Annotated in this window: 50 protein-coding genes and 3 pseudogenes (1 of these 53 only partly in view); 21 read left to right on the forward strand and 32 right to left on the reverse strand. The window is 56.7% G+C overall.

Annotation, left to right across the window (positions count from 1 at the left end; genetic code table 11):
• Positions 1 to 42: 42 nt before the first annotated feature.
• A pseudogene (locus tag HXW87_RS22875) lies at positions 43 to 183 on the reverse strand (arylesterase); the annotation flags it as partial.
• 156 nt (positions 184 to 339) lie between these two features.
• Between HXW87_RS22875 and hxsA2 the strand changes: the two are divergent.
• Genes hxsA2 through hxsC form a run of 4 tightly spaced genes read left to right on the forward strand, consistent with a single transcriptional unit; the run spans position 340 to position 3,571 of the window.
• Positions 340 to 624 (forward strand): His-Xaa-Ser repeat protein HxsA2, encoded by a 285-nt coding sequence (gene hxsA2 / locus HXW87_RS22880; protein WP_239777822.1) that lies wholly within the window; start codon positions 340 to 342, stop codon positions 622 to 624.
• A gap of 1 nt (position 625) precedes the next feature.
• A complete protein-coding gene (locus tag HXW87_RS22885; RefSeq protein ID WP_239777823.1) occupies positions 626 to 928 on the forward strand; it encodes a His-Xaa-Ser system protein HsxD in 303 nt (100 codons plus the stop codon).
• Positions 921 to 2,378, forward strand: coding sequence for a His-Xaa-Ser system radical SAM maturase HxsB (gene hxsB / locus HXW87_RS22890; RefSeq protein WP_239777824.1), 1,458 nt, complete (start codon positions 921 to 923; stop codon positions 2,376 to 2,378). The genes HXW87_RS22885 and hxsB overlap by 8 nt, the downstream gene beginning before the upstream one ends.
• Entirely contained in the window at positions 2,372 to 3,571 is a 1,200-nt protein-coding gene (hxsC, locus tag HXW87_RS22895; protein ID WP_239777825.1) for a His-Xaa-Ser system radical SAM maturase HxsC, read from the forward strand. The genes hxsB and hxsC overlap by 7 nt, the downstream gene beginning before the upstream one ends.
• A 120-nt stretch (positions 3,572 to 3,691) precedes the next feature.
• On the opposite strand, the gene HXW87_RS22900 is transcribed toward hxsC, so the two are convergent.
• Positions 3,692 to 4,297 carry an arylesterase gene (locus HXW87_RS22900; RefSeq protein WP_239777826.1) on the reverse strand — a complete coding sequence of 202 codons (606 nt, stop codon included), beginning with the start codon at positions 4,295 to 4,297 and terminating at the stop codon, positions 3,692 to 3,694.
• A gap of 10 nt (positions 4,298 to 4,307) precedes the next feature.
• On the opposite strand from HXW87_RS22900, the gene HXW87_RS22905 reads away from it, so the two are divergent.
• The 3 genes from HXW87_RS22905 to greB are packed head-to-tail and all read left to right on the forward strand — an operon-like array spanning position 4,308 to position 8,027.
• Positions 4,308 to 4,991: an ABC transporter ATP-binding protein gene (locus HXW87_RS22905; RefSeq protein WP_041069503.1), complete on the forward strand. Its 684-nt coding sequence runs from the start codon at positions 4,308 to 4,310 to the stop codon at positions 4,989 to 4,991.
• Positions 4,991 to 7,495 (forward strand): ABC transporter permease, encoded by a 2,505-nt coding sequence (locus tag HXW87_RS22910; RefSeq protein ID WP_239777827.1) that lies wholly within the window; start codon positions 4,991 to 4,993, stop codon positions 7,493 to 7,495. Before HXW87_RS22905 ends, HXW87_RS22910 begins: the two co-directional genes overlap by 1 nt.
• Before the next feature lie 34 nt (positions 7,496 to 7,529).
• Positions 7,530 to 8,027, forward strand: coding sequence for a transcription elongation factor GreB (gene greB / locus HXW87_RS22915; protein ID WP_016770885.1), 498 nt, complete (start codon positions 7,530 to 7,532; stop codon positions 8,025 to 8,027).
• 3 nt (positions 8,028 to 8,030) lie between these two features.
• Here the strand turns inward: greB and HXW87_RS22920 are convergent, their stop codons facing one another.
• The 3 genes from HXW87_RS22920 to HXW87_RS22930 form a co-directional block, all read right to left on the reverse strand.
• Entirely contained in the window at positions 8,031 to 8,339 is a 309-nt protein-coding gene (locus HXW87_RS22920; RefSeq protein WP_003226820.1) for a hypothetical protein, read from the reverse strand.
• A 249-nt stretch (positions 8,340 to 8,588) separates the two neighbouring features.
• Complete coding sequence (locus HXW87_RS22925; protein WP_007964771.1) at positions 8,589 to 9,023, reverse strand: DoxX family protein; 435 nt, start codon at positions 9,021 to 9,023, stop codon at positions 8,589 to 8,591.
• A gap of 108 nt (positions 9,024 to 9,131) precedes the next feature.
• Positions 9,132 to 10,553, reverse strand: coding sequence for a transglycosylase SLT domain-containing protein (locus tag HXW87_RS22930; RefSeq protein WP_239777828.1), 1,422 nt, complete (start codon positions 10,551 to 10,553; stop codon positions 9,132 to 9,134).
• A gap of 237 nt (positions 10,554 to 10,790) precedes the next feature.
• Between HXW87_RS22930 and HXW87_RS22935 the strand changes: the two genes are divergently transcribed.
• From HXW87_RS22935 to HXW87_RS22945, 3 genes are all read left to right on the forward strand, one after another.
• Positions 10,791 to 11,597, forward strand: coding sequence for a TatD family hydrolase (locus tag HXW87_RS22935; protein ID WP_047295491.1), 807 nt, complete (start codon positions 10,791 to 10,793; stop codon positions 11,595 to 11,597).
• Positions 11,598 to 11,806: 209 nt separating this feature from the next.
• The gene (locus tag HXW87_RS22940) at positions 11,807 to 13,288 is read left to right on the forward strand and encodes a methyl-accepting chemotaxis protein (RefSeq protein WP_239777829.1); all 1,482 of its coding nucleotides are present in this window, start codon (positions 11,807 to 11,809) and stop codon (positions 13,286 to 13,288) included.
• 188 nt (positions 13,289 to 13,476) lie between these two features.
• Complete coding sequence (locus HXW87_RS22945; protein WP_047295495.1) at positions 13,477 to 13,842, forward strand: Mpo1-like protein; 366 nt, start codon at positions 13,477 to 13,479, stop codon at positions 13,840 to 13,842.
• 5 nt (positions 13,843 to 13,847) lie between these two features.
• On the opposite strand, the gene HXW87_RS22950 is transcribed toward HXW87_RS22945, so the two are convergent.
• From HXW87_RS22950 to HXW87_RS22965, 4 genes and pseudogenes are all read right to left on the reverse strand, one after another.
• Positions 13,848 to 14,642: an acyl-CoA thioesterase domain-containing protein gene (locus tag HXW87_RS22950; protein ID WP_041069476.1), complete on the reverse strand. Its 795-nt coding sequence runs from the start codon at positions 14,640 to 14,642 to the stop codon at positions 13,848 to 13,850.
• A gap of 222 nt (positions 14,643 to 14,864) precedes the next feature.
• Positions 14,865 to 14,957: pseudogene (locus tag HXW87_RS22955) on the reverse strand (metal-chelation protein CHAD); the annotation flags it as partial.
• Between the two features lie 18 nt (positions 14,958 to 14,975).
• Entirely contained in the window at positions 14,976 to 15,740 is a 765-nt protein-coding gene (locus tag HXW87_RS22960) for a CHAD domain-containing protein (RefSeq protein ID WP_095668647.1), read from the reverse strand.
• A gap of 79 nt (positions 15,741 to 15,819) precedes the next feature.
• The gene (locus HXW87_RS22965) at positions 15,820 to 16,098 is read right to left on the reverse strand and encodes a hypothetical protein (RefSeq protein WP_041069470.1); all 279 of its coding nucleotides are present in this window, start codon (positions 16,096 to 16,098) and stop codon (positions 15,820 to 15,822) included.
• 216 nt (positions 16,099 to 16,314) lie between these two features.
• On the opposite strand from HXW87_RS22965, the gene HXW87_RS22970 reads away from it, so the two are divergent.
• Entirely contained in the window at positions 16,315 to 17,352 is a 1,038-nt protein-coding gene (locus HXW87_RS22970; protein ID WP_047295500.1) for a patatin-like phospholipase family protein, read from the forward strand.
• A gap of 141 nt (positions 17,353 to 17,493) precedes the next feature.
• Here the strand turns inward: HXW87_RS22970 and HXW87_RS22975 are convergent, their stop codons facing one another.
• From HXW87_RS22975 to kdpF, 6 genes are all read right to left on the reverse strand, one after another.
• A complete protein-coding gene (locus HXW87_RS22975) occupies positions 17,494 to 18,192 on the reverse strand; it encodes a response regulator (protein ID WP_121186527.1) in 699 nt (232 codons plus the stop codon).
• A gap of 48 nt (positions 18,193 to 18,240) precedes the next feature.
• Positions 18,241 to 20,892 (reverse strand): sensor histidine kinase KdpD, encoded by a 2,652-nt coding sequence (locus HXW87_RS22980; RefSeq protein ID WP_239777830.1) that lies wholly within the window; start codon positions 20,890 to 20,892, stop codon positions 18,241 to 18,243.
• A 127-nt stretch (positions 20,893 to 21,019) separates the two neighbouring features.
• Complete coding sequence (kdpC, locus tag HXW87_RS22985) at positions 21,020 to 21,565, reverse strand: potassium-transporting ATPase subunit KdpC (RefSeq protein WP_239777831.1); 546 nt, start codon at positions 21,563 to 21,565, stop codon at positions 21,020 to 21,022.
• Between the two features lie 131 nt (positions 21,566 to 21,696).
• On the reverse strand, positions 21,697 to 23,754 hold the full coding sequence (kdpB, locus tag HXW87_RS22990; protein ID WP_239777832.1) for a potassium-transporting ATPase subunit KdpB: 2,058 nt from the start codon (positions 23,752 to 23,754) through the stop codon (positions 21,697 to 21,699).
• Positions 23,755 to 23,764: 10 nt separating this feature from the next.
• Positions 23,765 to 25,459, reverse strand: a complete 1,695-nt coding sequence (kdpA, locus tag HXW87_RS22995; RefSeq protein ID WP_047295509.1) for a potassium-transporting ATPase subunit KdpA — start codon at positions 25,457 to 25,459, stop codon at positions 23,765 to 23,767.
• An 8-nt stretch (positions 25,460 to 25,467) separates the two neighbouring features.
• Positions 25,468 to 25,557 carry a K(+)-transporting ATPase subunit F gene (gene kdpF / locus HXW87_RS23000; protein WP_007963673.1) on the reverse strand — a complete coding sequence of 30 codons (90 nt, stop codon included), beginning with the start codon at positions 25,555 to 25,557 and terminating at the stop codon, positions 25,468 to 25,470.
• A 439-nt stretch (positions 25,558 to 25,996) separates the two neighbouring features.
• Here kdpF and eat point away from each other — a divergent pair, with 439 nt between their 5' ends.
• The 3 genes from eat to HXW87_RS23015 all read left to right on the forward strand — a co-directional run bounded on the left by eat (position 25,997) and on the right by HXW87_RS23015 (position 28,465).
• On the forward strand, positions 25,997 to 27,361 hold the full coding sequence (gene eat, locus HXW87_RS23005; protein WP_095668643.1) for an ethanolamine permease: 1,365 nt from the start codon (positions 25,997 to 25,999) through the stop codon (positions 27,359 to 27,361).
• 220 nt (positions 27,362 to 27,581) lie between these two features.
• Positions 27,582 to 27,749, forward strand: coding sequence for a DUF2897 family protein (locus HXW87_RS23010; protein WP_003226857.1), 168 nt, complete (start codon positions 27,582 to 27,584; stop codon positions 27,747 to 27,749).
• Between the two features lie 158 nt (positions 27,750 to 27,907).
• Positions 27,908 to 28,465, forward strand: a complete 558-nt coding sequence (locus HXW87_RS23015) for a TetR/AcrR family transcriptional regulator (RefSeq protein WP_239777833.1) — start codon at positions 27,908 to 27,910, stop codon at positions 28,463 to 28,465.
• Here HXW87_RS23015 and fabF read toward each other — a convergent pair.
• From fabF to HXW87_RS23040, 5 genes and pseudogenes are all read right to left on the reverse strand, one after another.
• Positions 28,462 to 29,736: pseudogene (fabF, locus tag HXW87_RS23020) on the reverse strand (beta-ketoacyl-ACP synthase II). The gene HXW87_RS23015 and the pseudogene fabF overlap by 4 nt on opposite strands.
• A 17-nt stretch (positions 29,737 to 29,753) precedes the next feature.
• On the reverse strand, positions 29,754 to 30,551 hold the full coding sequence (locus tag HXW87_RS23025) for an SDR family oxidoreductase (protein ID WP_182402170.1): 798 nt from the start codon (positions 30,549 to 30,551) through the stop codon (positions 29,754 to 29,756).
• Between the two features lie 212 nt (positions 30,552 to 30,763).
• The gene (locus tag HXW87_RS23030) at positions 30,764 to 31,099 is read right to left on the reverse strand and encodes a helix-hairpin-helix domain-containing protein (RefSeq protein WP_121186541.1); all 336 of its coding nucleotides are present in this window, start codon (positions 31,097 to 31,099) and stop codon (positions 30,764 to 30,766) included.
• 110 nt (positions 31,100 to 31,209) lie between these two features.
• Complete coding sequence (locus HXW87_RS23035) at positions 31,210 to 33,204, reverse strand: nucleoside-diphosphate sugar epimerase/dehydratase (protein WP_182402172.1); 1,995 nt, start codon at positions 33,202 to 33,204, stop codon at positions 31,210 to 31,212.
• 85 nt (positions 33,205 to 33,289) lie between these two features.
• Complete coding sequence (locus HXW87_RS23040; protein WP_239777834.1) at positions 33,290 to 34,318, reverse strand: glycosyltransferase family 4 protein; 1,029 nt, start codon at positions 34,316 to 34,318, stop codon at positions 33,290 to 33,292.
• A gap of 343 nt (positions 34,319 to 34,661) precedes the next feature.
• Here HXW87_RS23040 and HXW87_RS23045 point away from each other — a divergent pair, with 343 nt between their 5' ends.
• The 7 genes from HXW87_RS23045 to HXW87_RS23075 are packed head-to-tail and all read left to right on the forward strand — an operon-like array spanning position 34,662 to position 40,667.
• Positions 34,662 to 35,681: a glycosyltransferase gene (locus tag HXW87_RS23045; protein WP_239777835.1), complete on the forward strand. Its 1,020-nt coding sequence runs from the start codon at positions 34,662 to 34,664 to the stop codon at positions 35,679 to 35,681.
• A complete protein-coding gene (locus HXW87_RS23050; RefSeq protein WP_182401917.1) occupies positions 35,681 to 36,838 on the forward strand; it encodes an FAD-dependent oxidoreductase in 1,158 nt (385 codons plus the stop codon). Before HXW87_RS23045 ends, HXW87_RS23050 begins: the two co-directional genes overlap by 1 nt.
• The gene (locus tag HXW87_RS23055) at positions 36,835 to 37,572 is read left to right on the forward strand and encodes a glycosyltransferase (protein ID WP_182401919.1); all 738 of its coding nucleotides are present in this window, start codon (positions 36,835 to 36,837) and stop codon (positions 37,570 to 37,572) included. Before HXW87_RS23050 ends, HXW87_RS23055 begins: the two co-directional genes overlap by 4 nt.
• A 2-nt stretch (positions 37,573 to 37,574) precedes the next feature.
• The gene (locus HXW87_RS23060; RefSeq protein WP_202368669.1) at positions 37,575 to 38,516 is read left to right on the forward strand and encodes an aldo/keto reductase; all 942 of its coding nucleotides are present in this window, start codon (positions 37,575 to 37,577) and stop codon (positions 38,514 to 38,516) included.
• 15 nt (positions 38,517 to 38,531) lie between these two features.
• Positions 38,532 to 38,897 carry a GtrA family protein gene (locus HXW87_RS23065; RefSeq protein WP_182401920.1) on the forward strand — a complete coding sequence of 122 codons (366 nt, stop codon included), beginning with the start codon at positions 38,532 to 38,534 and terminating at the stop codon, positions 38,895 to 38,897.
• 29 nt (positions 38,898 to 38,926) lie between these two features.
• The gene (locus HXW87_RS23070; protein WP_239777836.1) at positions 38,927 to 39,421 is read left to right on the forward strand and encodes a hypothetical protein; all 495 of its coding nucleotides are present in this window, start codon (positions 38,927 to 38,929) and stop codon (positions 39,419 to 39,421) included.
• On the forward strand, positions 39,402 to 40,667 hold the full coding sequence (locus tag HXW87_RS23075) for a hypothetical protein (RefSeq protein ID WP_239777837.1): 1,266 nt from the start codon (positions 39,402 to 39,404) through the stop codon (positions 40,665 to 40,667). The genes HXW87_RS23070 and HXW87_RS23075 overlap by 20 nt, the downstream gene beginning before the upstream one ends.
• 55 nt (positions 40,668 to 40,722) lie before the next feature.
• Here HXW87_RS23075 and HXW87_RS23080 read toward each other — a convergent pair whose 3' ends face one another.
• From HXW87_RS23080 to rfbB, 12 genes are all read right to left on the reverse strand, one after another.
• Positions 40,723 to 42,657 carry a hypothetical protein gene (locus HXW87_RS23080; RefSeq protein WP_239777838.1) on the reverse strand — a complete coding sequence of 645 codons (1,935 nt, stop codon included), beginning with the start codon at positions 42,655 to 42,657 and terminating at the stop codon, positions 40,723 to 40,725.
• Between the two features lie 126 nt (positions 42,658 to 42,783).
• Positions 42,784 to 44,163 (reverse strand): FAD/NAD(P)-binding protein, encoded by a 1,380-nt coding sequence (locus HXW87_RS23085; protein WP_239777839.1) that lies wholly within the window; start codon positions 44,161 to 44,163, stop codon positions 42,784 to 42,786.
• A complete protein-coding gene (gene cysC / locus HXW87_RS23090) occupies positions 44,160 to 44,753 on the reverse strand; it encodes an adenylyl-sulfate kinase (protein WP_182401927.1) in 594 nt (197 codons plus the stop codon). Before cysC ends, HXW87_RS23085 begins: the two co-directional genes overlap by 4 nt.
• A 64-nt stretch (positions 44,754 to 44,817) precedes the next feature.
• Positions 44,818 to 49,707, reverse strand: a complete 4,890-nt coding sequence (locus tag HXW87_RS23095; protein WP_182401929.1) for a glycoside hydrolase family 99-like domain-containing protein — start codon at positions 49,705 to 49,707, stop codon at positions 44,818 to 44,820.
• Between the two features lie 4 nt (positions 49,708 to 49,711).
• A complete protein-coding gene (locus tag HXW87_RS23100; RefSeq protein ID WP_182401931.1) occupies positions 49,712 to 51,079 on the reverse strand; it encodes an ABC transporter ATP-binding protein in 1,368 nt (455 codons plus the stop codon).
• Complete coding sequence (locus tag HXW87_RS23105; protein ID WP_239777840.1) at positions 51,069 to 51,887, reverse strand: ABC transporter permease; 819 nt, start codon at positions 51,885 to 51,887, stop codon at positions 51,069 to 51,071. Before HXW87_RS23105 ends, HXW87_RS23100 begins: the two co-directional genes overlap by 11 nt.
• Positions 51,888 to 52,004: 117 nt before the next feature.
• Positions 52,005 to 53,012 carry a glycosyltransferase family 2 protein gene (locus tag HXW87_RS23110; RefSeq protein WP_239777841.1) on the reverse strand — a complete coding sequence of 336 codons (1,008 nt, stop codon included), beginning with the start codon at positions 53,010 to 53,012 and terminating at the stop codon, positions 52,005 to 52,007.
• A gap of 364 nt (positions 53,013 to 53,376) precedes the next feature.
• On the reverse strand, positions 53,377 to 54,339 hold the full coding sequence (locus tag HXW87_RS23115; protein ID WP_182401937.1) for an SDR family oxidoreductase: 963 nt from the start codon (positions 54,337 to 54,339) through the stop codon (positions 53,377 to 53,379).
• Positions 54,336 to 55,259 carry a glycosyltransferase gene (locus HXW87_RS23120; protein ID WP_121186571.1) on the reverse strand — a complete coding sequence of 308 codons (924 nt, stop codon included), beginning with the start codon at positions 55,257 to 55,259 and terminating at the stop codon, positions 54,336 to 54,338. The genes HXW87_RS23115 and HXW87_RS23120 overlap by 4 nt, the downstream gene beginning before the upstream one ends.
• A 53-nt stretch (positions 55,260 to 55,312) precedes the next feature.
• Complete coding sequence (gene rfbA / locus HXW87_RS23125) at positions 55,313 to 56,203, reverse strand: glucose-1-phosphate thymidylyltransferase RfbA (protein ID WP_239777842.1); 891 nt, start codon at positions 56,201 to 56,203, stop codon at positions 55,313 to 55,315.
• Positions 56,200 to 57,093 (reverse strand): dTDP-4-dehydrorhamnose reductase, encoded by an 894-nt coding sequence (gene rfbD, locus HXW87_RS23130; RefSeq protein WP_239777843.1) that lies wholly within the window; start codon positions 57,091 to 57,093, stop codon positions 56,200 to 56,202. Before rfbD ends, rfbA begins: the two co-directional genes overlap by 4 nt.
• Positions 57,090 to 57,421: the 3' portion of a dTDP-glucose 4,6-dehydratase gene (rfbB, locus tag HXW87_RS23135; protein ID WP_239777844.1), read on the reverse strand. 745 nt of this gene lie beyond the right edge of the window; the window shows 332 of its 1,077 coding nt (coding positions 746-1,077); the start codon falls outside the window, past its right edge; its stop codon occupies positions 57,090 to 57,092. The genes rfbD and rfbB overlap by 4 nt, the downstream gene beginning before the upstream one ends.

A 57,421-nucleotide genomic window follows, 5' to 3' on the forward strand; every position in this document is an offset into this window, starting at 1 on the left:
AGGGGGCGCCACATTAGCCGAAAGCCTGCCACTAGAAAAGCCTCATAACAGCGGTTTTAGCGTCGGCCAGACATTTTCCAGCAACTTGCCCTGAGCCCCGACTGCCGGGTGCAGACCATCGGCCTGCATCAGCTCGGGATGCCCACCCACGCCTTCGAGGAAAAATGGCACCTGCGGGAGACTATTCATAGATGTATTAGCCTGAAAACCTACATTCCTTGTTACGTCTGTCGGATTTTTACTGCGGAACGCTCAGCCAAGTTAATTCCACATTGACATCACGCTCATCGGACGGAGAGACTCAGCGAGTAACCCCACCCCTGATAAGGAAATCCAATAATGAAAAATCGCTCCTTTCTGGTACCTATGGCGACTCTGGCAGCAGCAATTTCTACAGAGCATGCCTCAGCATCAGCACCTCACCAGATCACCGTCCCCGCCATTGAACAAACAATCGCAACCCAGTCGCCTTCTCAGAGCGAAAACCTTTCGGTACGCGGCGGCAACGATCTGTTCACATTTGTGCTGAAACGCGGAGACCAAGGTCAATTCATGGCCTACCACAGCTCTCACAGCTCCCACTCGTCGCACAGTTCACATAGCTCCCATCATTCTGGCTCCTGACATGAAGCAGGAAACGACGCTCGTATTTGACCAGCAGCTTTACGAAGCGCAAGTTCTGCAAAACGCTGCTTATCGGGCGATGAGCTCGCTGACGGTTGATATCGCGTGCGCTGATGGAAAATTTAGCTGCGTTTTGTCCTCGAATATCGGCGTCGAAGAGCCTTCATTTCTACTCGCTGTCCAAGAATTCAAGAAAGACGTGATCGACTACCAACTGCGCTACCAGTTGAATATTGAAACGTTGCCCATCAAAAACCTGATTCTTGGGCTGGCTTTCTCGAAAACCGGACTGATCAGTGAGTAAATTTCAGAAGCTGGATTTCTATGCTCAGCAACGCCCTTACGAGCTGCTGCCATTCAAATTCGACCGTTTAAATGACTGCGAATACGTCATTACCAATATGGCGGGCGAGTACCACATCCTGCCAATGCCTGTACTCGAACCGCTGATCAGCAGAACGCTGCCACTTACTTCAGAGCTGATCCCAACGCTCCGTTCGAAGCAGTTCATTCGCTTTCCAGAAGAGGAGGCGCCTCTCCAGCTACTCGCTCTCAAGATACGCACCCGCTTGTCCAGGCTCGCTCAGTTCACCAATCTGCATATCTTTGTCGTAACCCTTCGATGTGACCATAGCTGCCCCTACTGCCAAGTCTCACGGCAATCGGAAAGCAGAGATGAATTCGACATGACCTCAGAGATGGCTGATCGGTCATTGGATTTCGTTTTCATGTCACCGAATCCGGCGATCAAAATTGAGTTTCAGGGCGGGGAACCCCTGCTGAATTTTGAAATGGTGAAATACATTGTCCTTGAGGCTGAAAAACGGAACCTCAAAGAGGGCCGTGACCTTCAGTTCGTGATTGCAACCACGCTTTCGCTGTTAACAGATGAAATGCTTGTTTTCTGCAAGCAGCACCACATTGTCCTTTCATCCTCCCTCGACGGACCGATGAATCTCCACAATGCCAATCGCCCGCGCCCTGGGCGGGACAGTCACCAGCGTTTCGAAGAAGGGTTAACAAAAGCACGCGCAGCACTTGGGTACGATCAAGTGTCTGCTCTGATGACGACCACCGACAAGAGCCTACCCCACGTCAGAGCCATCATTGATGAGTACCTGCGCCTCGGCTTTGATGGGATATTTCTCCGAACTCTCTCGCCGTATGGCTTCGCAATCAAGACCAAGAAATTCCTGTCGTATGATACTGAGCGCTGGCTAGACTTTTACAAAGAAGGTCTTGAATACATCATCAAGCTGAACAAGTCCGGCATACGATTTGTGGAGCAGTACTCATCGCTTGTGCTGGCAAAAATGCTCACATCTACAGACCCCGGATTCGTTGATCTGATGAACCCCGCAGGGGCTGGAATTGCTGCCATCGTCTTCAATTATGATGGCTCCGTTTATGCTTCAGATGAGAGTCGCATGCTCGCTGAAATGGGCGACCACACCTTCAGATTAGGTAATATTCTGGAACAATCCTATGAGGAGATCATCCTATCGGATCAACTCTTAGATGCCTTGGAAGATTCCTTCACACTGAGTTCGCCCATGTGCTCAGACTGCGCATTTGAACCCTTCTGCGGCTCAGAACCTGTTTACCATCACGCCATGCACAAGGATCCGGTAGGAAGAAAGCCAGAATCCTCCTTTTGTAAGCGAAACATGGCGATCTTTAAGCACCTCATTGAGTTGATGGAAAACGACGAAGGCACAAAACGGATTTTCATGGGGTGGGCCAATCGATGCTAAAGCTCAGTGGCAAAATAATCCGCATCCAAGCAGTTGATATTTCCAAGGACCTCACGCTAATCAAGGTTTCCACAAACAGGGACCTTCCCCAGATCCTGCGAAGAGAAATGGCTTACTTGGTTAGCGGACACCCTCTCCCCGTGGGATTTGCGCATTATCTTCTGACTGAGCAGCATCAGGATTTGGCTAAAGAACTCCCGCTGGATTCCGACTACTCGATTCTGCCGAATGACTACGATTACATTGATAACAATGACATTGTCCGGCTTTCTGCTGATCGTCAAAGCATACGGGTTCTGTTTCGGGCTTCGTCGCCGAACAACAGCATTCTGCTAACTGAGCAGTGCAACAACTATTGCCTCATGTGCTCACAGCCGCCCAAAGCAGTCGATGACTCATGGATACTCGATGAAATCGAAAGCTTGATCCCGTTGATCCCAAAAGAAACCCGCGAGCTAGGATTCACTGGTGGCGAGCCAACGACCAATAGGGAGCGTTTTCTCAAAATTGTCAGCCTGACGAAAAGCTACCTACCAAGAACCGCCATTCATATCCTTTCGAATGGAAGAAGCTTCAGAGACTCAAGGTTTGCTGAAAAATATGCGGAAATAGGGCTACCTGATGCAATGGTCGGGATTCCCGTCTATTCAGATGATCCAACCCTTCATGACTATATCGTGCAAGCTCAAGGTGCTTTCGACGAAACCATTCAGGGCATTCTGAACCTGAAACGCTTGGGGCAGAAGGTTGAGATTCGGGTCGTCTTGCACAAATTGTCGATCCAGCGGCTTCCTCAGCTATGTGAGTTCATTGCGCGCAATCTCTTGTTCGTCGATCAGGTTGCGTTGATGGGGCTTGAAATGATGGGGTTTACCCGCGCCAATCTTGATGAGCTTTGGATTGACCCCATTGAATACAAAGACATTCTCAGCAAATCGGTACAGATTCTTACCAAATATGGAATGAACGTTTCGGTCTACAACCATCAGTTGTGTCTGGTTAACCCAGACATTCTTCCGCATTACCGAAAATCAATCAGCGACTGGAAAAATGAGTTTGCGCCGGAATGCCTGACCTGCCGAAGGCAAAGCGAATGCGGAGGCTTTTTCGCGTCAGGGATCAAGTTTGGATACAGCAAACAGCTCACCCCCTTCGGAAGCCTCCGCACGGCCAATTCAAAGCAAGGGTTTTAGCGTCGGCCAGACATTTTCCAGCAACTTGCCCTGAGCCCCNGCGGAGGCTTTTTCGCGTCAGGGATCAAGTTTGGATACAGCAAACAGCTCACCCCCTTCGGAAGCCTCCGCACGGCCAATTCAAAGCAAGGGTTTTAGCGTCGGCCAGACATTTTCCAGCAACTTGCCCTGAGCCCCGACTGCCGGGTGCAGACCATCGGCCTGCATCAGCTCGGGGTGCCCGCCCACGCCTTCGAGGAAAAACGGTACCAGCGGGATGTTTTTCTCGTCCGCAAGTTTGCCATAGACCTGGGCAAAGGCATCGGTGTAACGCTTGCCGTAGTTGGGCGGCAATTGCATGCCGAGCAGGAGCACCTTGGCACCGGTCTGGCGCGAGCTGTCGATCATTGCCGCAAGGTTTTGTTGCAATTGCGTTGGCGGCATTCCGCGCAGGCCGTCATTGCCGCCCAGTTCGAGGATCACCAGTTCCGGCTTATGCTCTGCAAGCAGCGCCGGCAGGCGCGCCTGGCCTCCGGCACTGGTGTCACCGCTGGTAGAGGCGTTGACCACTTTGTCGTCAAAACCTTCAGCCTTGAGCCGTTGCTCGAGCAGCGATACCCACCCCAGGCGGGTATCCAGTCCGAAACCGGCGCTGATACTATCGCCAACGATCAGGACAGTACCCGCCGCTGCGTTCTGGGCCATGCACATCAAGGCCAGGCCAGCACTCAAAAACCACACACGCATCGGATTCTCCATGGGCGCAAGCATTCTCACCGCGAAGAACCTCAGCAAAGTGGTTCCCAGCGCGGAAGGTGAACTGACTATCCTGCACGAACTCAGCCTGGAACTGAACCAGGGCGACAGCCTGGCCATCGTCGGCGCGTCCGGTTCCGGCAAATCCACCCTGCTCGGCCTGCTCGCCGGTCTCGATTTGCCGAGCAGCGGCGAAGTCATTCTCGCCGGCCAGGGCCTGAGCAGTCTCGACGAGGACCAGCGCGCGCGCATCCGTGCCGAGCACGTAGGCTTCGTCTTTCAGTCGTTCCAGTTGCTCGACAGCCTCAACGCCCTGGAAAACGTCATGCTGCCGCTGGAACTCGATGGCCGCAAGGACGCCCGTGAGCGCGCCACTGAATTGTTGCAGCGCGTCGGCCTCGGCCAGCGCCTGACGCACTCGCCGCGCCAGCTCTCCGGCGGCGAACAGCAGCGCGTGGCTATTGCCCGCGCCTTCGCTGCCGAGCCCGACGTGCTGTTCGCCGACGAACCCACCGGCAACCTCGACAGCCACACCGGCGAGCGCATCAGCGACTTGCTGTTCGAACTGAACAAGGAACGCGGCACCACGCTGGTACTGGTGACCCACGACGAACGCCTGGCCCATCGCTGCCGGCGCCTGATTCGACTTGAAGCCGGGCTGCTGGTCGCCCCTCTGGAGCCTTGATGGCACGTCTGCCGCTCTTGCGTCTGTTCAGTCTCGCCCTTCGCCAATTGCTGCGCGATGCTCGCGCCGGCGAACTTCGCGTGTTGTTCTTCGCCCTGCTGGTGGCGGTGGCCGCGAGTACCGCCATCGGCTACTTCGGCGCCCGTCTCAACGGCGCGATGATGCTGCGCGCCACCGAGTTCCTTGGCGCCGACCTGGTCCTCGAAGGCAGTTCGCCGGCCCGCGACGAACAGATTCGCAGCGGCACCGAGCTGCGTTTGAATCATGCACGGGTCGTGGAGTTTTCCAGTGTCGTCGCCACCGACAACGGCATTCAGTTATCGAGCATCAAAGCCGTCGACCGCGCTTATCCACTGCGCGGCGAACTGAAAAGTGCCCCGGCGCCGTTTGCCGCCGAGACAACCGGCGGCGAACCGCAACCCGGTGAAGCGTGGGTCGAGGCACGTTTGCTGACCGCCCTGGATCTGAAAATCGGCGACAGCATCGACGTCGGCATGAAAACGCTGAAACTGACCCGCGTGCTGACCTACGAACCGGATCGCGCCGGCAATTTCTACAGCTTGACGCCTCGGGTGATGATCAACCTCGACGACCTTGCCGCCACCGGCGTGGTACAGCCCGGCAGCCGCGTCAGCTACCGCGAGCTGTGGCGCGGCGAACCGCAGGCGCTGGAAACCTATCGGCAATTGCTCAAACCGGGCCTGGCCGCCAATCAGCGCATTCAGGATGCGCGCGACGGCAACCGGCAGATTGGCGGCGCACTGGGCAAGGCCGAGCGCTACCTGAACATGGCGAGTCTGGTCGCGGTATTGCTGGCCGGCGTGGCCGTGGCGCTGTCTGCAAACCGCTTTGCCAGTCGTCGCTTCGACGCCAGTGCCTTGCTGCGCTGCCTCGGTTTGTCGCGTCGAGAAACCATGCTGTTGTTCAGTATTCAACTGAGCGTACTGGGTTTGTTCGCCGCCCTCAGTGGCGCGGTGCTTGGCTGGCTGGCACAACTGGGGCTGTTTGCCCTGCTGCATGATCTGCTGCCGGCAGATGTCCCGCCGGGCGGCCTGTTTCCGGCAATGGCCGGCATCGGTACGGGACTGGTCGCACTGGCCGGTTTCGCCCTGCCACCGCTTGCCGCGCTGGGTCGGGTGCCTCCACTGCGCGTGCTGCGCCGTGACATGCTGCCGATTCCGTCAAGTACCTGGATGGTCTACGGCGCGGCACTGGGCGCACTGGGTCTGATCATGTGGCGGCTGAGTCTGGATCTGTTGCTGACTTTCGCCCTGCTGGGCGGCGGTGTAATCGCGGCGCTGGTATTGGGTGGTTTGCTGTTGTTGCTGCTCAACAGCCTGCGACGGATGCTCGCCCGTGCGCCGCTGCCGTGGCGCCTCGGTCTGGGGCAGTTGTTGCGTCATCCGCTGGCGGCGGCCGGGCAAGCGCTGGCGTTCGGTCTGATCCTGTTGTCGATGGCATTGATCGCTCTGCTTCGCGGCGAGCTGCTCGACACCTGGCAAAACCAGTTGCCGAAGAACGCACCGAATTACTTTGCCCTGAACATCCTGCCCGCGGACAAACAAGCCTTCACCGACCACCTGATCAAAGTCTCGGCTCAAGCGGCACCGTTATACCCAGTGGTGCCAGGACGGCTGATCAGCATCAACGGCGAACCGGTGCAGCAGATCGTCAGCAAGGATTCCGCCGGCGACCGTGCAGTGCAACGCGACTTGAGCCTGACCTGGGCCGCCGATTTGCCGGCCGGCAACACGCTCACCGCCGGTGTGTGGTGGACCGGGCAACCCTCGGAAGACATACCGGGCGTGTCGGTGGAAGGCAAAGTCGCCGAAAGCCTCAAGCTCAAACTCGGCGATCGCATGGTGTTCAGCGTGGGCGGGGTCAATCGTGAAGCCAGGGTCACCAGTCTGCGCGAAATCAATTGGGACAATTTCCAGCCGAACTTCTTCATGATCTTCCAGCCCGGCACCCTGAGGGATCTGCCGGCGACTTACCTGACCAGTTTCTATCTGGCACCCGGTCACGATCAGCAGATTGTCGAACTGTCACGGGCATTCCCGGCGGTGACCATCCTTCAGGTCGAAGCCTTGCTCGAACAACTGCGCAGCATCCTCGCTCAGGTCACCCTGGCGGTGGAATACGTGTTGTTATTTGTGCTGGCGGCGGGGATGGCGGTGCTGTTCTCTGGCTTGCAGGCAACCCTGGATGAACGCATTCGCCAAGGCGCGCTGTTACGTGCGCTGGGGGCGCAGCGGCAATTGCTGGTCAAGGCCCGGCGGATCGAGTTCGGCTTGCTCGGTGCGGTCAGCGGTTTGCTGGCGGCCATCGGTTCGGAAGTGGTGAGCCTGGTGTTGTATCGCTTTGCCTTCGATCTGCCATGGCATCCGCATCCATGGCTGCTGGTGCTGCCATTGATTGGCGCCGCACTGATTGGCGGTGCCGGCGTGTTCGGCACGCGTCGAGCACTGAATGCGAGTCCGCTGACAGTCTTGCGCGAGGGTTGATAGACTCCTGCCTTCGTCACCAAAAGAAGTTGCCATGAGCCGTTATCGCCCTCCCCGCACCGCCGGCACCGCGCTGATCACCCCTGAAGGTGAAGCGCGGATGCGCGCCGAATTCCATGAACTGTGGCATGTGCGCCGCCCGCAAGTGACGCAGGCAGTCAGCGAGGCAGCGGCGCAGGGTGATCGTTCGGAAAACGCCGAGTACACCTACGGCAAGAAAATGCTGCGCGAGATCGACAGCCGCGTGCGTTTTCTCACCAAGCGACTCGAAGCACTGAAGGTCGTCAGCGAAAAACCCAGCGATCCGAACAAGGTGTACTTCGGTGCCTGGGTGACCATCGAGGACGAAGACGGCAAGCAGTCGCGCTACCGTATCGTCGGCCCGGATGAACTGGATCTGAAACTGGGTCTGATCAGCATTGACTCACCGCTGGCTCGTGCCTTGATCGGCAAGGCGCTGGACGCCGAGGTTCGGGTGCAGACGCCAACCGGTGAGCAGTTTGTCTATATCGTGGCGATCGAGTATCCGTAACGCTCAGCGGCGCGTGATCAGTCCCTGCCGCGCAACGCGGGTCAGTTGCTTGATCATTTCTGGCGCGTCTTCAGCGCTCGGCGCCTGAATCACGGCGAGGTCAAAACTGTCACTGGCAAAGCGCGCCAGCGACTCGCCGTCTTCAACGAACTGGATCAGGAACGCGGCAGGACCGCCGCTGCGACGTGGCCAGCCATCCAGATAACGCAACAGCGTCGGCTGGTGTTTGCCGCCAAGCAGGATTTTTGGATTGCGTTGGGTGATATGTGCCGTGATCGGCGCGGGACGTGCTGGAGGGCGTAGTGCATTCATCGTGTCGTGTCTCTGCCTCAAAAGTCTGCATGGCAGGTGAGAGGCAACACCGAACCAGCGCTTTAGCGGTATTTCGAAGCCCTGTTCCGGCTTCTGACGGCAACTGTCTGAGTCACCTGGCGCCCCGCAAGTAGCTGTTTAAATCGGCGCATGTGCAACATCCTAGAGAACGTGACCGATGAGTGTCAAGAATCAGCCACAACAAAAAAAGGCCCGCACAATGCGGGCCTTTTGCTTGATCCAGAGCGCTCAACCGGCGATGGCGCGATCCACCGACAGCTTGCCGGCGCCCTCGATCATCACCGCGAGGCTGCCACCGAGCAGCGCCAGGGCAAACTCGTAACCGTTGTTGGCCATGAACAGACCATTGCTGATGTGCACGGTGAAGATCGCCACCAGCGACAGGAAGGTCAGGCCCAGCGCCGCCGGGCGCACCAGCAGGCCGATGATCAACGCCAGACCGGCAAAAAACTCAGTACCGCCGGCCAATGTGGCCATCAGGTAACCCGGGTGCAGACCGATGCTGTCCATGTACTGCGCGGTGCCCGCCAGACCGTAACCGCCAAACAGACCAAAGAGTTTTTGCGAACCGTGGGCGGCGAAGATCACGCCGACCGCGATACGCAGAATGGTCAGGCCGTAACCGGCGCGGGTGAACAGAACCTTGTTGATCAGTGAGCTCATGGGGCATTCCTTGTTTTGCGAGAAGTGTGTTGGGATTGGCCGCTATATTAATCAGTTAAATTCATGTTAAAAGCGCAATTATTCCGCCATAACAATCAAATTATTTGATCATTTACGTGAGGCGACTTTCTGTTCCCGGGGCTCCAGTGACTCCCGCTCCCGGTCGAACGCCAGGTAGTACTTGTTCACGCTATTAACATAGCTGACGGGGCCCATGCCCACCTGCTCCATGGCGATGCGCTCGACCTGAAAAAACCACTGGTTGGGATTCAGCCCGCGCCGCCGAGCCTCGGCGCGCATGCCTTGCACCCGTTCCGGACCGATGTTGTAAGCGGCCAGGGTGAACGCCATGCGCTCGCGCTCATTGAGTTTCGGACTGTTGAAAAACTTGCGACGGATCATCGCCAGATACTTGGCCCCGGCCTGCACATTCGCATCGAGATTCTGGATGTTGTTCACACCGACCCGCTGTGCCGCGGACGGGGTGATCTGCATCAACCCGGTCGGGCCGCTGCCGCTGCGGGCGCCGGGTTGCAGGGCCGACTCCTTGAAGGCCAGCGCCGCCAGGTTCAGCCAGTCCATGTTCTGCGCATCGGCGTGTTTTTGCAGCGTCGGGCGCAGTTTTTCCAGACGCTGACGGTCAGCCTTGGCCAACGGATAGTGCACTTGGTAGAGGCGCCGATAGATCCGCAGAAATTCGGCATCCTCGTTCGCCGGTTTCTTGTAGCCGCCGAGGAAGCGATCAATGCTCGCCCGCAGCATCGAGGCATCACGACGCACGAACCAGTACTCCTCACCCGGTTCACTGATCATCAATTGCCGGTCGAAACGCAACTTGGGCAGGACCTTGCCCCAGCGCTCGGCGATCGGTTGCTCAACGATAGTCAGGTGGAAGATTCCGCCCTGCACCATCTCCAGCACGTCCTCGACCGCCAGCGTCGGATCGACCCATTCGATCTTGATCGGCGCCAGTTTGTGCAGCGCCAGTTTCTGATTGAGCTGGCTGACCGCGTCCCCCGCCGCACTGCCGGTGGGCAAGGCCAGGGTCTTGCCGGAAAGCTGCTCGACCTTGGTGTAACGGCGCTCGCCCTTGATCCCGACCAGCACCAGCGGCACGTTGCTGGCGATCGGCTCGCTGCTGGCCACCGCGTGGCCGGGTTGCAGATCAAGCAGCTCGCCGGGCGCCACCAGATCACCTTCGCCGCGTTGCAACGCGCCGAGCAGTTGATCCTTGGCTTTGGGAATGATCTTGAGAGTGACTTCCTGGCCGTCGCGGGCGTGGCCATTGAGGTATTGCTCGAAGGCGCGCAGGCGATGGTATTCGACACCGATGGCCTGGCCCTGGACTTCTCCGGAGCTGTTGCGACTCTGGTTGACCAGCACTCGCAATACGCGGCTGCTGCGTATCTCCGACAGGTCTCGGACCTTGGCGGCCGGCACGGCTTGCTGTGGCCCGGGCAAGCGCGCAACCGCCGTTATCGGCAATAGCAGCGACGCACACAACAGGAGCAAAACCGAGGCACGATGCATCCACTCTCCGGAAAGAATACGGGGCGTTTTTTAACCGCTGAACGGTCGAAATCGCCGACGAAAACAGAGCGCCTGGAGCGCTGGCAAAGTGCGAGAGACTGGCACAGTGATGGCTTATCCGCCAACCCGGGCTCTGTCACGGCATCAAAAGACAGCTATAACTCTTTGTAGTTCTTGGCTTTTCTTATAAATCTACAGCTCTGGTATGCTTTCCGGCCTTCGGCCCGAGGTAGAACCATGCAACTCATCGATATCGGCGTCAACCTGACCAATCCCGGTTTTGCTGAAAAACATCAGGCCGTGCTCGACCGCGCCTACGCCGCCGGGGTCTGCCAACTGGTACTGACCGGCACCAGCGTCGAAGGTAGCGAACAGGCGCTGGAGCTATGCCGGCAACTGGATGACGGTGGCCAACAGCTGTTCGCCACCGCCGGCATTCACCCGCATTCGGCCAGTGACTGGAATGCTGACAGCGCGCGCCGGTTGCGCAGTCTGCTGCACGAGCCAAACGTGGTCGCCGTGGGTGAATGCGGGCTGGATTTCAACCGTGATTTCTCGCCGCGCCCGCAACAGGAAAAAGTCCTCGAAGAACATCTGGCGCTGGCGGTAGAACTGCAATTGCCGGTGTTTCTCCACGAACGCGATGCCAGCCAGCGTCTGCTGGAAATCCTCCGGGACTTTCGTGATCAACTGCCCGCCGCTGTGGTGCACTGCTTTACCGGCGAGCAGAAAGCCTTGTTCAGTTACCTGGATCTGGATCTGCACATCGGCATCACCGGCTGGATCTGCGACGAGCGCCGCGGCACGCACCTGCACTCGCTGGTCAAGGAGATCAAACGCGGACGACTGATGCTCGAAAGCGACGCGCCGTACCTGCTGCCCCGCACCCTGCGGCCAAAGCCGAAGAACGGCCGCAATGAGCCGGCGTATCTGACCGAAGTATTGCGCGAAGTGGCGTTGCACCGAGGCGAAAGCGAGGAAGACCTGGCGGCGCACACCACCGCGTGTGCCCGTGCGTTCTTCAACCTTCCCGCCCTTCCCTGACACACCGAAATTCTCCTGTGGGAGCGAGCCTGCTCGCGAAAGCCGTGGTTCAGATGGCATGGGTGTTGGCTGACACGCCCTCTTCGCGAGCAGGCTCGCTCCCACAGAGGGAATGCGTTCTTTTGATGTGTATCAAGATCCGCAGATCTGCATAGCGGCACAATGCTGGCACCTTGCCAAAACTGTTTCCGCTATCAGAGAAGACCTCCATGGGTGCCTGGCTTAGCAATATCTCGCTGAAATACAAATTCTGGGCGGTCAACGCGGTCGCTTTCGTCACCACCCTGTTGCTGGTGCTGTACGCCGTGCAACTGGAACAGCAGGCGCGCAGCCACGCAGCGCAGGCATCCGCCCAGGCCCAGGCACAATTGCTCAAGGCCTGGCCGGCCGGGCAGGCATTGCCCAAGGCTGATCAGATTCTGACCTTCAAACGCGGGGAAGCGCCGCGCCTCAACGATCAGCCGGTGCTGGAGATCAGTGACAACAACGGCTGGAACGAAATCAATCACCTGCCATTGTTCGGCAATAACCCGTTAATGGGCGCCGAAGTGTTCAGCCGTGCCGACGTCCAGCAGGTGGCAGTCATTGCCTATGGTCCAAGCCTGGCGCAAGTGTTCAGCGAACGTTTTGCCAACTACGCGGTGGCAGTGTTCATCCTGATGCTCGCGATGCTCGGCGCTTCGCAATTGCTGATCCGCTTCCTGCTCAGCCAACTCAACACATTGAAAGACGTGATGCTGCACGTGGAGAAAAGCGGTGACCTCTCGGCCCGTGTGCCGCTGGCGTGCAAGGACGAAGTCGGGCAGATGGCCAACGCGTTCAACGCGATGCAGGCCGGTTACCAACGGGTGGTCACCACCGTCGCCAACACCGCGCGGCAACTCGACGTCGGTGCCGCGCGTCTGGCGGCGAGCATGAACGAAGTGCGCCACGGCATGCTCGGTCAGCAAAGTGAAACCGATCAGGCCGCCACCGCAATCAACGAAATGACCGCCACGGTTTATCACATCGCCCAGCACGCCGGCGCCACCCGCGATCTGTCGCAGACCGCCGATGGTCTGGCCGGCAGCGGTCAGCAAGTGGTCAGTCGTGTACAGCAATCGATTGCCGGACTCTCCAGCGGCGTGCAGCAGACCGCCGAAATGATCCAGCGCCTGGCCGAAGACAGCCAGAAGATCAACGGCGTGGTCAGCGTGATTCACAGCATCGCCGAGCAAACCAACCTGCTGGCGCTGAACGCCGCCATCGAAGCAGCCCGTGCCGGCGAGATGGGCCGCGGTTTTGCGGTAGTCGCCGATGAGGTGCGCAACCTGGCGAAACGCGTGCAGACCTCCACCGATGAAATCACCACCATGGTCTCGGCGCTGCAGGCCGGCACCCGCGATGCGGTGGACTTCATGCAGGAGAGTTCGTACAAGGCCGACGACTGCGTGCAGCAGGCACAGGAGGCAGGCGAGGCGCTGGCGGAAATCACTGGCGCCGTGGCGCAGATGCGCGAGAGCAACACGCAGATTGCGGTGGCGGCCGAGCAGCAGAGCCAAGTGGCGGAAGAGATGAATCGGGCAGTGGTGAGCATTCGTGATGTGACCGAAAACACCGTGCAGCAGACCGTGGATTCGGCGACCACCAGTAATGAGTTGGCGACGTTGGCCGGGGAGCTCAACAAGGCAATCGGGCAGTTGAAACTCTGAAGATCAAAAGATCGCAGCCTTCGGCAGCTCCTACAGGTATACGCATTTCAATGTGGGAGCTGCCGAAGGCTGCGATCTTTTTTTGTTCACCATTACTATGATGCCAATAGCCAACCTTGATTCGCCGCCCCACCCGCCCCGGCCTATTCTTCAAGCATGTGTTCAACATGGATCGAGGAGTAGTCAACATGGGCAAACGTCACCCCAACCTTCCCGCGTGGCAATGGCGCGCGTACCCGAACAATCACCAGCACCCGACCAATCTGGTGTTGCACCTGATCGCCGTGCCGTTGTTCATCGTCGCATTTCTGTTGATCGTGTCCGGAGTGTTCAGCCTGAGCCTGGCCAGTGTCGCCATCGGCGTAATCGGGATTGTCGCGGCGCTGGGTTTGCAGCGCCATGGCCACAGCCTGGAGGCGCAAGCCTCCGAGCCGTTCAGTGATCGCAAAGATGCCGTGTCGCGCTTGCTGGTCGAGCAGTTCCTGACCTTTCCACGGTTTTTCCTCAGTGGCGGCTGGTGGCGCGCCTGGCGGGAGCGCCATCGTCGGCACTGAGTGACTCAGGCAAAAATCGTCACGGTCTGGCGACTCATGGCAATCAACTCCCCCTCCGCGCTCCACAGCTTGGCGGCCACATGGCCGTAACCGTCGGCAGCGTACTCGATATCCGCCAGGTATTTGCACCAGTCCAGGGTGCTCAAGTCGCGTAACGGCTGCACGAATTCAATGGTCCAGGTCAACGTACTGCCCGGTGCCGGTTTCTTCAGATACGGCAACAGTGCCGGAGGCCAGGCATCCACCAGCGCCAGCAGATGCGCCTCATTGACCGGTTCTTCCTTGACGTCGCCACGCAAGCGCACCCAACCGCCCATCTGCCGCGATTTATTGCCAGTGAACGGCATGCCGCCGACACTCCAGCGCATCGCCAAGTGACGCATGAACTCCGGGGTCACACCTTTGATATAGGGCAACTCCTGGCATTCGTCCCAGTGTTTCATTTCCACCGCCGGGTAGGCCTCGACCGCGACTTCCGAAGGCCGCGAAGCACCGAAGCTGCCCTGCACGATCGTCACCACCTGACCGTTCTGCATCGCACGCCCCAGCACCTGACTGACCGCTTTGCCTTCACGCAGCACATCGACTTCGAAACGCACCGGGACGTCCGGCTCAACCGGGCCGACAAAGGTGATTGCCAATGAACGCACCGGGCGCTCGGCCGGCACTTTCGCGCGCATGGTTTCGTATTGCAGCGCCGCGACCAGGCCGCCAAAACTGGCCCGGCCCTGACCCCACTCGGCGGGAATGGTCACTTCTGGCTGGCGACGAACCGCCTCGAGCAGATCGGAAAAGCGCATGACAACCTCGGCAAGCGAAAAAGGAATGCAGCGATCTTAACCAGCATGGCAGAGCGTCGCAGCGTCTATTCCGGTCAAATGGACTGACAGAAAGGCCTTACCCCGATTTTCCCGTTCAAACAAAACCCCCTGTAGGAGCTGCCGAAGGCTGCGATCTTTGTTTTTTAAAATCAAAAGATCGCAGCCTTCGGCAGCTCCTACAGGGGCCGGGTAATATCGAGGTTATTTGAAGCAGGCTGAACTGAGTTTTTCCAGAACGCGATCGGCCTTGGCTTCAGCCTTGATCAGGCCCGCCTGCCAGGTCGCGACGCAGGGNGCCGGGTAATATCGAGGTTATTTGAAGCAGGCTGAACTGAGTTTTTCCAGAACGCGATCGGCCTTGGCTTCAGCCTTGATCAGGCCCGCCTGCCAGGTCGCGACGCAGGGTTGCAGATCGCTTTCCTGCTCGGCCCGCGCCAGCCACTGCCAGCAATCGTGCCAGTCGCCCAGCGCACCCTGCGCCGACTTCAGCCGCTCCAGCGCCGGCTCAGGCAGGCGATCCAGTTCCGGATAGGCTTCGATGCCATACCGCACGCGCTTGATCAGCAAGCGCAGACGATGCCGGTCATGGGCCGGATCGTGCAGGGCCTCGTCGAGTTTTTTCCATTGTTTGTGCAGGCGTTTTTCGATGCGTTTGCCCAGCCCCTTGAGCAGACCCTGACGCTCGGAGGCACGCAAAAATCGCGGGAAAGCGTCGAGGATGATCAGCAGCGAAGCCACTTCGGCGCTGGCTGCCAACGCTGGATAGGCTTCGTCCATTTGCGCCATGCGCCGCTGCGCCGCTTGCGGTTGATCATGCTTGAGCAGGTACGCCGCCAGCACCTCGCGGTCGCGCCACGGCGTGGTCAACTGCCCCACCGCGGATGCCGCACCTTCCAGTTGCTCGACCCCGGGCAAACCGCGCAAAGGCCGAAGCAGGCTGCGCAAGCGCCGTACCGTAGTGCGCAAGTCATGCAGCGCCTCGGGGTCGGTACGCGCAGTCAAGCGCGCCTGACAGGCCAGCAAACGCACTTCCAGACTCAGGACATGAGCCACCAACCGGTCAACCAACGCAGACATCACTTGCTCCTGATTCACATGGCTTGAAGGATAAGTCTGCCGTCAGAAGGCAGGCGCATCCTTGCGTCAAGTCAGCAGCTTAGCGTCCGGCGCGGGATTCGCGAATATAGAAACGGGCTTTCTCGGCCTTTTTGCTGCAGCCTTCGAAGCCTTCGAATTGCTGTTGAGTCTTGGCCGCCGTCAGCAACGACAGCGCCTTGGAGTAACTGACCGTGCCAGCAAAACCTTCGGCCTTGGCCAGATCCAGTTCATGCCACGCCGCATCGAGCTGACTGCCACAGCTGTCACGATAAGCAGTCTTGCCAGCGCAACCGGCCAATGCCAGCGCAATCAACGGCACACAGATCCAGGCTTTCATCACTCACACCTCAAAATAGGTCAACAGTCGTGCAGGTAAGACGTTACGGCGCGGGAAAAGTGCCTTGGCGCCCCATGAATCTGCGGTGACCAAAGCATAGCGCCGAGTGGTCACGCCGTAGCGAAAAACGACGCGCCTGCGGCCCCGAACGACCCTGACGATTGTCGCCCGCCCCCGGATGGGTGCATTGTGAAGCCTTGTCGGGGAGGAAGCTTGATGAAAAAGCGTGTCGCACTGGTGCTGGGCTCCGGTGGCGCCCGGGGTTATGCCCATATCGGAGTCATCGAAGAGATCGAAAGACGCGGTTACGACATTGCCTGCATTGCCGGTTGTTCGATGGGGGCGGTGGTCGGAGGAATCTATGCGGCAGGCAAGCTCGATCAGTACCGCAACTGGATCGAAACCCTCGACTATCTGGACGTGCTGCGGCTGGTGGACGTGAGTTTTCGTCTCGGGGCCATTCGCGGCGAAAAGGTCTTCGGGCAGATCCGCAAGATCGTCGGCGAAATCAACATCGAAGACCTGCGCATCCCCTACACCGCAGTCGCCGCCGACCTCACCAACCAGCAGGAAATCTGGTTTCAGGAAGGCTGCCTGCATCAGGCGATGCGCGCCTCGGCGGCGATCCCCAGCCTGTTCACGCCGGTGATGCAGGGCAATCGGATGCTGGTGGACGGCGGCATTCTCAACCCGTTACCGATTGTGCCGGTGGTGTCCAGCCACTGCGACCTGATCATCGCGGTCAACCTCAACGCCACCAACCAGCGGCATTACAAATTGCCGGTAATTCAGCGCCCGCCAGCCTTTCGTTCGCGCTTTGACAGCCTGCTCAGTTCGCTGGGTTCGAAGATGCCGTTCCGCCGCAAACAGGCCGAGCAATTGCTGCTGCTTGAACAGGAAGCCCTGCGTGCGGAGGCGGCGGACATCAACCCGTGGCTGGAAGGCAGCGAACCGGAAAGTCAGCAACCGGCAGCGGCCCCCGAGCGCGAAGGCGCGCCGAAATCCGCCACCGGTTCGTTCATCATCGACAACGTCGGACCGGCGTCACTGCTGGACTTGATCAACCAGAGTTTCGAGGTGATGCAGACCTCGTTGGCGCAATACAAGATCGCCGGCTATCCGCCGGACATCCTGATCAACGTGCCGAAGCGCGTGTGCCGGTTTTTCGAATTCTACAAAGCGCCGGAACTGATCGCGCTGGGGCGGGAGATTGCGCGGGATACGCTGGATCGGTATGAGAGTGAGCAGGGCTGAAATCCCGGCTCGCTGTCAGGGCCTCATCGCTGGCAAGCCAGCTCCCACAGGGTTTTAAGGTGTTATTGAGATTTGTGTAGCACACCGGCCACTGTGGGAGCGGGCTTGCCCGCGAAGGCGTCAGCTCAGCCAACCCGAAACCTACAGACTGTTATCACTAATCAGCCGATACCCAACGCCAGCTTCAGTGACAATAAACCGCGGCCGGGTCGGATCATCCGCCAGCTTCTGGCGCAAATGCCCAACGACAATCCGCAGGTAATGACTGTCCTCGGTATGCGTCGGTCCCCAGATGTCCTTGAGCAATTGCTGCTGGGTGATCACCCGCCCCGGATGCCGTGCCAGCTGCGCCAGCACCGCGTATTCCTTGCGGGTCAGCGCCACTTCGGCGCCGTCGAGCAACACCCGCCGATAGGCCAGATCCACGGTCAACGGGCCGAACGTCAGCGCCGCCTGTTGCGCCTCGCCGGCCGGTGCCTGACGCAACAACGCGCGGACCCGGGCGAGAAACTCCTGAATGCCGAACGGTTTGGTCACGTAGTCGTTGGCGCCGCCATCCAGCGCCTGGACTTTCTGCCCTTCGCTGGCCCGTACCGAGAGCACCAGCACCGGCGCGGTGGCCCACTCGCGAAACTCGCGCAGTACCTGCTGGCCATCCATGTCCGGCAGGCCGAGGTCGAGCACCAGCAAGTCCGGCTTGTTCAGCGCCGCCTGTGCCAGGCCTTCGGCCCCCGTGCCGGCCTCGAGCACTTTGTAGCCTTGTGAGGCGAGGCTGATGCGCAGGAATTTGCGGATCTGCGGTTCATCATCGATGACCAAAATGGTCGCGGTCTGGCTCATGAATTCACATCAACACAAAAGATTGGCAAGAGAGTAGCGCAGTCGCGATCAGGCTTCATGGTCCATCCCCGGTTGCGCCTGCAACGGCAGGTGCAGGGTGATGCAAGTGCCGCGGCCGTCGATGCCGTCGGCGACGCTGATCCGCCCGCCATGCGCGCCGACCATGCCCTGACAGATCGCCAGCCCCAGACCGGTGCCCTGCCCGCCGCGATCGCCACGGGCGGCGGTGTAGAACATGTCGAAAATCTTCGCCCGCTCGTCCTCGGGAATTCCTGGGCCTTCGTCGCTGACCGAGAAGAAAATCTCCTCGTCATTGGCGCCGGCGCTCAGTTGCAAACGACCGTGTGGCGGCGAGAAGCGCGCAGCGTTTTCCAGCACATTGACCAGCGCCTGCTCGATCAGCGCCGCATGCACGAACAGCAGCGGCAACTCGGCCGGCACATCGGTGCTGACCTGCAACGGCGCGAGCACTGCACGCAGGCGATTGAGCGAGCTGCCGACGATGTCCGCCGGCGCCACCCAGTCGCGTGCCAGTTTCAACGCACCGTGACCCAGACGGGTCATGTCCAGCAGGTTCTGGATGTAGCGATCGAGGCGTTCGGCTTCATCGCGTGTGCCTTCGAGCAACTCGCGGCGATCCTCCAGTGGAATCGCTTCGCCGAGGGCCAGCAGGCTGTCGATGCTGCCGCGCATGGCGGTCAGCGGCGTGCGCAGATCGTGGGATACCGAGGCCAGCAGCGCACTGCGCAATTGCTCGGTTTCGCCGTGCAGGCGCGCGGCTTCCAGATCGTCCGCCAGTTGCGCCCGGGCCAGTGCCTGCGCCAGTGGCTGACTCAATGCGGTGAGCAGGCGTCGACGCTGCCCGCTCAAGGTCTGGCCCTCTTTGGCGCAGACCCCGAGCAGCGCCAGCGGCCCGTCTTCCACCGACAGCGGCCACCACCACCAGCGACCGAATGGCAGCGTGCCGGTGCCCATGCCCGCCGGTTGATCGTGCTGCCAGGCCCAGTCGGCGGCGGCACGTTCGGATTCGCTGAATTCCAGCGGCCCGCCGGTCTCGACTTTCCAGCCGCCCTGACCGTCGCGGTTGAGCAGGCACAATTGCAGATCACTCCAGCCATTGAGGTGCTGCGCGGCAGCGCTGATCACGGCCTGACGATCCGTCGCCGCCGTGAGTTTGCGCGACAGGTCGAGCAGCTCGGTGGTCTCTTCCTGCGTGTCGCGCAGCGCCTGCAACTGCCGTCGCTGACGCGCAGCGAGATTACCGGTGAGCGCCGCCATCAGCAGGAAGAACAGCAAGGTCAAAACGTCTTCTTCGCGCTGGATGGCGAAGGAAAAATTCGGCGGAATGAACAGAAAATCGTAGGTCAGAAACGACAGCGCCGCACACGCCAGCGCCGGCCCCAGACTGCTGCGCACCGCCACCAGCAGCACCGCCGCGAGAAACACCAGCGAGATGTTCGGCAGCGGCAAAATACTCGAGACCGCCCACGCCAGGGCACTGGCCAACAGCGTGGCAACCAGCGCCAACAGATAGTCGAACCAGACCAGCGTCGGCGTCGCCCGCAGACGCGGCTGCGGGTGTTCATGGTCGTTATCGAGGACGTTGATTTCCAGGCCGTGGGCCTGACGCAACAAACGCGCGGCGAGCCCACCACCGAACAGACGACGGCGCAGACTCGGCCGCGACTGGCCGACCAGCAGCAGACTCGCACGGCGTTCGGCGGCATGCTGGATCAGGGTTTTCGCCACTTCGCCGGCGCGCAACAACACCACCTCGCCGCCGAGGCGTTCGGCCAGTTGCTGGGCATTCTGCAGGCGCAGGCGCGATTGCTCGTCGCGCACCGTGCCGTTGTCGACATGCACCAGGCTCCACGGCAAATGCCGACGCTGGGCCACGCGGCTGGCGTGACGCACCAGGCGTTCGGCATGCGCGTCGCCATCAACGCCGACCAGCAAACGCCCGCGTACCGCCGGAGCCGCCTGACCGAGTTGGCGATAGCCTTGCGCAAGATCGTTATCAACCTGCGCGGCCGCCGTTTGCATCGCCAGTTCACGCAGCGCGGTCAGGTTGGTCTGGGTGAAAAACGCATCGATTGCTGCCCGCGCCTGTTCCGGCACGTAGACCTTGCCTTCGCGCAGACGCTCCAGCAGCTCGCGCGGTGGCAGGTCGATCAGCAGCAGTTCATAGGCTTCCTGCAGCACCCAGTCCGGCAGGGTTTCGCGCACCTGCACACCGGTGATGCCGCGCACCTGATCGTTGAGACTTTCCAGGTGCTGGACGTTGACCGTGGTGTAGACGTCGATGCCGGCGGCGAGCAGTTCCTGAATATCCTGCCAGCGCTTGGCGTGACGACTGCCCGGGGCGTTGGTGTGCGCCAGTTCGTCCACCAGTACCAGTTTCGGCTTAGCCGCAAGCAGACCGTCGAGGTCCATTTCTTCGAGCATCACGCCTCGGTATTCCGAGCGCACCAACGGCTGCTGCGGCAAACCGCCGAGCAGCGCTTCAGTCTCCGCGCGGCCGTGGGTTTCGACGACGCCAGCGATGACTTTCACGCCGTGGCGCAATTGCGTGTGTGCGGCCTGGAGCATGGCGTAGGTTTTGCCGACGCCGGGAGCGGCGCCGAGGAAAATCTTCAGCCGACCACGGCCGTCGCGGGGCAGGTCTGCTAACAGCGCGTCGGCGCGGCCGGAGTCGCTCATGCTTGATCTCTTCAGTCAGATGTTTATGCGTTGCCAGTTACGGCCTCTTCGCGAGCAAGCTCGCTCCCACAGGTTCAGTGTTGCTCTTGTGGGAGCGAGCTTGCTCGCGAATGGCCGCGCCGCCGGTTCAGAGTTTTTCCAGCGCCATGTTCAGCTCCAGCACATTCACCACCGGTGGCCCCACCAGCGGCTGTTCAATGTGCGCATCGAGCAGTTGCTGCAAGGTCGCCACCGGCAGGTTGCGCGCTTGCGCGACACGCGCCAGTTGATAGGCAATTGCCGCCGGTGGCAAGTGCGGATCGAGGCCGCTGCCGGAGGTGGTCAGCAGCGCCAAGGGCACTGGCCCCTGGCCGGGCACCTGCAACTTGGCGGCGTCGTCGATCACCCGCGTGGCCAGCGCCGGATTGCTTGGTGCGAGGTTGCTGGCACTGCTGGACACGGTCGCAAACGCGCCCGCCGAAGGACGCGGATGGAACCAGGCATCACCGACGAAATCCTGAGCGATCAGCGACGAGCCGCGCACTTTGCCGTCGGCATCGTGCACCAGGCTGCCGTTAGCCTGTTCAGGAAAGGCGACCTGGGCAACGCCGGTCACCACCAGTGGATAGGCCACACCGGTGACCAAGGTCATCAGCACCAGCAGGCTCAGGGCCGGACGTAACATTGTGGACATTGCAAAATCCTCGAATTCAGAAAGCGGATACCGCGTTAATTCAGGTGGACCGAGTCGATTTCATCGCCAGCAGGCTGGCTCCCACAGGGGACCGCATTGCAACTGTGGGGGCGAGCCTGCTCGCGAAGGGGTCACACCAGATGCAGCGCCGTCAGCAGCATGTCGATCGCCTTGATCCCCACGAACGGCACCAGAATCCCGCCCAGTCCGTAGATCAGCAGATTGCGTCGCAGCAATGCCGCGGCGCTCGCCGCCTGCACGCGTACGCCTCGCAATGCCAGTGGAATCAGCACCACGATGATCAGGGCGTTGAACACGATGGCCGAGAGGATCGCGCTCTGCGGACTGGTCAGGTGCATGATGTTCAGCACGCCCAGTTGCGGATAAATCGCGGCGAACAGCGCCGGCAGGATCGCGAAGTATTTGGCGACGTCGTTGGCGATGGAAAACGTCGTCAGCGCGCCACGGGTCACCAGCAACTCCTTGCCGATCTGTACCACGTCCAGCAGCTTGGTCGGGTCGCTGTCGAGGTCGACCATGTTCGCCGCTTCACGCGCGGCTTGCGTGCCGTCGTTCATCGCCATACCGACGTCAGCCTGGGCCAGCGCCGGGGCGTCGTTGGCGCCGTCGCCGCACATGGCGACCAGACGGCCGTCGTTCTGCTCATGGCGGATACGCGCCAGTTTCTTCTCCGGAGTAGCCTCGGCGAGCACGTCATCGACGCCCGCTTCCGCCGCGATGGCCGCAGCAGTCAACGGGTTGTCACCGGTGACCATCACGGTGCGAATCCCCAGTTTGCGCAGCTCGGCAAAACGCTCGCGAATGCCTGGCTTGACCACGTCCTTGAGGTGGATCGCACCCAGCAGTTTGCCGTCGGCGCAGACCAGCAACGGCGTACCGCCGCTCTGCGCGATCTTGTCGATTTCCCGCGACAGCGCCGGGGCCAGATCGGAGCGTTGTTGACCAAGGAAGGCCAGCAGCGAATCCACGGCGCCCTTGCGGTACACGCGGCCCTGATAGTCGACACCGGACAGGCGGGTTTCCGCGCTGAACGGTACGGCAGTCAAGGTATTCAGCGCTGGCTCGGATTGCGGGTGCAGACCGCGCAGGTATTCGACGATGGACTTGCCTTCGGCGGTTTCGTCCGCCAGCGAGGCGAACAACGCACCTTCGGCCAACTCGCGACCACTCACGCCCGGCGCGGCATACACCGCGCTGCAACGACGGTTGCCGAAGGTGATGGTGCCGGTCTTGTCCAGCAGCAGAACGTGCACGTCACCGGCCGCTTCCACGGCGCGCCCGGATTTGGCGATCACGTTCAGGCGTACCAGACGATCCATCCCGGCAATACCGATGGCCGACAACAGGCCGCCGATGGTGGTCGGAATCAGCGTGACCAGCAGCGCCACCAGAAACACCAGCGGCAGGTTGCCGTTGGCGAAATGGGCGAACGGTTGCAGGGTCACCACCACCAGCAGGAAGATCAGGGTCAGGCCGATCAGCAGGATATCCAGCGCGACTTCGTTCGGGGTTTTCTGGCGTTTGGCACCTTCGACCAGTGCGATCATGCGGTCGAGGGTCGACTCACCGGGGTTGGCGGTGATCTTCACCAGCAACCAGTCGGACACCAGGCGCGTGTTGCCGGTGACCGCCGAGCGATCGCCGCCGGACTCGCGAATCACTGGCGCCGACTCACCGGTGATCGCCGCTTCATTGACCGCCGCGATCCCTTCGATGACTTCGCCGTCACCGGGGATCATCTCCCCCGCTTCGACGCGCACCACATCACCTTTGCGCAGGTTGGCGGCAGGCACCACCTGAAAGCTGCCATTGGCCAGTTTGCGCCGCGCGCTGAGGCCTTCGCTGCCGGCCTTGAGGCTGTCGGCGCGGGCCTTGCCGCGCCCCTCGGCCAAGGCTTCGGCGAAGTTGGCGAACAGCACCGTGAACCACAGCCACAGAGCAATCTGCGCGGCGACGAAAGTCGGCACGACGTTGTCCGGGATGAAGCACAGTATGGTAGTGAAAATCGCCGTCAGTTCGACCACCAGCATCACCGGCGAACGCACCAGCTGGCGCGGGTCGAGCTTGACGAAAGCGTGCACCAGCGCCGGACGCCACAGGGCCGAGATCGCGGTTTTCGCTTGTTCCGGCGCCTTGACGGCGGCGGGTTTGATTGCGGGCATATTCATCATTGACTCCTTAGAAGCCCATGCTCAGATGTTCGGCGATTGGGCCCAATGCGAGGGTCGGCAAGAACGTCAGGCCACCCACCAGCAAAATGGTCACGGTCAGCAGCGTCACAAACAGTGGCCCGTGAGTCGGGAAGCTGTTCTGGCCAATCGGTGCGGTTTTCTTCATCGCCAGGCTGCCGGCCAGAGCCAGTACCGGCAGGATGTAGCCGAAGCGACCGATCAACATGCCCAGACCGAGCATCAGGTTGTGGAACGGCGTGTTGGCGCTCAGGCCACCGAACGCCGAACCGTTGTTCGCGCTGGCCGAGGTGTAGGCGTACAGCAACTGGCTGAAACCGTGCGGGCCGGGGTTGCTGATGGTCGCCGCCGGGCCAGGCAGAGTGGCGGCAATCGCACCGAGCACCAGCACGCCGATCGGCATCACCAGCAAGGTCACCACCAGCAATTGCACTTCCCGCGCCTGCAGTTTCTTGCCGAGGTATTCCGGGGTGCGGCCGATCATCAGGCCGGCGAGGAACACCGCGATCAGCACGTTGAGCAACATGCCGTAGAGCCCGGCACCGACGCCGCCGAAGATCACTTCGCCGACCATCATGTTGACCAGCGCGACCATGCCGCTGAGCGGGTTGAGGCTGTCGTGCATGCCGTTGACCGAACCGTTCGACGCCGCAGTCGTGGTCACCGACCACAGCACGGTGGCGGTGGTGCCGAAGCGCGCTTCCTTGCCTTCCAGCGGCGCGGTCTGTTCGACCGCGACATTGTTCAGCGCCGGGTTAGGCTGATATTCGGCCCACAGCGACGTCGCGCCGCCAATCAGGAACAATGCGAGCATGCAGGCGATGATCGCGCGGCTCTGACGCAGGTCTTTCACGTAATGACCGAAGGTGAACACCAGCGCCACCGGAATCAGGATGATTGAAGCGACTTCGAACAGGTTGCTCCACGCGGTCGGGTTCTCGAACGGATGCGCCGAGTTCACACCGAAGAAGCCACCGCCGTTGGTGCCCAGTTGCTTGATCGCAATCTGGCTGGCGGCCGGGCCGAGCGGGATCACTTGATCGACGCCCTGCATCGTCACCGCGTTCACATATTGCGCGAAAGTCTGCGGTACGCCCTGCCATACCAGGTACAGCGCCAGCAGCAGGCACAGCGGCAGCAGGCCGTAGAGCGTGGCGCGAGTCATGTCGACCCAGAAGTTGCCCAGAGTCTTGGCCGATTTGCGCCCGATGCCACGGCACAACGCAACCAGCACCGCCAGACCGGTGGCAGCGCTGACGAAGTTCTGCACGGTAAGGCCGACCATCTGGCTCAGGTAGCTGAGGGTCGCTTCACCGCTGTAGGACTGCCAGTTGGTGTTGGTCATGAAGCTGACCGCGGTGTTGAACGCCTGGGTCCATTCCTGGCCCGGCAGGTTTTGCGGGTTCAGCGGCAAGTGATCCTGAAACAACAGGATCGCAAACAGCAGCAGAAAACCGGCGAGGTTGAACGCCAGCAAGGCCAGCGTGTACTTCTGCCAGCTCTGCTCAGCCTGCGGATCAACCCCGGCAATCCGATAGCAACCGCGCTCGACCGGGCCGAGAATCGGTGTCAGCCAGGTGCGCTGACCTTCCATCACCTTGTAGTAAAAGCGCCCGAGGAACGGCGCCGGCAGCAAGACCACCGCAAAAAACGCGAGGATCAGCCAATAGTCATAACTGTGCATAGCCGCTCCTAGTTCCGATCCGCGCGCAACAGCGCAACCAACAGATAAATGAACAGCCCGGCTGCCAGCAGCAGGGACACCCCGTCCAGAACGCTCATGGAAGATCTCCGTGTTACGGCGTATTGCCGCGTGTGGAGGCATTGTCGGAAAGGAGGCTGTAAAGGAACGAGAGCGAGGGGTGCGGCGAGGCATAAAGAAAGCGTAAAGAGTGGGTTTATGCTGGCTTTACAGCGGGGTTTTGCAGCGGGGTTTTGCAGCGTCAGATCGGGCCTCATCGCGGGCAAGCCCGGCTCCCACAGTTTTTTGCGTGGTCCGCAGAGTTTGATTCCAACGCCAAACCTGTGGGAGCGGGCTTGCCCGCGAAGACGGCAGCACTAACGACGTCGCACCCAACTGGCGCACGAAAATGTGCCCATCCGGTAATGAACATCTTGGATAACGACAGCTTTCAGCCTATTGCGACCTGATTCACATGACTGGCACGCCCACTGCACACGCCCTCCCCCGAGCTTTCCAAACCGTTCAGGGAGCATGCGCATGAACACACAACTCAAACCCACGCTGGGCACTTTGCACCTGTGGGGCATCGCCGTCGGGCTGGTGATTTCCGGCGAGTACTTCGGCTGGAGTTACGGCTGGGGCGTCGCCGGCACACTGGGTTTTCTGGTGACCTCGTTCATGGTCGCCACGATGTACACCTGCTTCATCTTCAGCTTCACCGAACTGACCACCGCGATTCCTCATGCGGGCGGGCCGTTCGCCTATAGCCGCCGAGCCTTCGGTGAAAAAGGCGGACTGATTGCCGGACTGGCCACGCTGATCGAATTCGTCTTCGCCCCTCCGGCCATCGCCCTGGCGATTGGCGCCTATCTGAATGTGCAGTTTCCGGCGCTCGACCCGAAACACGCAGCAGTCGGCGCGTACATCGTGTTCATGACCCTGAACATCCTCGGGGTGAAACTGGCGGCAACGTTCGAACTGATCGTCTGCGTGCTGGCAGTGATCGAATTGCTGGTGTTCATGGGCGTGGTCGCACCGGCCTTCAGCTTCAGCAGCTTTGCCCTGAACGGCTGGGCCGGCTCCGATGTGTTCGGTGCGCCGGCGATTGCCGGGATGTTCGCCGCCATTCCATTTGCAATCTGGTTCTTCCTCGCCATCGAAGGCGCGGCGATGGCCGCCGAAGAGGCCAAGGATCCCAAGCGCACGATTCCCAAGGCCTACATCAGCGGGATCCTGACTCTGGTTTTGCTGGCGATGGGCGTGATGTTCTTCGCTGGCGGTGTCGGTGACTGGCGCACCCTGGCGAACATCAATGACCCGCTGCCACAGGCGATGAAAACCGTGGTCGGCGACAATTCCGGCTGGTTGCACATGCTGGTGTGGATCGGTTTGTTCGGTCTGGTGGCGAGTTTCCACGGGATCATCCTCGGCTACTCGCGGCAGTTCTTCGCCCTCGCCCGCGCCGGTTACCTGCCGGCGTCGCTGGCGAAACTCTCGCGTTTCCAGACCCCGCACCGCGCAATCATCGCCGGCGGCATCATAGGTATCGCTGCGATCTACAGCGACGGCCTGATCAACCTCGGCGGCATGACCCTTACCGCGGCGATGATCACCATGGCCGTGTTCGGCGCGATCGTGATGTACATCATGAGCATGCTCAGCCTGTTCAAACTGCGTAAATCCGAACCCAATCTCGAGCGGACTTTCCGTGCGCCGTGCTATCCGTTGATCCCGCTGATCGCGCTGGTGCTGGCGGTGGTGTGCCTGATCGCCATGGCTTGGTTCAATGCGCTGATCGGGCTGATTTTCCTTGGCTTCATGGCAGTCGGTTTCGGCTACTTCATGCTTACCGGTCAGTTGCGCGCTGACGCTCCGGCCGACGCCATGCTGACGGGACGATAACCCATCATGTAGGAGCTGCCGAAGGCCGCGATCTTTTGATCTTGTTTTTGAAAAGGCAAAGTCAAAAAATCGCAGCCTGCGGCAGCTCCTACAGGGAATTAAGGTGCGGCTTGGATATCGGGCCTAGAATGGAACCACTGCGAAGTCATTTCGCTCATAAGTGGTATGCAGCGTTGCTGGCGAACCCTCGCCCGCCAAGCTGCCATTAAGGAGAGCCGTTATGCCCTGGTATGCCTGGTTGATTCTGGTCGTTGCAATCGGCTCGATCGTTGGCGGATTGATGATGTTGCGCGACACCGCCAACAAGGTTGAACTGACCGATGAGGAACGCAAGCGCGTTGCGCAGCGCAACGCCGAAGCGGACATCAAGGACGCGCAGGATCGCTGAACGAAAAACCCCGTCGGATCAGGCGGGGTTTGTTTTTTGTGGAGCGTATTCCCCCAAGGATCATGTTGGACTCAGCCACACGCTTTTAAGAAGTAGAAGTACAGTCACCATTTCATTTACCTTGGTTAAGATGGTGGTCTTGTTGCGGAGAGTTCCACATGCGTTACTCGCAAGATCATAAAGCTCAAACCCATCAGCGGATCATCAAGGAAGCCTCGGCGCGATTTCGCAAAGACGGCATCGGTGCCACCGGCCTGCAACCCTTGATGAAAGCACTGGGGCTGACCCACGGCGGCTTTTATTCGCACTTCAAATCCAAGGACGAACTGGTCGAAAAAGCCTTGCAGGAGGCGAGTGCTCAAGTCGATGGCCTGTGCGCCGAGATCTTTGCTCAGGAACAGCCGCTGCAGGCATTTATCGACACTTATCTTTCCGAATGGCATCAGACCTCCCCGCACGAAGGCTGCCCGCTGCTGACCATTTCCTCAGAGCTGGGTCTGCGCGGCCAGCCGAGCCCGACCAGTGATGCGGTACTCAATGCCCGACTGAGTCAAATCGAAGGCACCCTTGAGGGCGACAACGGCGCCGACCGGGCCATTTTCATCATGTCGACGCTGGTCGGCGCGCTCTTGCTGTCACGCAGTGTCGCTGACGCCGAGTTTGCCCAACGCATCCTCGACGTCACGCGCGATCACCTCAAGCAATCGCAGGACTAAGCCTGCCAGCGCTTGAACAGCACACTGGCGTTTACCCCGCCGAAACCGAAACCGTTGGACAGGGCATACTCGATCGGCATCGACCGTGCCTGACCATGAACAATGTCTATACCCGCACTCGCCGGATCGGGATTATCGAAGTTGAGCGTCGGCGGGACGACCTGATCGCGGATGGCCAACAGGGTGAAGATCGCTTCCAGTCCGCCGGCAGCACCCAGCAAATGCCCGGTGGCGGATTTGGTCGAAGTCACAGCGATTTTATTCTCCGTACCGAACAGTGCCTTGATCGCTGCCAACTCACCAAGATCACCCACTGGCGTTGAAGTCGCATGCGCATTCAGATGCTACACCTGCTCCGGCGCAACACCTGCCTGAGCCAACGCCAACTGCATCGCCCGTCGCGCACCGCTGCCATCTTCCGGCCCGGCAGTGAGGTGATAGGCGTCGGCAGTGGTGCCATAACCGACCAGCTCAGCCAACGGTTGCGCACCGCGGGCCAGTGCATGCTCCAGCGACTCGATCACCAGCAGCCCGGCGCCTTCGCCCATCACGAAACCATCGCGACCGCTATCAAACGGCCGTGAAGCTCGTTCGGGGGTGTCGTTGTAACCACTGGACAGCGCCCGCGCCGCGGCAAAACCGGCCAGACTGACCCGATCAATACAGGCTTCCGCTCCGCCACAAACCGCGATGTCCGCTTCACCGGCACGAATCATCCGCGCAGCGTCGCCAATCGCCTGGACCCCGGCAGCACAAGCAGTCACCGGTGCGCCGAGCGGGCCTTTCAAAGCGTGCTGGATCGACACATGTCCGGCCGCCAGATTGACCAGAAACGATGGGATGGTAAACGGCGACAGACGACGCGGGCCACGACTGTCGGTGGTGCGTACGGCGTCGGCTATTGCACCGAACCCGCCAACACCGGAGCCGATGATCGTTGCGGTGCGTTCCTGATCCTTGGCCTCGGACGGCTGCCATCCGGCCTGCGCCAGCGCCTGGCGTGCCGCTTCCATGGCAAACAGGATGAAGCGATCCATCTTTTTCTGCTCTTTGGGTGGCGTGGCAAGGTCCGGATCGAAACCGGCCTCGACGTCCTCCGCCGCCGTTGGCACCATCCCGGCGACCCGGGTCGGCAAATCTGCGCTCACCGCGTCCGGCAAATTGCGCAAGCCCGAGCGCCCGGCCAGCAAGCGCTGCCAGACAACCTCGACGTCACTGCCCAAAGGCGAAACCAGGCCCATACCGGTGACAACAATTCGACCTTCACTCATACCACAGTTACCTCTGATCAATGCTTGTAGCGTTGGGCCGCAGAGCTGCGCGACAGATTCGGTGCCATGACATGTCGTGCACGCACAAAGGCCTGCCATTCACCCTCATCCGGCAGCGACGGGATGGTAATCAACTCGCCCTGATCCAGACCGGCCAGCGCCGCATCGACCATCTCGCCAGCTTCCATCACCATCTCCGCCGGAATACCGCTGGCGTCGATGCCCGAGCGTTCCCAGATTTCAGTGCGGGTAACGCCGGGCAGCACCGCTTGCACCTTCACGCCAGTGCCTTCGAGCTCGGCGTTGAGCGATTGAGTCAGGCTCAACACGTAGGCTTTACTCGCGCTGTAGGTGGCATTGAAGCGCTCCGGAAACAGCGCCACCACCGAGGCAATGTTGATGATCGTGCCACGTCCGGCCTTGGCAAGACTGGCGGCGGCTGCCGAGGCCAGCAACGTTACGGCGGTGACGTTCAACTGGATCAGACGCTCCAGTTGCTCGGCATCGGAATTGGCAAGCAAGCCATCGGCTGCGACCCCTGCGTTATTCACCAACAGGCTGATGCTCGAATCACTGCGCAGGCGTTGCTGGAGTTTGAGGACATCGTCCTTTTGCGTCAGGTCGGCTTTGAGCACTTCGACCTTTACACCGTGCGCTTCGCGCAACTCGCCCGCGGCAATTTCAAGACGCTGTTGATCCCGTGCCACCAACAGCAAATCAAAACCACGCGCTGCCAGCCGCTGCGCGTAGATGGCACCGATACCGGACGATGCGCCAGTGACGACGGCCGTACCTTGAGACTGGACTGAACTCATGAGAGCGCTCCTGAAACCTATTGGGAGATGTGCCTCCAAGGCTCACTTGCCTGGAGGTGACGGAAATTATTATAGGCATAATCTCAACACAATATGATACCCATAATTTTCAGCTCGCCGACAGACGTGACGGCGCTCCCTCTGTCGCATCTCTGCCACCAGAAAGCAGAAAGGCCGGTCAATGACCGGCCCCTTGGCGTTGAATTATCAGCTTAGTTCACTTCCAGCTTGTCGCGATTGCGATCGAGGATCGCCTTGCCGATGCCCTTCACTTCCAGCAACTCATCCACCGAAGCGAATGGTCCATTAGCATCACGGTACGCAACAATGGCTTTGGCCTTTGTCTCGCCAACTCCGGCCAATTGTTTTTGCAAAGTGGCTGCGTCGGCACCGTTGAGATCGACCTTTTCACTGGTAGACGTCGCAACGGTATCGCTCACCATTGTCGCCTTTTCCGCGTTCGGGACAACGGCAGGTGCCGCCACTACAGCGATTGAAGCACTGGTGAGCAAAGCAAAAACCAGAGAGTAGAAAAAACCGTTACGCATAAGTGACGCTCCATCATCGTTTGAGAAAGCAGCTTTTCCGAAGCTGCTCTCCAAACTTAGGCGATGGTTGGCGGGTGTCAAAAATGCGTCTATTACAGGATGTGAAACAATCAGGGTTCGAGACGGCGTTGTTGATAGATCCAGTCGACGATTTCGCCGTCCGGGGTGTAGCCGCTGACAGTTTCGCGCAGCAACTGGCGCACTCGTGAGTAATCATCCTTTTCGACTGCGACGAGCAATTCGTGCAGGCGCGCCTTGAGTACATCCCAAGGAAGGTGATCCTCGTTGGCGGACATAATCATCGGATGGGGTGTTGCTGCTACGTTGTCGCCGATCAACAGCTCCTCGTAGAGCTTTTCACCTGGCCGCAAGCCAGTGAACTCGATGGAAATATCGCCCTGCGGGTTGCGCTCGGAACGAATGCTCAAGCCCGACAGGTGGATCATTTTTTCTGCCAGCTCGACAATTTTGACCGGTTCGCCCATGTCCAGCACGAAGACATCGCCACCCTGCCCCATGGATCCGGCCTGTATCACCAGTTGCGCGGCTTCCGGGATCGTCATGAAGTAGCGAGTTATCTTGGGATGGGTGACCGTCAGCGGGCCGCCTGACTTGATCTGGCTGTGAAACAGCGGGATCACCGAACCCGACGATCCCAGCACATTGCCGAAACGCACCATGGTGAAGCGGGTTTTATTGACTCGGGACACGTTGGAACTGTCGCCAAACAATACCGGCGCTATCTCACGGCTCAAGGCCTGCAACGTCAACTCGGCCAACCGCTTGGTACTGCCCATGACATTCGTGGGCCGCACTGCTTTGTCGGTGGAGATCAGAACAAAGTTCGCAACACCGGACTGCAGGGCGGCCTGAGCAGTATTGAGCGTACCGATGACATTGTTCAGCACGCCCTCGGCAATGTTGTGCTCGACCATCGGCACGTGTTTGTACGCCGCTGCGTGGTAAACCGTATCGACTTTCCAGGTTTTCATCACATCAAGCAGTTTGTCCTGATGGCGGATTGATCCAAGTATCGGCAACAGCCGTACTGAGACCGATTCCCTGTTACCGCGCTGCTCAAGCTCCGAAAGAATGCTGTAGAGATTGAACTCGCTGTGTTCGAACAGAATCAGCGTGGTCGGACCCAGGGCAAAAATCTGCCTGCACAACTCCGAGCCGATGGACCCGCCAGCGCCAGTTACCATCACTACTCGGCCCTTGATACACCGGGCTAGCAGGTCAGGTTGAGCCGGAACCGAGTCACGCCCCAGCAAGTCGGCAATATCGACCTCCTGAATGTCTTCCACCCGAACCCGTCCGCTGGCCAGATCAGTAAAGTTGGGAACACTGCGAACATGGAGCGGAAACCCTTCGAGCAGATTGAGGATTTCTCGGCGACGAGCCCGGGTTGATGATGGTAGCGCCAAGAGGATTTCCTGAGCGCCCGTAACGTCGATCATTTGCTGGATGTGCTTGGGCTTGTACACCTGAAGGCCGGAGATGGAGCGATCTGCAATACTCGCGTCATCGTCGATAAATGCAACCGGCCGCATGACCCGTCCCATGCGTAAAGCGGCAACCAGTTGATTGCCGGCTACCCCCGCACCGTAAATGGCGACCTTGGTCAGTCCGTCTTCGCGGCTGGTGAATGGCACATGCTGCGCGGCCGTGAACCAGTCGCCCATGAAGTACTGACGCATACAAAGGCGCAATCCGCCAATAATGACCAGACTGAGCCACCAATAGTTGAAAATAATCGAGCGCGGGACCACTGCCTCATGGTTGCTGTACCAATACACCACCAGCGCCAGGATCAGCGAGGAAAGACTGACCGCCTTGACGATCGCAATCAGCGCATCGTTACCAAAGTAGCGCATGACCGCACGGTACATGCCGAAACGGATGAAAAGCGGAATTGCGATGATCGGTGCACTGACGAACAGCCAGAAATGCGCCCTTAACGGATTGTACATATCGTCGATGCCGAGGCGGACGATAAATGCGAGCCAGAGAGACGCCCAGACCAGAAACACATCTGTGGCAACTTGAATCAGTCGTTTTTGCCTGCGTGGCAAACCCAGCAAAAAGGCGCGTAATTTATCCATAAACCTCAACCGACCTGCGCGTACTCTGCTAAATCCGCAATCATTGTACGTAATATTTTGACACCCTACCGATTTTGTCTATCAATCACCGGACAACGGTTTTGACTTCGAGTTCTCCTGCATGAAACTTCACCGCGAGGACCAGCAACGGAAGGTATGCAATTATCAGCCCCAATCCACCGTCCACCCTACCGGCTACTACGCAAAACGCTATGGGCAACAGCCACAGCACGTTGATCAAGGCAACGGCTGCTGTCACCGGCAGATGTCGCCCATATCGACGTGACGCATACTGATAAGCGTGACTTCTATGAGCCTCGTACACTTTGTCGCCGCGCAACAACCGTCGAAGCAACGTGAACGTGGCATCAACAATGAACACGCCCAGCAAAATAAGCCAAACCCAGAGGAAATCCGGATTTATCGACATTGCCTGCAATGACAGGACACCCAGGATCACACCCAGAAATCCGCTTCCCGCATCGCCCATGAAAATTTTTGCTGGTGGAAAATTCCACAGCAGAAAGCCCAGAACCGCCATGCTCAGCAGAAAAGGTGCCCAAATAAGACCTGGCTGCCCGCTTGCCCAATACAGGACACAAACAGAACCACAGATGCTGATTGCTTCCACACTCGCCAGTCCATCGATCCCATCCATGAAGTTGTACAGATTCAACATCCATACCAGATAGAACAGCGCGAAGAAATGACCAACCCAGCCAAGGTCGAAGCGCAATCCGAACACCTCCACCGGTGCCAGCCCGCCGATCCAGCCCAGCACCCAGAGCGCCGCACCAAAGTGCCCGAGAAGGCGCCAGCGAGCGGCAATATGACCGTGATCATCCATAAACCCGATCAGGGCTACCAACCCGCCCGCACCGGCAGCACCAAGAAAAAAATGCAGATCGATGACTCCCGTCAACCACATCGTCAGCAGACCACATAAAAACGTCACAACGATCGATACGCCACCGCCACGCGGTGTAGGAATCGTGTGGGAGCTGCGATCATTGGGTACGTCGAGCATGCTGCGCGCAAGAGCATATCGGCGAAGGCCTGCGGTCATTGCGAATGAAAAAATGCAGATTGCGGGCATGAGCCACCAGAAAATCATTGAGTACATCACTCCGAAGTAAAAACGCTCGAACGCACTACCGACCCGCCGTCCAAGCGCGAGGGTGAAGCGATAAAAATTTCTCCCGACGCTCCACTATCGCCAATTGATGCGTATAAAGCAGGCCCAACCGGAAAAAATAGCCAAGGATACACGACTAATTGTTCGCTGAACGAACGGCAACGGTTCGATGCAAGTCGTAGCCAGCGGGCTTCCTTGTCGAGTTTCCTGCGAAATGCCAGCAACGAAAAGGGTGACGCCACCTACCGTGCAGATTAAGATTACGCGCTTTTTTTCGAAATTATGGGCGACAGCCTGCGGCTGACGTCTCGAGGAACTCTAAATGGTATTTTTTCCGGTATTTCTTTCGGTTGTTTTCGTCGTTCGCAACCAATCAAACCATCTTGGAAGTATCCTGGCAGACGCAGTCGAACGGATGTCGACACTGGTAAGTGACTATGAACTAATTGTTGTCGACAACGCGTCTGACGATGACAGCATATCCATATTAAAAAGTCTGACTGCTGAAAATGGCCTGCCAAACTTGCAAGTTTATGCCTTGACTAAAGAAGTCGATGCCGACACCGCATCGTGGGCAGGTCTGGAGAATGCCCTGGGTGATTTCGTCGCGGTGATAGACCCACTCGTTGATGACATCGCTTTTCTACCTGAAATGCTCGACAAAGCGGTCAGCGGTGCAGACGTGGTTTTTGCCAAAAACAAACAGAAGCCCCCTCAAAGCCTCGCCTATGAAGTCGCTTACTCCGTTTTCAACAAAGTCTACAAATCGTTCAACGGCATTCATCTCGCCACCGATGCGCCTCAGTACCGGGTGCTCAGCAAACGGGTGATCAATTTTATTCTTCAACATCCGCAGCCGTCGGTTACTTATCGTCACCTGCCTGCGACAGGCGGTTTTGCCCGCGCCAATCTGAACTACAGCTCCAGCCCTCGCGTCACGCAAAGAAAACGACTGCGCGAAAGTATTGATCGCGGCATGTTGTTATTGGTGTCGACTACGCGTGCTCCGATGCGCCTGGTCACTTCACTTTCACTCTTCGGGGCTGTAGCGAATCTCATCTACTGTTTTTATGTGGTCGCCAGCGGCTTTCTGAAAACGGATATTGCACCGGGCTGGATCAGTCTTTCCTTACAACAGTCCGGGATGTTCTTCCTGATTTCGCTGGTGCTGTTGGTATTGGGTGAGTACATCCTGCACATGACCAGTCTTTCCAATGAAGGACCGCTCTACCATATTGCCCAGGAATTCACGAGTGCACGGATCACCCGTCGAGAAAAACTGAACATCGAGGAAGTAGCGTCGCCTGAAACACCGCTGCCTACTTCTGGCCGAGTTGTGTGATGCCGACGACCAACATGCAGGACGCGGTGATTATCGGGGGAGGGTTTTACGGCGCGGCGATCGCGGTCTACCTGGCGAAGCAACGCGGCATGAAGCGAGTCACTCTTATGGAGCGTGAATCGTCATTGTTGAGCCGTGCCTCCTATAACAACCAGGCACGTGTCCACAACGGCTATCACTATCCGCGCAGCTTCACCACTGCGTATCGCAGTCGTATCAACCTGCCGAAATTCGTTCAAGACTGGCCCGAGGCGGTGAAGCAGGATTTCACCAAACTGTACGCCATTGCCCGACGTAACTCGAAAGTCACGGCGAATCAGTTCGAACGCTTTTATCGAGAAATCGGCGCAAAAATTGAACTTGCCAGCCCAGCGCTTCGAGCATTGTTTGAACCTCGCCTGATCGAAGAGGTTTATCTGGTTGAAGAGTATGCGTTCGATTCAACTCAACTGGCCAAGTGGGCGTTGCGTGAACTGCTGGAAAGCGGGGTCAATATTCGCCTGAACACCCAGGCGGTGGCCATCAGCAACAGCCCGAATCGGTCGCTGAATGTAACACTCGGTGGCGACGGCAAAGAACCGGAACAACTCAGTGCTCGATACGTGTTCAACTGCACCTATAGTGGCCTGAATCAGTTTGGCGGCGACTTCCCCGGCACGCGAACTGCGCTCAAGCAAGAAATCACTGAAATGGCGCTGATGCAGATGCCACCGGCACTCCGCGATCTGGGTATCACCGTGATGGATGGCCCCTTCTTCTCAGTCATGCCCTTCCCAGCGCGCGGCTTGCATACCGTATCGCATGTTCGCTACACCCCGCATATGCACTGGTCCGACGAACCCGGCTCCAACCCTTATCAAAAGCTGGACAACTATAAAAGGGACACTCGCGTAGATCGAATGATCCGCGACATTGGTCGCTACCTGCCTTCAGTCATGGACTCCAAATACGTCGATTCGCTTTTCGAAGTCAAAACAATCCTCACCAAAAACGAGGGAGACGATGGTCGACCCATCCTGTTCGAGAAGCACGAAACGCTTCCAGGTTGTTACTCCATCCTGGGCGGAAAGATCGACAATATTTATGACGTGCTGGAAAAGCTCGATACTGAAAACCTGTCCTGCACTCCCTCCTCTTCTTCTGAGCAACTACCATGAATTCGTTGATTGAAATCACCATCCCCATTTTGAACGAAGAGTCAACGCTGGCGGAACAAGTCCTCAAAACACACAACTATATTCAAAGTAACTTGAGCGACATTGGAACTGTTCGTATCGTCCTGGCGGACAACGGTTCCACCGATCGTACCCAAGAGATAGCCCTGCAACTGGAAAAAACCCTCCCGGATGTTCGCTACCTTCGCCTTGAGCAGCGTGGCGTTGGCCGGGCACTTAAAGCATCCTGGTCGCAATCGAGCGCCGAAATCGTCGGCTACATGGACCTGGACCTGGCTACCGACCTGAGCCACCTGCGCCCGGCACTGGAGGCACTGAAAGCCAACAAGGCCGATATCGTGACCGGTTCGCGGCTTGCGAAGGGCGCTAAAGTCATTGGCCGCAAGCCACTCAGAAATGTCACGAGCTTCGGCTTTAACCTCATCGTCAAACTTATTTTTCGCACCGCCTTCAGCGATGGCATGTGCGGATTCAAGTTTCTTCAACGAAAAATTCTGGCGCCGCTGATGCACACAGGGGCCAATAGCGACGGATGGTTCTTTGCAACCGAAGTGCTGATCACCGGCGAACACTTGAAATACCGTGTGATGGATCTGCCAGTCACCTGGACCGACGATCCGAACTCGAAAGTGAAGGTTCTCAAACTGACCATCGAGTATCTCAAAGCCATGGCTTCTCTACGTCAACGCCTCAAAAACTCCCAACGTGAAGCCTGAACATGCCAATACTCACGCCAAGCGACAAGCAGTTGGTACTCGGCACAGCGCTATGGGGCTGGGGGATAGAACGCGATCAGGCTTACCATTTGCTTGAGCAGTTTTTGCTCAGTGGCGGCACAATGGTCGACACCGCAACCAACTACCCTATCAATAAGCGTCCGGAGGACTTCGGTCTGGCTGTTCGCTGGCTCGCGGACTGGGCTGAGCACAACGCTGACTCAAACCTCGCACTGACGGTAAAAATCGGCTCGAGAGACAATATGGGGTCGCCAGACGTCCATCTGGCGCCAGATGACATTGCTCGTGCATCCGACCTTCTGATGGGGCAGTTTGGCTCGGCACTTTCGTGCGTCTCGATCCACTGGGACAATCGCTCCGATGATGGTGTGCACGGCGCAACAGTCGCACAGACCGTCGAGGCCATGTCCAAGCTTGAACAGCAGGGTCTTGCTATCGGGCTTTCCGGCATCAGGCACCCAGAGGCGTACTACAAGGCCAATCCGTCGCTGTCGCAAAAATGGATTATCCAAGTCAAGGAAAACCTCAAGACCCATGCCGCTCGCTTTGCCTACGAAGCGTGGTTTCCTGATGCAAAATACCTGGCCTATGGCATTAATCTGGGCGGCCTGAAAACTGAAGTCTCCAAAACAAACAGCTCGATGGAATTGCGCAACATCAACATTCCCCAAGCGTTTACAGAAAAGCTTGTCGACTTCATCAACACATCGCATGAATTCGAACCAAGGCCGACAACCCTCAACGAACTCGCCCTCGCCGCCTCATTTGTGAACCCCGCCCTGTCGGGAATCGTCATTGGCCCGAGAAACACAGATCAATTGGACAGCACCCTCAGCTATTGGAAATCATTGCAAACGCTAGCAGAGAAAAGCAAAGGACAGAAAATCTTCACCCAACTGTTCGAAGAACTGCCGTCCGACTAGGAAGATTCGCTGACAATGCAAGCGCTTAAATACTTATTTGCAGGCGTCGCCAACACGGCTATCGGCTACGGCGTCTTCCTGCTGCTGATCACGCTTTTTGACATGAATCCGTCCTATGCCAACGCCATTGGCTACGTGATAGCCCTGATTGCAGCGTTCATACTCAATAAAACATTTGTGTTCAATCAATCGAGTACTGATCGAAGCACTATTCCGAAGTTCATTGTGGCGTTCAGCGTCTCGTTCGCAATCAACCAATTGGTACTTCTGGCGGGCTATCGGTGGTTAGGTATCAATGCCGAAATTGCACAAATATTTGCAATGATTTCTTACACGATTGCGTTTTATTTATTAAATAAAAAATTTGTTTTCAACAATTAATATGCCGGCCATATTGACGAGGATCCGAAGTGCCAAAGTATCTTTCACTCAAAATCAATAAGCCGATCGATCGGTGGGGGCTAGCTTATGGCCTCGCCTTGATTTCCTCTGTACTTGTAACCGTCATATTATTCTCCGCCAACAACACTACGAAAATTACAAAACCACCCCTTCAAGAAAATTACATACCCGAACTCAAAGCAAACTTCGACACCTGCGAAATAGGTGCATTCTGGATTTCCGCCAGCGGATGGGCGCTCCTCGACCTTCCCGATAACACAATCAAAATCCATCTGTACGCCCGCGGAGATGGTGGAGCAATAAAGCTACTCACGCGTCGCATCTACAGAAAAGATGTTAGTGATTTCCTCAAAATAAAGAGCGACTTCCACTTGCATGGCTTTCACGCCACAGGCATTCGCCGCAACCTTCAGGCGTATTATGGAAAGTCACTGGAACTATATGTCGAAGACTCTAAAGGCGTAATGCATTACGGAGGCGCAAATGTCTGCACCGGAAAATGATCCATCGAACAACAAAACAATTCTGTTTGGTTTGTTTCTAGTAGCACTCTACGTGAGTTTTTACCTCACACTGAGCATCAACACCTTCTCCGACGACTCCAAGTTCCTGACAGCCGCAACATCCGGAGCATCTTCGCTCAGCTACTTGCTGGAGCGCTACTACACTTGGACAGGCCGAATAGCAATTGAAGGCATCATGTACGAAACCATTGCCACCCCAGCATTCTGGAAGCTGGCAATTCCTTCTTTCCTACTCCTTAGCGCCTACTCCATATGGAAATCGTTTTTTTCGGACAAGATCGACTTCGCCTATGGGATACCGCTGTGCATGTTCGGAGTTTTAATAATCAGCCACCCCATTCTAGACACGACGGTCTTTTACGTAACCGGTTTTTATAATTATTTACTACCAGTTGCTTGCGGGCTTTTTGCATCCGCATTATTCGTAAAACCATCATCTTTTTCGACACCTGAGAAAATACTCGCGATCCCATTGGCGTTCATTGCATCGCAATCTGAACAAGTCGGAATTTCGATGATTGCAATATTTGCAACGTCGCTCATTTGGGATCGGAGAAACCAGGCAACCTTCAGAACTCTCTTGGCCTTGATCGTAATTGCGGGCTTTGCACTTCTAATCACTGCCCCAGGTAACTATTTACGCTTGACAACGGAAGCAGTGTACATGCCGGAATTCACCGAATATTCTTTTATCAGAAAGGTTTTGAATGGATTCGATATATTCAACGCCCACTACATTGACCCGATGAACCTGTACCCGAAGATCATCGCACTTCTACTTGTTTTGTTAACCATGGGAAAGACTTTCGAGTTAAAACGCACTGCACTGATATTGACCATTGGCGGAATTTTCCAAGGCAGCATCCTTTCCTTTTTATTCACAACCGGCAACGATGATTACTATTCAATAAGAAACTTGAACTCCGGATTTGGTCTGAATTATTTCTTTTCGTACGCACTTTCGATCAGCTCATTGATCAGTGCTACTTACCTGATGAAAAGAAGCTTGGCGACAAACAGCAGTTTTTATATAGGAACACTTCTACTTCTATTGCATACAGGCGTAACTGCTGTCGTAGGTCTCTCACCAACAGCTTATGAGTCTGGATACAGGGTTCTGCTCGTTGGCGATATCATCATCCTCATGCTTACTTGCTTGTTACTCAGAAATGTAACATGGCCAAATCAGCACAAGCCTTTGACTTGCAAAGTGCTATCCAACTAGATCTTCAGAGTACCCGAAGGCGAGCGTCACCTGATGGCCACGCTCGCCTGCCAGGTCAACTTTCCGTACCTGCCAACGCCGTCTTCCTCAAGCGAAATCCTGCTAATTGGGCGGTAATCAATACGATACCGAGCAGACTCATCGTGTTTGTATAAAACAGTAAACGAGCGTCAGCCGCATTTCCAAATAGAGCAAGACCTGCAAAATAGAAGCCTGCGGACAAATACACTACGACAATTTCTACGCTGACTTTTTTCAAGGCTACTAACAACATGAACAGCAGGATCGAGATCAAATACAGGCACCAGGGTTTAAATATGACAAGCTTCGAGGCCGTCAGCACATACTGCACAACTTCGTCACGCACATTCGAACTCGGGAGACTATAACCGTATTTATTGGAATCAACCTGCGGCGTCACTACGAGGAATGGCTCCCCTGAGTTCCCCCCCACGAGAAACTTTGCAAGCATTAACTTATTATAGCCAATGCAGACCGGATACTCCTTGACTACGGAAAACCAGAGGGTATCAACACTTTCATCGAAGGGTAATTTTGAGAATAGACCTGATGATAAATTGGAATGCCTTGGGTCATAGCCAGCCTTGATCTCAGACAACGCAAGCGCCGGCGCAATACTTTCAAACAAGTTCTTCTCAGCACATATACTTGCGCCTGCAATATCCATCACCCTAGTAATACGAATGAGTTTGGTCGCACCCTTTATTTCTCGAAACTCGGGTACCGAATACCTGTCAAATTGTATTTTTACAGTATAAACCGCTCCACTCAATATCAGGCCCGATACAATCACGAAGGCCAAAGAGCTTGGTCCTGAGGGAGAACGTTTACTGAAAATCCATACTGAGTAGAACAGCAAAGGCACAGCAGCGGTGATTGCATTATGCCGAGTACAGACAGCTAAAAACACCAGAAATATAGAGACCCCAAATAGAAATAATAAACTTGGACGCGACCTAGGCTCTTTCATTGCAAGCATGACTGCAAAAGCCGCCACAAAGAAAGAAGCCATCAGCACATCTTTCCATATCGCAGCAATGGTACCAATCACAACTGGAACAATCAGATAAAGCAGGAAGAATGCCGTCGAAAGCGTATGCCTTCTCAGAAAATAGTACATCACATAGTAAACCGCCCCCAATAAAAGCAGCAATTGTGAAAACAACATTGCTACAGGGCCACGCGAAACAATATCAACAACACGCCAGACATAACTTACAACGGGAGGCCAGGTCGAATCCACTACGCCACTTCTAGCTCCTTCAAGCGCATGAAATGTATCAAATGTCATAAACCCTGGATAAAACATCCAGCTTATCAGTAACGTGACACTGACGGGCACGAAGAAACCCGGAGCTATCTTCAGTAAACCTTGAACAACACCTTTTGCCAGTGCAAAAAACAGTACGGCAAAGACCAACGAGCTGGCAAAGCTAAGCAACAGCAACCTTTTATAATTGACGTCTCGGCTAGGCTTAAATATTGACAGCTCAAACTGTGGATCTGGAGCCGTGGCGCTTATCACAAGTACGTCGCCTACAACTTCAATTTTGTCGACGCCTTGCAACGGGATAATTCGCGCCAGTAACTCTGTCGGCGTTAACGTCACTGTGGAAAAAAGGTAGTTGAGCTGAACACTTTTTATCGTCATATTGACTAAACTGTCGGCAGGATCAACCCTGAGTGACTTGATTGCGCCATCCGGCAACGCCAAGCCTATGCCGAGCCCCGGTTTCCCCTCGTATGCAACCCGCTCACTATTCTCAGCCGAATAGGATGGATAAATCGAATCATCCTTGAAGACGGGAAAATACAGCTGCATGAATTCAGGCTTATTGGTTTCTGCAAAAAAAACAATAGTGTCTTTATGAACTGCGCCCAAGCCAAAAACCAGCATCAGAGAAAAAATCAGCGCCGCACAATAAAAAAGCGATGCCCTTGCCAGGCACTTTAAAGTTAGAAATCTCATAAACCCTCTGCCCAGCATTTATTTTTCGATTCAAGCCAACCTAATGGCGAAACTCAAATGACGGTCTGAAACGATCCTCAAGTACAACTGTTCGGAACCGCCCGCCAAGGGGCGGTTCCGACGACATCACTCGCCAATATTCCCGACCAGATCGACTGCGAGTTTTTTAGAATACTGTCGCAATTCCGGAACAGCGGTTGCTTCCCAATAATCGGCTTTCAACATAGGGCCTACGTAATACAGCCATGAGGAACAAACACCTGAAGTATTTTTGACTGCCAGTTGCTCGTTGACACACAATCCCAAGCCAAGTGCATCAACCTGTATGACACCGTCGGCGCACAGCTGTTGAATCAGGGGATCCTTGACACGATGCAAGTTGGTAGTCGGGCCTGTGCAATTAATAACCTGCTCGACGTCTAGCTGTTCGAAGGCTTTTTCGTTGCGTCGTTGAATTCCTATACGCAAATGATCAGAACCCGTCTCAACGCTTTTGATACGGCCTGCAAGGAATCGGACTTGTCCGGCGCTCAGCGCTTCTTCAAAACGCTGATAGGCCGCTGGCGCGACCCGATGACGGTGTACATCCCAATACGGCTGGAGATGACGCAAGAAGCGTCGGCGCTCGGTGAGCGGCAATCGAAGCCACAGGTTCGAAGTAATCGGGCGCAGGGCCGCCACCCAGTCACGCCAATCCAGCCCATCATTGCGCTTAGCGCTAATCTCACGCCGAATCAATTGCAAATAGCCACGTACCGAAGGCGCTGCTTGCAGAAGTCGCTCGACGAAATCGGCGGGGACTTCATCAGTCGTTCGCTTCGGGCGATGAGGCAGGGGCCGAAGCCCTCGCCGAGAAACCATATAGATAGGGCCTTTATGTCCGCTTTGCAGCAGACCCAGCGACACATCCAGTGCCGTGAGCCCGGTGCCCACTAGCAAAACAGCCCGATTCGGGTCTTCGGATTGCGTTGCACCCGCTGCCCACGGATCAGACTGATAACGGTCCCCCCCCATCGACGAGCAGAACCCAGGAGGATCGAGCGGTGAGAAATTACCAAAGGCCAGGACCACCTGATGTGCATCGATGTGCTGCCCGTTAGCCAGCTCGACAACCGCGCCCGTCTTTCGAGGTTGCAGACTGCGAACCTCCGCCACGATACGCTCCAGCTTTACTCCACTTGCACAATGCCTCTCTGCATCGTCCAGAACTGAAGTAAGGTATTCCCCATAGATCTTGCGCGGAACAAATGACGACGCCGTATAGGCGGGGTCTTTTGCCTGGCAGTAGCGTAGAAAATGCTCCGGATCATCGACATCCGCACTCATATTGCCGGCCGGAACATTGAGCAGGTGCAGCGAACTGTTCGTACCGTAAGCCAATCCTCGCGCCATGGTTCCAGAGCGATTGATCAACACGACTCGCACATCGGCCGGGCTACGCCGTAAAAACTGCGCGGCCGTGACTGCGCCACTGAAACCAGCGCCAATGATGACGAGGGTTTTCATTGACCAAACCTTTTATCCAGGTAATCCAGCACTCTGGCGATGGACTCGGACAAATCCTCGGTCACAGTGTTGATCCGGATATGCGGATCCGTAGGCGCCTCATAGGCGGAATCGATCCCGGTAAAGTTCTTTATCTGTCCGGCTCTGGCCTTGCCGTAGAGCCCCTTGGGATCACGGCGCTCACACTCTTCCAGAGAGGTGTCAACGAACACTTCGACAAACGCGTCATTTCCGATCACATCGCGCGCCATCGCGCGATCACGGTGAAAGGGGGAAATAAACGCCGTGATCACGATCAATCCGGCGTCAATGAGCAACTTCGAAACTTCCGCAACACGGCGAATGTTCTCGACTCGATCAGCATCGGTAAAACCAAGATCCTTGCACAATCCCATGCGCAAATTGTCGCCATCAAGCAAGAAGGTGTGACGTGCCTTGGCCACCAGGGCTTGCTCCAAAGCATTGGCGATCGTCGACTTGCCCGCACCACTCAACCCGGTGAGCCAGATCACTGCCGGTTTTTGCCCTTTCACCTGGGCTCGAGCCGAGGCGCTGATGGCCGTGGCGTGAAAAACCAGATCCTTACTCATTCGATTAACCTTATTCAAATCAGACGATCAAGGCCCGCCAGCGAACTGGCGGGCCTCCTGAGCGCTATACCTGGGGCAACAGACGATCACGCAAGGCCTTGATACGAGCCTCACAGATGCGATAAGACTCGCTGTTGAGCAAGTCGGCACGCTGTTGCTCGTCAGTCAGCGCAAGGGTATGAGTGTCGCAACCAATTCGGTGAATGTAATCACCGATGAAATCACAGGTACGCAATGACGCCCAATCTGTGCCGTCGCGAGTAAACAACTGCATTGTCAGGTAGTAATCTTCCATGTACTTCATATCATCGAAGTAACTAATGGATTGCAGATCGCACTGGTTCAGATCCAGCAGAAAACTGTGCAGCGGCGCATGGTTATGCTCGATGAAGTCGCGATAGGTTTCACCGTAATCATAAATTTTGTCACGCTTGATTATGCACCCGGTCGCCGAGTCCACCATGGTGGAGTAAACACGCCCGAAGGTTGCGTTCTTGCCGCTGGACTTGAGTTGCTCAAGCTGTGAACTGTAAGCCCACGGAAACAGCATGTCGTCATAATCAAGAAATGCTGCATAGCCACTGCCGACGGCTTTCAGCGCATCGTTCAACATCAACGAACGCAGATCCGGTGTCTGCTCTGTCGAGAAGTAACGACGAATCACCGGTTCGCAATGCTCGCTCCACGGCAGTTGATCGAGTTGCGACTGGAGTTGCGCTATTTCTTCGTCGTCCATGTCCTGGATAGCCAGAACAGGCAACACCCGGCAGCCGGATTGGGCAATCAACGAAAGCAGCGCGTTGAGCAACGACGCACGGTCACCTCGACGGTGGTAGCGCACGATGGTCGATACCGTATCGAGTGTTGTGGACTGAATTCCGCTTTGCGGCAGCAGTCGGAAACATGTGGCTTCACAGCATATTTTGTATCCGGCCGCCGGAGCCACCGGTTGTAAAGCCATGAACGCCACCTGATCCGCATTAATACTGAAGTTGACAGTACTTTCACCCTGCACAAACAGCGGATCATTTCGCACACTGGCGGACACTGCATAACCCTTGTGTCGTTCCGCCATTTTCAGCAACGACTCAATGGCCGATGCAGGAAACAGGCAAATATCACTGAACAACAACGTGAAGTCAGCATCCGCGGGCTGATGGCTGTCGACGGTCAGACCCAGCGCCATTAAAGCCTGCCGGACCTGATCATCGTTCGCTGCGATCGAACAATTCTGCAGCACGTTCGAACCTGCCAGGCACGCAAGGAATTTGCGACGCGATTCCGGTTCGGCTTCAAGACGAGCCAAGGCGTCGGAGGTCAACGTGATGTTGAGCTTCAAATCCGTGGCAAGTGCAAAATGGCTGGTCGCTGCAAACGCCTGACCGGACAGTGCGCGACCGATGGAATTGAGGTAGCCATAACCGAAGCGCGTATCCGGTTCAAGGTGTGCGCCTTCGGCCCATTCATTCCATGCGTTGACGACGACGTATCGACGATCTTCAGGCAGGTTTTGCTCGGAATAGTCGACCAGAAACTCCATCCACGTCTGGAATTTTTCCGTAGTGAAGTTGTTCAGCGCATAGGCTCTGTTGCCGTAACGAGCGGTGTTATCCCACGTCGGAACCAAAGACCGGAACAGGGTGAAATCCTTGCCCAGATCTTGTGCCATGTAATGGTCGGCAACTTCACCGTAGTTAATGACGTTACCTTCCAGAGGCCAGTACGGACGCAACTGGTTGCGAGTATCTGGTACCGCGTCAGCTGTCCAGTCGTGCAGCACCCGCTCAACCGCAGCATCCATCCCGTGGTCTTGGGGCTGCGTCGCACCGCGCGTCAATGTCGCCACCATGTAAGGCGCCTTGAGGCCGACGTTCTCGCACTCTTCGCGCCAGACTTCCAGGTATTCTTCGATATGCTCGATTGACGACGGACGATACACATGCAGCATCGGACGCCCGTCTACTTTGATGTAGCGCTCGTCTTTAAAGAACGGAATGAGATAGCGAATGAAACCACGCGCATCTTCTTTCGAGTAAACCTGACCGAGAAGAATTTCCTGCTCGTTGCCATCCCAACGGCGAGTCCAGTTTTCATTCGCCCAGCAAAAGGCAAACGGCATGTTGATCTCGGGATTGGCCACCAGCATCTGCGCTGGCTTTTCAAGAATCATTCGGCCGGTGAACCAGTAATGGTAGAAAATCAGGCCATGAACACCTGACTTCTGCATCATTTCGGCCTGTTGCTGCAACTGCGCCGGGCCGTCGAGGTGATAGTACCCGATGTCCTCGTGCGGAACGTGTTGCTGATAATGACCGAAGAACAGCGGATTGGCCGAACGAACTTTGTGCCACTCGGTAAACCCGGTTCCGTGCCATTCGTCATTTTCAGGCGTTGGGTGGAACTGAGGCAGGTAATACGCCAGTACTTTGACCGTGTCGTGTTTGATGCTGGCCGAGTAATCAACCTGCGGCTCGTAGTAGTCGCGCGGTTCGTGAGAAATCTGCGGCGCTTCCAGCTGATAATTACGCCCTTCACTGGTTGTTGTATTAACCAGCACCAAGCGCTGCAGAGTACGGCTCAACATGTCCGGCGCGACAGCGTCGCCGGCATTTGCGAAATGCTCAAACTGCAACGGCAGTTGTAACAGATCACTGATCGTGCTGACCCGCGCCCAGAACAGGCCCGCGCGTGGGAATTGCGCACCCGGGAAACTCTTGGCGTCAACTTCCGTGCACTTTTCCAGAACTGTGGCAATCACGTTTCCAGTATCACTCCAGCCAGCCTGATGGTAGTCCGCAGACTCAGCTCGGATGTCGACGGGATAAACCACTTTTGCGTCGCCAGCGAGCAATTGCAGAATCTGCCCGACATTGGCAGGCGAGCCGCAGAGGAGATCAAGACGCTCTTTGACACCCGAACCGTCGTCGTTGCCGGCGTCGTCATGCAAGTGAGCGACAACGTCGTATTCCTTGAGACGGTCACCGAACTGGACAATCAGCGATGCAATAGCGCCGACGTGTTCAGGGACGACATCAACAACCAATTGGCGCAACAGAGGAACGGTAGCGCGCAGCGGTTTATTGTCAAACTTCGACCCACCGCCACCAATGCGCGAAATGTACAGGTCGAATTCGACAGGGATGTTCTTGAGATATGCAAGCCAGTCACCGGACATTTGCTCACTGCTCAGATGAAGATGAACAGCAACCATCTGTGCGGTTGTTTTTGGAACCTCGCAAAGATAAGGATCCAGATAGTAGGGCACGACTCTCAGTACTTCGTACTCAGTCAATGCCGCATCGCCGAGAGGCTTGGCGATCTGGCTCAGCGCAAATCGCTTCTGACTACGCTTGAGTTTACGAACAGCAATCGCCAACGCGTGACGCAGCCCACCACGCCGCGCTTCACGCACAAAACGTCCGAGCAATTCCGGCTGCTGCGAAACCAGGTTCAGCAGCTGCACGACAACTCGGTGACGGCTTATTTTACGGGACAGGTAATAGTTGCGCCCCTTGGTGTCGAAAATCGGTCGCCCTTCATAATACCCATAACGCAAGTAATGTATCAGCGGGTTGATACGTCGCAGCCGTACATCTGAATAATGCTCCAGGTACGCCTTGGTGGAAAAACCAGCCGATGGATCACGCCCCTCACGCCAGCCTTGCTCGAGATAGTGCTGCAACGGATTGATACCTGCGGCACGAACGTCTTCGTTGGTACTCAGGTAGTAATCAGCATCGAACAGTTCGCTTTCAGCGGGGTTATCGCCTCGATAACGCAAGCCAAAACGTTCGGCCATATGCAAGACCAGCGACTTGAGCAAAAACCGCCCGGAAGTGTAGCGGTACAGGTCATTTTCGAGGCTCTGAACGGAGCCTTGCGACTCGGAGAGATTGGCTTGAAAGGAATCGTATTGGCCTTCAAGCCAGTGACGATATTCAATCAGTTTTGAATAATCAGCTTTTAACTCGGCGTGGATCGTCTCAAGCTTGCCATGAGCACTGGCAAGTGCGTTGTGATCAGCTTCGAGAGTCTCCAGGTTCTTGCCTTTCACACTCAACTGCTCGCTTAGATAAGCGTTATTTATATCGAAATGTCGCATGAGCCGGTACGCCGGCAAACGCGTGAGCATCGCTTGATAAAGCTCACTCACCGTAGCCACAACAGCTTGGTCATCTGCATGCTCATCGCGCGAAAGTTGCAAAAGCAGGAGACTGAGATTCAAGACATCGGCGGGGACCTTTTCGTCCTTGGCGAGTCCATCAAGGGTAAAGCTGTTGTGTTGCAACGAATGCTGGAGAAACTCGTGCTTATACTCCTGAAACTCCGGTCCTTGGGGATCGAACGGCAGTCCCAGCGACTTGGAGATTCGGCAGAGCTGCTTCTCAGGCTCCTGAAGCATCAGCTCGTAGTTTACAAAAACTCTTGAAGCACCCTGGCTGTACTTCAAACTCAACAGCATGTGCTCCAGCCAGAGAAAGTAGCCCTTCTCTACCTCGAACTCGTTTCGTTTGACCAGCGAATGGGCAACATTTTTCGGGTTACGGAAAGCGACGACGTAACTGACCTTCAAACCCAGCTCGGCAAAGATTTCCTGCCAAAACGGTAGCAGTCTCGACATCCGAGGGTCTTTTACACCGAAACATTTTATGTCCGCGACTTTCTCGCGCAGATGCTCGATGGCACGAATTTTATGGCTTTGAGTGATTGGTGAACTCAACTCTTCCGGGCTGATGGGTACCAAGCTATCCCAGGCGTGACCCAGGTCGGCCAGCAACTCTTCGTTGTACGCAGTGATCGTCGCATCTTCGAAGAAGCCCTTTTCATTATTGCCAGACTCAGCGGGCAATAGGTTATCGCCCAAGTCGACACCAAGGACTTTTAAACCGCGCGTAATGGCACTGGTACCGCTTCGGTGCATGCCCAGAACTACGACTATTTGTTTTTCATCCATAAGATTAATTATGCTCAACACTTGAAGTGGTAAAGGCTGCAATACATTTGAAATCTACCGTCCCGGTCGCTGTGATCGCAGTTTCCGGCAGAACACGAAACAGGCATGCGTCGCTCAGGCGGTGCAGATAGGTTTCTCCCTCTCCAACGACACCCACCACCCCCGAGTTGAGAAAATAGGTGCCTGGGTTCAGGTTACACTCAAACTTGAACTCGACATCCATTTGCGCGTCGGCTGCAACGTAAGTGATAGAGTCCTGCGCATTGGCCGCACTAACCGCGCCACCGATCTCGATACCCGCCAGCGTTTTGATCATCATGCCAAAGCGGACAGCCACCGCACCTGTCGAAAACGATACGCGGTAGGTATAGCGATAGCTGTCACCACGCTTGAGGCAGTTGACCTGTTTGCCGGCGGCATTAAGGATGCGTGGATCGCTGATCAGAACCCCGTGAGATTCGTAGGACATCACGCTTTTAGATACGATATGAGGATCGAAGTATTCCTCCAGACCGTTGTCCGTGGCCTGCGAAGCCTCGACTGCTACTGCCGAACGCTGCGCTTCTCGATCCAGTTCAAGTCGCTCGAGCGCGCCTGACTTGATCGATTCGCGGATCTCGACAACCTTGCCGGCGGGTGCGTACAGCAGCTTCTGGTATTGACCGACGATGACCTTCGGCACACCCTCAGCAAGCTTCTCGCCCTTGTCCAGCAGAATCGCCCGGGTACAGAGTTCTATGACTGCACTGCCGGAGTGCGATACGAACAGGATCGTGGCGCCACTGGCTTTGATCGCTTCGATGCGCGCAAAGCACTTGCGCTGAAACAGTTCGTCGCCGACGGACAACGCCTCGTCGACGATCAGGATTTGTGGATCGACGTTAATGGCGACGGCAAAAGCCAAGCGAACCATCATGCCACTGGAATAGGTCTTGACCGGCTGATCGATAAATTCGCCGATTTCCGCAAATGCCTCGATTTCGGCAAAGCGTGCGTTGGTTTCCTCTCGCGTTAGACCCAGCACCGCAGCATTCATGTACACGTTCTCGCGGCCACTGAACTCCGGATTGAACCCGGAACCCAGTTCCAGCAAGGCAGCCACACGACCATGGGTCAGAATATCGCCATGAGTCTGATTGAGGGTGCCGCAGATCATCTGTAGCAGAGTGGATTTACCGCTACCGTTACGCCCCAAAATACCGACCGTTTCGCCACGCTCAATGGTGAACGAGACATCTTGCAGGGCCCAGAACTCACGGAAGTACTGTTTGCGGCCGCGAGCGAACATCTGCATCAGCCGATCTCTCGGCTTGTCGTAGATATGAAAGCACTTGCTCAGATTATTGACGGCAATTGCTGTATTAGAGGACATCAGCGAACCCTTTACGCGTTTTTTGGAACCACGCAAATCCTAGCCAAAAGACAAGGGCTGCAGCGATATAGTAGAAACCCAAGTGGAGAAAACTCGGCAGCTCTCCCCGAAAAAGCAACGCCCGTGTATCTTCGATTGCGGGTGTCAGCGGATTCAGTAACAACAGGTGCCGGTACTGTTCGGGCAATGCCGTGATCGGATAGAAAATCGGCGACAGGAACATCAGAACGGAAGTGCAGACTCCAATGATCTGACTCACATCCCTGAGGTAAACCCCAATCGAGGCTAGAAACCAGACCAGCCCCACAACGAAAATCATCAGGGGCGCGAGAAATACCGGCAACAGCAAAACCGTGTACTGCAACTTTCCGAAGAAAATCAGGTAAGCAATCAACCACACGCTAAGACTGACAAGGAAATGAAACATGGCGGCGCCCAGCGTTACCCAAGGAAGAATTTCCAGCGGGAACACCACTTTCTTTACGTAGTTGACGTTGCCGACAATCAGACCGGGAGCCCGGTTAATGCACTCGGCGAACAGATTGAACACGATCAGGCCGGCAAACAGCATGAGCGCGAACTCGGTCTTCGAGCTGCTATCCACACTCCATCGGGCTTTGAACACGACGCTGAATACAAAGGTGTAGATCACCAGCATCACAATCGGGTTGAACAATGACCACAGCATGCCCATGATCGAGCCGCGATAGCGTCCGACAATTTCCCGCTGCACCAGCGCTCGAATGAGACCTTTATTGCGCCAGATGCCATTGAGCATCTCCTTGGGCGAAGTCGAAAAGTTCAGCATTTTTTAAAAACCTCAATAAATCCGAGGGAGTTTAAATTCCCCAGCAAACTCTCTCGCCCAACCATTACTTGAATTACCACAGAACTCTTCCTGAAAGGAGCCAAGCCCGGCTGCGTGTCAGATTCCATTGAACAACGTCGCCAAAACCAGCCCAAGGTTGCCCCATAAGGATTGCCGGTAGACCCCGGATCGTCGTAACCAGATGACCCGGGCCAATCCTCGAGAGCTTCGCGCTCGCTGAAACCGATCCAGCCTCATCCGGCTTTCTTCATTCAACTGGAACCGGATCGATTCCAGTGCTGCAATATTCTTTTGATTCCAGCCACGAAAACGACCGCGAAACTGCATGCGAACCCGCATCAACTGCACCATCACGCCCGACGCAGCACCGATGACATTCGCATCATGTTGCCTGTAGAGAATCGTCGGGCTGGTATCGTAAATGACACTGCCGCCCGCACCGGCAACGAGGAGATAGGCCCACCAGTCATGCGATACCACATCCAGATTCTCGCCTGCCTGTTGAAACAGCCGTCGGGCCGCCTGGTTGAACACCATTGTGTTTCCACCACCTACACTTTGCACCAGTGCATTGGCAAATCCGACCGGACGCTCGAACAAGGGTGACAAGCCGATACGCGCTCCCTGCTCGTCAATCAACTCAGTTCTGCCACAGTACAGCGCCGGACTTTGCGAAGGCGTTTCCTGAAGTTTTTGCAGGGCGCACTCCAGCTTGTTCGCCTGCCAGATATCGTCTTGATCTGCCCAGGCGTAGTAGTCGGCTTCAATCGTTTTGTCACACGTCAATGAGAGGAAATTGGCGGCGTAACCGGACCTCGGCCCTTGACGGACAGAGAGCTTGCCGTCCCCCCAGCGTTCGGAGTATTCACGCAGCAATTCCAGGGTTGAGTCGGTGGAACCATCATCCGAAACCACGACAAACCAGTCAGGGCAAGTCTGTCGCGCGATGGACTCCAACTGCTGAGCCAGAAACCGCTCACCATTGAAGGTGCACAATAGAATCGCAATCCGCACCCTGATCCCGGAGAAATCAGGCCGACCATGATCCACATCGTGATAATCCGAATTGTCATTTTGGACAACCGGGGAAAGGGGGGCTACCACCGAGCACTCCGTTGCTGAAATGATAAAATTTTGCCTGCGACAGCCCGTCTGTTGAGGGCGAGCGACCCCTTGGCCGATCGAGCCGCACAAGGGCTCATGCGTCGCTCCAAGTCGCGCAAAATTTGCAATTATAACGACGAAGCCTTGCCATTTGATAGCCCAGTGACATTATCGTTTTCCACCGCCCGGTGCTGATATGGAAAACTGAACATTAGTAACCCTGAGCCTGGCGCTCGAACATCGACAATGCGCCACCGCGCCGGGGGCATAGGGTACCAAGCGCGCCGCGAGCAAAAAAGGGTAGCAGTTTGCCAACGCCCGAAAACAAACGGCCTCCCACAGGGAACAATCGGGCAATGCGTCCTCAGCGCTGGAGCCTGGAATCATGATGCCCCGCCGTTTGACGCAGCGCCTGCTCCACCGTGATGACAGGCGACCAGCCGAGAACCGAGCGGGTTTTACCGATATCGACCTGCAGCGAACCACACAGGCGTTGAGCCAAAGCACGCCGCCCGAGCAGCGACGCAGCACTACTCAGCAGCCATGAGGGCACTGGCAGTAAATATGATTTTACGCTCAGCGCAACGGCCATACGGCGGAGCAGTTGGGAGGTAGAAAGATCCTCCCCATCGCTGACCAGGAATACCTGTCCGGCAGCAGCCGGATGACGAATGCAGACGGCAATCAAATCGACCAGGTTGCCGATCGCAACCAGACTGCGCTGATTATTTATCCCGCCGAGCGGAAGTGGCACCCTCCGGTCGAGCCAACGCATCATATTGAAAAAGTTGGCTTTGACACCTGGCCCATAGATCAGGGGCGGCCGAATGATGACAACCTCCATTCCCGTCTCTTTGCCGACCTGCATCAACTGCTCTTCGGCCTCCCATTTGGATACGCCATACGGGTCAACGGGGGCGGGTCGATCATCAGCACAAAATGGTTGCCCAGGCTGGGTCATCTCGCCATTGACCTTGATCGAACTGATAAAGATGAACCGCCTGACGCCCGCGCTCGCGGCATGCCGGGCAAGGCGCACAGAGCCCTCGACGTTTATCCTGCGAAACTCCTGCAGCGGATCGGCCGCCACATCGTTCATCACATGCACACGCGCCGCGCAGTGAATGACTACTTCGACACGCTCAAGGCCCGGCAAGGCGCGATCCCCCTCCAGATCGAATGCAACGACCGGACAGAGTCCACTCAGCCTCGTCTCACCACGAACAGCAGCGACAGGTGTGAACACTTTGTCTCGCAATAAACGAAAGATCAGCGCCTCACCCACAAAACCGGTTGCGCCTGTTACCAGAACTCGTGGACCGCTCATTTGGCTTTTTTTCCAACTACCGCCGTCGCCCAGCAGATACAAAAGAAGAACAACTTATCGCGCACTCGGCGTCGACATTTCCAGGCACTCATTGAAAGCCTCAACAGCTGCCACCTCGACAACGAAAACCACTGCTTGACGAAAGCATCATGTTCAAGCCCAACCAAACGCGTGATCGTTTTAACTTGTGAAAACCACCAGCCGTCATGGATGGTCTTGTAGCGCGCAATCAGCGAGTTGATGCCCGTATTGGCCCCCACCTGATTTCGCTCGTGCTGGCGATAGTCCATCGAAGGCTGCTCATCAATGAACCACTCGAAACCTCTACTTCGAGCAAAGGCGTAGCAGTACCAATCATGGAGACTGACTTCCTGCAACTCGCTCCAGTTGGCAAGCATGCAGGCCTTGAGCGGACTCGATAGCTGGCGACTGAACACATACGTGCACCCCGGACCAGCCGCCTCGAACAGAAAATCCCAAGCAGTATGAGGCTGAGCCTTATCGAGTAGATGTGTGCGGCCGTCTGGCCAGAATGCAACAACGTTACTTGAGTAGGCGTCTACTTGCCGATCACCGATCTGACGGATTGCTCGCTCAAGTTTTCCCGGATACCAGACATCATCCTGATCGGCGAACGCGACAAACTCGTACTCTTCAATCGGTACATCGCGAATCAACCTGAAGAAGTTGCGTGAGGCTCCACCGAAAGTACCAGCGCCAGGCAGCACGACGACGGCAGGATGCCGAGCCGCATAGGCATGACACCACGACTCGGTTCCATCCGTTGAAGAGTCAACACTGATATGAACGGTTACATCGACGCCAGACTGCTCAAGAATCGAATCCAGTTGCTCTTCGATCCATTGCATTCCATTGAAGGCTGCCAGCAAAACCGCAACCTTGGGATGTTTTACTGGCATAGCTTTCCTGCTCGGACTGGTTGAACGCTCCCACTCGAAACGAGGTGTTTCAGTCAGTGGGAAGGTGAGTCCAGCAATTTTTGCAAATACTGGCCGTAGCCGGTTTTCTTCAAGGCGTCGGCCTGCACTGCCAACTGTTCTGAAGTGATCCAGCCATTGTGGTATGCAATTTCTTCCAGGCACGCCACTTTCAAGCCTTGACGCTGCTCAATGGTGTGGACGAAGTGACTCGCCTCAAGCAGAGAATCATGGGTGCCTGTATCCAACCACGCAAAACCACGCCCCAGCATCTCGACATTAAGGGTTTGCTGTTCGAGATAAGCACGATTCACATCGGTGATTTCCAGCTCGCCGCGCTCGGACGGCTTGATCTTCTTCGCAATATCGACGACTTGATTGTCGTAGAAATACAGACCTGTGACTGCGTAGCTCGATTTCGGTTTAACCGGCTTTTCTTCGATACTCAGCGCTCGACCAGCAGCATCAAACTCCACAACACCGAAACGCTCAGGATCGGAAACATGGTATCCAAAAACGGTTGCACCCTGCTGACGGGCACTGGCGGAGCGCAAGTTATCGGAGAAATGCTGACCATAGAAGATGTTGTCTCCCAGAATCAAACAGCAAGGATCATTACCGATGAACTCTTCACCAATGATGAAAGCCTGCGCCAGCCCATCCGGGCTTGGTTGTTCGGCGTAAGTCAGTTTGATGCCATAGAGACTGCCGTCTCCAAGCAACTTACGGAAGCATGGCAGATCGTCCGGCGTCGAGATAATCAGAATTTCGCGCATCCCCGCAAGCATCAACACAGACAGCGGATAAAAGATCATCGGCTTGTCGTAAATCGGCAGCATCTGTTTGGACACACCAAGCGTCAGCGGATGCAGACGCGTGCCCGAACCACCGGCGAGAATGATGCCTTTACGATTTGTCGTGGTCATTTATTCAGAACTTCCCTAAGCATTCGGGTTACACCACTTTGCCAATCCGGCAAGTGTAGAGAAAAATTGTCGCGCAGCTTCTGTGTATTCAAACGTGAATTCAACGGGCGGCGCGCCGGCGTTGGATAGGCAGTGGTATCAATCGGATTGATTGCCGTGACAGCGAGCTCTTCACCATGGGCTTTGGCAAAACTGATTACCAGGCTCGCGTATCCGTGCCATGACACTTCGCCGGCAGCCGCCAGATGGTAGATGCCCGAAAGTGCCGGGCGATGCACGACCTGCTGGATTGCCAGAGCAGTAACATCAGCAATGAGATCCGCACCCGTCGGGGCACCTACCTGATCGGCAATGACGCCCAGTGATTCGCGATCCTTGGCCAGGCGTAACATGGTTTTGGCAAAGTTGTTGCCACGAGCGCCATAGACCCAACTGGTACGAAAGATCAGATGCTTACAGCCCGAGGCTGCAATTGCCTGCTCACCTGCCAGCTTGCTGGCGCCGTAATGGTTCACCGGAGCGACAGCATCGGATTCTTGCCAAGGCGTCGAGCCTTCCCCGCTGAATACGTAATCAGTCGAATAGTGGATCAGCCAGGCATCCAGCGATGCGGCCTCCTGCGCCATGACTCGACTGGCCTCACCGTTTACACGATCAGCCAGCTCAGTCTCGGACTCGGCTTTATCGACAGCTGTGTAGGCCGCCGCGTTGACGATAATGTCGGGCCCAACCTTGCGGATCGTCGCGCGCAGCGCATCCAGCTCAGACAGATCACCACTCAAACCTTCGAGCGGGTGCCGATCGAGGGCAACCAATTCCCCAAGCGGTGCCAGAGAGCGTTGCAGCTCCCAACCGACCTGGCCGTTTTTGCCCAGCAGGAGAATTTTCATACCTTGTTCGTACGATCAGCGTAGTTCTGGTCAATCCACTGTTGGTAGCTACCGCTCTTGACGTGAGCGACCCATTCAGTGTTGCCAAGATACCACTCGACAGTCTTGCGAATACCAGTTTCGAACGTTTCTTCCGGCGTCCAGCCGAGCTCGCGCTGGATCTTGCTGGCGTCGATAGCGTAACGCTGATCATGTCCAGGACGGTCCTGCACATAGGTAATCAGACTCGCATGAGGACGATGGGCAGAATCTGGACAAAGTTCATCGAGAAGAGCGCAAAGCGTATTCACAACTTCAATGTTCTGTTTCTCGTTGTGACCACCGATGT

Source organism: Pseudomonas sp. Y5-11 (assembly GCF_022368695.1).
GTDB lineage: Bacteria > Pseudomonadota > Gammaproteobacteria > Pseudomonadales > Pseudomonadaceae > Aquipseudomonas > Aquipseudomonas parakoreensis.

What these genes read in the sequence shown, in the direction of transcription:
- HXW87_RS22980 (WP_239777830.1), bottom strand. Translation starts at nt 20,892, where the DNA reads ATGAGCGACTCCGGCCGCGCCGACGCGCTGTTAGCAGACCTGCCCCGC.
- HXW87_RS22905 (WP_041069503.1), top strand. Translation starts at nt 4,308, where the DNA reads ATGGGCGCAAGCATTCTCACCGCGAAGAACCTCAGCAAAGTGGTTCCC.
- HXW87_RS22935 (WP_047295491.1), top strand. Translation starts at nt 10,791, where the DNA reads ATGCAACTCATCGATATCGGCGTCAACCTGACCAATCCCGGTTTTGCT.
- HXW87_RS23115 (WP_182401937.1), bottom strand. Translation starts at nt 54,339, where the DNA reads ATGAGCGGTCCACGAGTTCTGGTAACAGGCGCAACCGGTTTTGTGGGT.
- HXW87_RS22910 (WP_239777827.1), top strand. Translation starts at nt 4,991, where the DNA reads ATGGCACGTCTGCCGCTCTTGCGTCTGTTCAGTCTCGCCCTTCGCCAA.
- HXW87_RS23080 (WP_239777838.1), bottom strand. Translation starts at nt 42,657, where the DNA reads ATGAGATTTCTAACTTTAAAGTGCCTGGCAAGGGCATCGCTTTTTTAT.
- HXW87_RS23040 (WP_239777834.1), bottom strand. Translation starts at nt 34,318, where the DNA reads ATGATTTTCTGGTGGCTCATGCCCGCAATCTGCATTTTTTCATTCGCA.
- kdpC (WP_239777831.1), bottom strand. Translation starts at nt 21,565, where the DNA reads ATGTCCACAATGTTACGTCCGGCCCTGAGCCTGCTGGTGCTGATGACC.
- HXW87_RS23065 (WP_182401920.1), top strand. Translation starts at nt 38,532, where the DNA reads ATGCAAGCGCTTAAATACTTATTTGCAGGCGTCGCCAACACGGCTATC.
- kdpA (WP_047295509.1), bottom strand. Translation starts at nt 25,459, where the DNA reads ATGCACAGTTATGACTATTGGCTGATCCTCGCGTTTTTTGCGGTGGTC.
- HXW87_RS23075 (WP_239777837.1), top strand. Translation starts at nt 39,402, where the DNA reads ATGTCTGCACCGGAAAATGATCCATCGAACAACAAAACAATTCTGTTT.
- HXW87_RS22930 (WP_239777828.1), bottom strand. Translation starts at nt 10,553, where the DNA reads ATGCATCGTGCCTCGGTTTTGCTCCTGTTGTGTGCGTCGCTGCTATTG.
- HXW87_RS23015 (WP_239777833.1), top strand. Translation starts at nt 27,908, where the DNA reads ATGCGTTACTCGCAAGATCATAAAGCTCAAACCCATCAGCGGATCATC.
- kdpF (WP_007963673.1), bottom strand. Translation starts at nt 25,557, where the DNA reads ATGAGCGTTCTGGACGGGGTGTCCCTGCTGCTGGCAGCCGGGCTGTTC.
- cysC (WP_182401927.1), bottom strand. Translation starts at nt 44,753, where the DNA reads ATGAGTAAGGATCTGGTTTTTCACGCCACGGCCATCAGCGCCTCGGCT.
- HXW87_RS23105 (WP_239777840.1), bottom strand. Translation starts at nt 51,887, where the DNA reads ATGCTGAACTTTTCGACTTCGCCCAAGGAGATGCTCAATGGCATCTGG.
- HXW87_RS22970 (WP_047295500.1), top strand. Translation starts at nt 16,315, where the DNA reads ATGAAAAAGCGTGTCGCACTGGTGCTGGGCTCCGGTGGCGCCCGGGGT.
- HXW87_RS23085 (WP_239777839.1), bottom strand. Translation starts at nt 44,163, where the DNA reads ATGAAAACCCTCGTCATCATTGGCGCTGGTTTCAGTGGCGCAGTCACG.
- greB (WP_016770885.1), top strand. Translation starts at nt 7,530, where the DNA reads ATGAGCCGTTATCGCCCTCCCCGCACCGCCGGCACCGCGCTGATCACC.
- HXW87_RS23100 (WP_182401931.1), bottom strand. Translation starts at nt 51,079, where the DNA reads ATGTCCTCTAATACAGCAATTGCCGTCAATAATCTGAGCAAGTGCTTT.
- HXW87_RS22965 (WP_041069470.1), bottom strand. Translation starts at nt 16,098, where the DNA reads ATGAAAGCCTGGATCTGTGTGCCGTTGATTGCGCTGGCATTGGCCGGT.
- HXW87_RS22975 (WP_121186527.1), bottom strand. Translation starts at nt 18,192, where the DNA reads ATGAGCCAGACCGCGACCATTTTGGTCATCGATGATGAACCGCAGATC.
- kdpB (WP_239777832.1), bottom strand. Translation starts at nt 23,754, where the DNA reads ATGAATATGCCCGCAATCAAACCCGCCGCCGTCAAGGCGCCGGAACAA.
- HXW87_RS23050 (WP_182401917.1), top strand. Translation starts at nt 35,681, where the DNA reads ATGCCGACGACCAACATGCAGGACGCGGTGATTATCGGGGGAGGGTTT.
- HXW87_RS23055 (WP_182401919.1), top strand. Translation starts at nt 36,835, where the DNA reads ATGAATTCGTTGATTGAAATCACCATCCCCATTTTGAACGAAGAGTCA.
- HXW87_RS22950 (WP_041069476.1), bottom strand. Translation starts at nt 14,642, where the DNA reads ATGCGCTTTTCCGATCTGCTCGAGGCGGTTCGTCGCCAGCCAGAAGTG.
- HXW87_RS22945 (WP_047295495.1), top strand. Translation starts at nt 13,477, where the DNA reads ATGGGCAAACGTCACCCCAACCTTCCCGCGTGGCAATGGCGCGCGTAC.
- HXW87_RS23120 (WP_121186571.1), bottom strand. Translation starts at nt 55,259, where the DNA reads ATGCCAGTAAAACATCCCAAGGTTGCGGTTTTGCTGGCAGCCTTCAAT.
- HXW87_RS22960 (WP_095668647.1), bottom strand. Translation starts at nt 15,740, where the DNA reads ATGTCTGCGTTGGTTGACCGGTTGGTGGCTCATGTCCTGAGTCTGGAA.
- HXW87_RS23010 (WP_003226857.1), top strand. Translation starts at nt 27,582, where the DNA reads ATGCCCTGGTATGCCTGGTTGATTCTGGTCGTTGCAATCGGCTCGATC.
- HXW87_RS23030 (WP_121186541.1), bottom strand. Translation starts at nt 31,099, where the DNA reads ATGCGTAACGGTTTTTTCTACTCTCTGGTTTTTGCTTTGCTCACCAGT.
- HXW87_RS23095 (WP_182401929.1), bottom strand. Translation starts at nt 49,707, where the DNA reads ATGGATGAAAAACAAATAGTCGTAGTTCTGGGCATGCACCGAAGCGGT.
- HXW87_RS23060 (WP_202368669.1), top strand. Translation starts at nt 37,575, where the DNA reads ATGCCAATACTCACGCCAAGCGACAAGCAGTTGGTACTCGGCACAGCG.
- HXW87_RS22940 (WP_239777829.1), top strand. Translation starts at nt 11,807, where the DNA reads ATGGGTGCCTGGCTTAGCAATATCTCGCTGAAATACAAATTCTGGGCG.
- HXW87_RS22885 (WP_239777823.1), top strand. Translation starts at nt 626, where the DNA reads ATGAAGCAGGAAACGACGCTCGTATTTGACCAGCAGCTTTACGAAGCG.
- eat (WP_095668643.1), top strand. Translation starts at nt 25,997, where the DNA reads ATGAACACACAACTCAAACCCACGCTGGGCACTTTGCACCTGTGGGGC.
- rfbA (WP_239777842.1), bottom strand. Translation starts at nt 56,203, where the DNA reads ATGACCACGACAAATCGTAAAGGCATCATTCTCGCCGGTGGTTCGGGC.
- HXW87_RS23025 (WP_182402170.1), bottom strand. Translation starts at nt 30,551, where the DNA reads ATGAGTTCAGTCCAGTCTCAAGGTACGGCCGTCGTCACTGGCGCATCG.
- HXW87_RS22920 (WP_003226820.1), bottom strand. Translation starts at nt 8,339, where the DNA reads ATGAATGCACTACGCCCTCCAGCACGTCCCGCGCCGATCACGGCACAT.
- hxsA2 (WP_239777822.1), top strand. Translation starts at nt 340, where the DNA reads ATGAAAAATCGCTCCTTTCTGGTACCTATGGCGACTCTGGCAGCAGCA.
- HXW87_RS22900 (WP_239777826.1), bottom strand. Translation starts at nt 4,297, where the DNA reads ATGCGTGTGTGGTTTTTGAGTGCTGGCCTGGCCTTGATGTGCATGGCC.
- HXW87_RS23045 (WP_239777835.1), top strand. Translation starts at nt 34,662, where the DNA reads ATGGTATTTTTTCCGGTATTTCTTTCGGTTGTTTTCGTCGTTCGCAAC.
- HXW87_RS22925 (WP_007964771.1), bottom strand. Translation starts at nt 9,023, where the DNA reads ATGAGCTCACTGATCAACAAGGTTCTGTTCACCCGCGCCGGTTACGGC.
- HXW87_RS23035 (WP_182402172.1), bottom strand. Translation starts at nt 33,204, where the DNA reads ATGGATAAATTACGCGCCTTTTTGCTGGGTTTGCCACGCAGGCAAAAA.
- rfbD (WP_239777843.1), bottom strand. Translation starts at nt 57,093, where the DNA reads ATGAAAATTCTCCTGCTGGGCAAAAACGGCCAGGTCGGTTGGGAGCTG.
- hxsC (WP_239777825.1), top strand. Translation starts at nt 2,372, where the DNA reads ATGCTAAAGCTCAGTGGCAAAATAATCCGCATCCAAGCAGTTGATATT.